The sequence below is a fragment of the Lacticaseibacillus yichunensis genome (genome assembly GCF_003946405.1).
In the GTDB taxonomy this organism is placed as follows: domain Bacteria; phylum Bacillota; class Bacilli; order Lactobacillales; family Lactobacillaceae; genus Lacticaseibacillus; species Lacticaseibacillus yichunensis.
Map to the genome: position 1 here is coordinate 1 of NZ_RHOG01000019.1, position 45,305 is coordinate 45,305.

General features: G+C 56.5%; 43 protein-coding genes and 1 other annotated feature. Of the genes, 20 read left to right on the forward strand and 23 right to left on the reverse strand.

Annotated elements, in window-relative coordinates:
* Positions 1 to 70 precede the first annotated feature (70 nt).
* The 4 genes from EKM95_RS12000 (at position 71) to EKM95_RS06850 (ending at position 2,880) form a co-directional block, all read left to right on the forward strand.
* Positions 71 to 283 (forward strand): DUF3173 family protein, encoded by a 213-nt coding sequence (locus EKM95_RS12000; protein WP_225423217.1) that lies wholly within the window; start codon positions 71 to 73, stop codon positions 281 to 283.
* Positions 280 to 1,413, forward strand: coding sequence for a site-specific integrase (locus EKM95_RS06840; RefSeq protein WP_125697101.1), 1,134 nt, complete (start codon positions 280 to 282; stop codon positions 1,411 to 1,413). Before EKM95_RS12000 ends, EKM95_RS06840 begins: the two co-directional genes overlap by 4 nt.
* A 283-nt stretch (positions 1,414 to 1,696) precedes the next feature.
* Positions 1,697 to 2,023 (forward strand): PadR family transcriptional regulator, encoded by a 327-nt coding sequence (locus tag EKM95_RS06845; RefSeq protein ID WP_125697102.1) that lies wholly within the window; start codon positions 1,697 to 1,699, stop codon positions 2,021 to 2,023.
* Positions 2,024 to 2,025: 2 nt separating this feature from the next.
* Entirely contained in the window at positions 2,026 to 2,880 is an 855-nt protein-coding gene (locus tag EKM95_RS06850) for a permease prefix domain 1-containing protein (protein WP_125697103.1), read from the forward strand.
* 67 nt (positions 2,881 to 2,947) lie between these two features.
* Here EKM95_RS06850 and EKM95_RS06855 read toward each other — a convergent pair whose 3' ends face one another.
* Positions 2,948 to 3,847, reverse strand: coding sequence for an NAD(P)H-dependent flavin oxidoreductase (locus tag EKM95_RS06855; RefSeq protein WP_379897140.1), 900 nt, complete (start codon positions 3,845 to 3,847; stop codon positions 2,948 to 2,950).
* 76 nt (positions 3,848 to 3,923) lie between these two features.
* On the opposite strand from EKM95_RS06855, the gene EKM95_RS06860 reads away from it, so the two are divergent.
* Positions 3,924 to 4,760, forward strand: coding sequence for an aldo/keto reductase (locus EKM95_RS06860; protein ID WP_125697105.1), 837 nt, complete (start codon positions 3,924 to 3,926; stop codon positions 4,758 to 4,760).
* A gap of 84 nt (positions 4,761 to 4,844) precedes the next feature.
* Complete coding sequence (locus EKM95_RS06865) at positions 4,845 to 5,285, forward strand: OsmC family protein (protein ID WP_125697106.1); 441 nt, start codon at positions 4,845 to 4,847, stop codon at positions 5,283 to 5,285.
* Between the two features lie 140 nt (positions 5,286 to 5,425).
* Here the strand turns inward: EKM95_RS06865 and EKM95_RS06870 are convergent, their stop codons facing one another.
* The 3 genes from EKM95_RS06870 to EKM95_RS06880 all read right to left on the reverse strand — a co-directional run bounded on the left by EKM95_RS06870 (position 5,426) and on the right by EKM95_RS06880 (position 10,027).
* Entirely contained in the window at positions 5,426 to 6,139 is a 714-nt protein-coding gene (locus tag EKM95_RS06870) for a matrixin family metalloprotease (protein WP_125697107.1), read from the reverse strand.
* Between the two features lie 569 nt (positions 6,140 to 6,708).
* Positions 6,709 to 9,321, reverse strand: a complete 2,613-nt coding sequence (locus EKM95_RS06875; protein ID WP_125697108.1) for an ABC transporter permease — start codon at positions 9,319 to 9,321, stop codon at positions 6,709 to 6,711.
* Between the two features lie 4 nt (positions 9,322 to 9,325).
* Entirely contained in the window at positions 9,326 to 10,027 is a 702-nt protein-coding gene (locus tag EKM95_RS06880; protein ID WP_125697109.1) for an ABC transporter ATP-binding protein, read from the reverse strand.
* 148 nt (positions 10,028 to 10,175) lie between these two features.
* Between EKM95_RS06880 and EKM95_RS06885 the strand changes: the two genes are divergently transcribed.
* The 5 genes from EKM95_RS06885 (at position 10,176) to EKM95_RS06905 (ending at position 13,844) form a co-directional block, all read left to right on the forward strand.
* The gene (locus EKM95_RS06885) at positions 10,176 to 10,733 is read left to right on the forward strand and encodes a TetR/AcrR family transcriptional regulator (RefSeq protein ID WP_125697110.1); all 558 of its coding nucleotides are present in this window, start codon (positions 10,176 to 10,178) and stop codon (positions 10,731 to 10,733) included.
* Positions 10,734 to 10,794: 61 nt separating this feature from the next.
* Positions 10,795 to 11,340 (forward strand): NADPH-dependent FMN reductase, encoded by a 546-nt coding sequence (locus tag EKM95_RS06890; RefSeq protein ID WP_379897136.1) that lies wholly within the window; start codon positions 10,795 to 10,797, stop codon positions 11,338 to 11,340.
* Between the two features lie 383 nt (positions 11,341 to 11,723).
* Positions 11,724 to 12,053, forward strand: coding sequence for a cupin domain-containing protein (locus tag EKM95_RS06895; RefSeq protein ID WP_125697112.1), 330 nt, complete (start codon positions 11,724 to 11,726; stop codon positions 12,051 to 12,053).
* Positions 12,053 to 12,397: a cupin domain-containing protein gene (locus EKM95_RS06900; protein ID WP_125697113.1), complete on the forward strand. Its 345-nt coding sequence runs from the start codon at positions 12,053 to 12,055 to the stop codon at positions 12,395 to 12,397. Before EKM95_RS06895 ends, EKM95_RS06900 begins: the two co-directional genes overlap by 1 nt.
* 253 nt (positions 12,398 to 12,650) lie before the next feature.
* On the forward strand, positions 12,651 to 13,844 hold the full coding sequence (locus EKM95_RS06905) for a glycoside hydrolase family 28 protein (protein WP_125697114.1): 1,194 nt from the start codon (positions 12,651 to 12,653) through the stop codon (positions 13,842 to 13,844).
* Between the two features lie 277 nt (positions 13,845 to 14,121).
* On the opposite strand, the gene EKM95_RS06910 is transcribed toward EKM95_RS06905, so the two are convergent.
* Entirely contained in the window at positions 14,122 to 14,322 is a 201-nt protein-coding gene (locus EKM95_RS06910) for a cold-shock protein (RefSeq protein ID WP_125697115.1), read from the reverse strand.
* Positions 14,323 to 14,528: 206 nt separating this feature from the next.
* Between EKM95_RS06910 and EKM95_RS06915 the strand changes: the two genes are divergently transcribed.
* Positions 14,529 to 15,020 (forward strand): GNAT family N-acetyltransferase, encoded by a 492-nt coding sequence (locus tag EKM95_RS06915; protein ID WP_125697116.1) that lies wholly within the window; start codon positions 14,529 to 14,531, stop codon positions 15,018 to 15,020.
* 217 nt (positions 15,021 to 15,237) lie between these two features.
* On the opposite strand, the gene EKM95_RS06920 is transcribed toward EKM95_RS06915, so the two are convergent.
* The 8 genes from EKM95_RS06920 to EKM95_RS06955 form a co-directional block, all read right to left on the reverse strand.
* Positions 15,238 to 16,686 carry an APC family permease gene (locus EKM95_RS06920; protein ID WP_125697117.1) on the reverse strand — a complete coding sequence of 483 codons (1,449 nt, stop codon included), beginning with the start codon at positions 16,684 to 16,686 and terminating at the stop codon, positions 15,238 to 15,240.
* Between the two features lie 193 nt (positions 16,687 to 16,879).
* Complete coding sequence (gene sstT, locus EKM95_RS06925) at positions 16,880 to 18,187, reverse strand: serine/threonine transporter SstT (protein WP_125697118.1); 1,308 nt, start codon at positions 18,185 to 18,187, stop codon at positions 16,880 to 16,882.
* 152 nt (positions 18,188 to 18,339) lie between these two features.
* On the reverse strand, positions 18,340 to 18,552 hold the full coding sequence (locus EKM95_RS06930) for a zinc ribbon domain-containing protein (protein ID WP_125697119.1): 213 nt from the start codon (positions 18,550 to 18,552) through the stop codon (positions 18,340 to 18,342).
* Between the two features lie 33 nt (positions 18,553 to 18,585).
* Positions 18,586 to 19,848: a serine/threonine transporter SstT gene (sstT, locus tag EKM95_RS06935; RefSeq protein ID WP_125697120.1), complete on the reverse strand. Its 1,263-nt coding sequence runs from the start codon at positions 19,846 to 19,848 to the stop codon at positions 18,586 to 18,588.
* Positions 19,849 to 19,989: 141 nt separating this feature from the next.
* Positions 19,990 to 20,682 (reverse strand): ribose-5-phosphate isomerase RpiA, encoded by a 693-nt coding sequence (gene rpiA / locus EKM95_RS06940; RefSeq protein ID WP_225423211.1) that lies wholly within the window; start codon positions 20,680 to 20,682, stop codon positions 19,990 to 19,992.
* Between the two features lie 509 nt (positions 20,683 to 21,191).
* A complete protein-coding gene (locus EKM95_RS06945) occupies positions 21,192 to 22,130 on the reverse strand; it encodes an L-lactate dehydrogenase (RefSeq protein ID WP_125697122.1) in 939 nt (312 codons plus the stop codon).
* 126 nt (positions 22,131 to 22,256) lie between these two features.
* On the reverse strand, positions 22,257 to 22,871 hold the full coding sequence (locus EKM95_RS06950) for a YitT family protein (RefSeq protein WP_164510117.1): 615 nt from the start codon (positions 22,869 to 22,871) through the stop codon (positions 22,257 to 22,259).
* Positions 22,872 to 22,881: 10 nt separating this feature from the next.
* Positions 22,882 to 23,715: a metallophosphoesterase family protein gene (locus tag EKM95_RS06955; RefSeq protein ID WP_125697124.1), complete on the reverse strand. Its 834-nt coding sequence runs from the start codon at positions 23,713 to 23,715 to the stop codon at positions 22,882 to 22,884.
* 472 nt (positions 23,716 to 24,187) lie between these two features.
* On the opposite strand from EKM95_RS06955, the gene EKM95_RS06960 reads away from it, so the two are divergent.
* Positions 24,188 to 25,384 carry an MFS transporter gene (locus EKM95_RS06960; protein ID WP_125697125.1) on the forward strand — a complete coding sequence of 399 codons (1,197 nt, stop codon included), beginning with the start codon at positions 24,188 to 24,190 and terminating at the stop codon, positions 25,382 to 25,384.
* A 494-nt stretch (positions 25,385 to 25,878) separates the two neighbouring features.
* On the opposite strand, the gene metF is transcribed toward EKM95_RS06960, so the two are convergent.
* Both metF and metE read right to left on the reverse strand, forming a co-directional pair.
* Positions 25,879 to 26,751 (reverse strand): methylenetetrahydrofolate reductase [NAD(P)H], encoded by an 873-nt coding sequence (gene metF / locus EKM95_RS06965; protein WP_125697126.1) that lies wholly within the window; start codon positions 26,749 to 26,751, stop codon positions 25,879 to 25,881.
* Entirely contained in the window at positions 26,729 to 29,011 is a 2,283-nt protein-coding gene (gene metE, locus EKM95_RS06970; protein ID WP_125697127.1) for a 5-methyltetrahydropteroyltriglutamate--homocysteine S-methyltransferase, read from the reverse strand. Before metE ends, metF begins: the two co-directional genes overlap by 23 nt.
* A 59-nt stretch (positions 29,012 to 29,070) precedes the next feature.
* On the opposite strand from metE, the gene EKM95_RS11645 reads away from it, so the two are divergent.
* The 6 genes from EKM95_RS11645 (at position 29,071) to EKM95_RS06995 (ending at position 35,365) form a co-directional block, all read left to right on the forward strand.
* Positions 29,071 to 29,439 (forward strand): hypothetical protein, encoded by a 369-nt coding sequence (locus tag EKM95_RS11645; RefSeq protein ID WP_164510118.1) that lies wholly within the window; start codon positions 29,071 to 29,073, stop codon positions 29,437 to 29,439.
* A gap of 694 nt (positions 29,440 to 30,133) precedes the next feature.
* Positions 30,134 to 30,366, forward strand: a binding site (T-box leader).
* 60 nt (positions 30,367 to 30,426) lie between these two features.
* Positions 30,427 to 31,140, forward strand: coding sequence for an amino acid ABC transporter permease (locus EKM95_RS06975; protein ID WP_125697128.1), 714 nt, complete (start codon positions 30,427 to 30,429; stop codon positions 31,138 to 31,140).
* Entirely contained in the window at positions 31,140 to 31,880 is a 741-nt protein-coding gene (locus EKM95_RS06980; RefSeq protein ID WP_125697129.1) for an amino acid ABC transporter ATP-binding protein, read from the forward strand. The genes EKM95_RS06975 and EKM95_RS06980 overlap by 1 nt, the downstream gene beginning before the upstream one ends.
* A 13-nt stretch (positions 31,881 to 31,893) precedes the next feature.
* Positions 31,894 to 32,715, forward strand: coding sequence for a transporter substrate-binding domain-containing protein (locus EKM95_RS06985; protein WP_125697130.1), 822 nt, complete (start codon positions 31,894 to 31,896; stop codon positions 32,713 to 32,715).
* 25 nt (positions 32,716 to 32,740) lie between these two features.
* Positions 32,741 to 33,889 (forward strand): trans-sulfuration enzyme family protein, encoded by a 1,149-nt coding sequence (locus EKM95_RS06990; RefSeq protein ID WP_125697131.1) that lies wholly within the window; start codon positions 32,741 to 32,743, stop codon positions 33,887 to 33,889.
* Positions 33,890 to 34,522: 633 nt separating this feature from the next.
* Positions 34,523 to 35,365: an alpha/beta hydrolase gene (locus EKM95_RS06995; RefSeq protein ID WP_125697132.1), complete on the forward strand. Its 843-nt coding sequence runs from the start codon at positions 34,523 to 34,525 to the stop codon at positions 35,363 to 35,365.
* 88 nt (positions 35,366 to 35,453) lie between these two features.
* Here the strand turns inward: EKM95_RS06995 and EKM95_RS07000 are convergent, their stop codons facing one another.
* The 4 genes from EKM95_RS07000 to EKM95_RS07015 all read right to left on the reverse strand — a co-directional run bounded on the left by EKM95_RS07000 (position 35,454) and on the right by EKM95_RS07015 (position 40,873).
* Positions 35,454 to 37,559: a DUF4097 family beta strand repeat-containing protein gene (locus EKM95_RS07000; RefSeq protein WP_125697133.1), complete on the reverse strand. Its 2,106-nt coding sequence runs from the start codon at positions 37,557 to 37,559 to the stop codon at positions 35,454 to 35,456.
* A gap of 3 nt (positions 37,560 to 37,562) precedes the next feature.
* Positions 37,563 to 37,895 carry a PadR family transcriptional regulator gene (locus EKM95_RS07005; RefSeq protein WP_125697134.1) on the reverse strand — a complete coding sequence of 111 codons (333 nt, stop codon included), beginning with the start codon at positions 37,893 to 37,895 and terminating at the stop codon, positions 37,563 to 37,565.
* A gap of 298 nt (positions 37,896 to 38,193) precedes the next feature.
* Positions 38,194 to 39,972 carry an ABC transporter ATP-binding protein gene (locus tag EKM95_RS07010; RefSeq protein WP_125697135.1) on the reverse strand — a complete coding sequence of 593 codons (1,779 nt, stop codon included), beginning with the start codon at positions 39,970 to 39,972 and terminating at the stop codon, positions 38,194 to 38,196.
* 103 nt (positions 39,973 to 40,075) lie between these two features.
* Positions 40,076 to 40,873 carry an SGNH/GDSL hydrolase family protein gene (locus EKM95_RS07015; protein WP_125697136.1) on the reverse strand — a complete coding sequence of 266 codons (798 nt, stop codon included), beginning with the start codon at positions 40,871 to 40,873 and terminating at the stop codon, positions 40,076 to 40,078.
* Between the two features lie 191 nt (positions 40,874 to 41,064).
* Here EKM95_RS07015 and EKM95_RS07020 point away from each other — a divergent pair, with 191 nt between their 5' ends.
* Entirely contained in the window at positions 41,065 to 42,225 is a 1,161-nt protein-coding gene (locus tag EKM95_RS07020; protein ID WP_125697137.1) for an MFS transporter, read from the forward strand.
* A gap of 262 nt (positions 42,226 to 42,487) precedes the next feature.
* Here the strand turns inward: EKM95_RS07020 and EKM95_RS07025 are convergent, their stop codons facing one another.
* The 4 genes from EKM95_RS07025 to EKM95_RS07040 form a co-directional block, all read right to left on the reverse strand.
* On the reverse strand, positions 42,488 to 42,757 hold the full coding sequence (locus EKM95_RS07025) for a type II toxin-antitoxin system YoeB family toxin (protein ID WP_225423213.1): 270 nt from the start codon (positions 42,755 to 42,757) through the stop codon (positions 42,488 to 42,490).
* Entirely contained in the window at positions 42,757 to 43,014 is a 258-nt protein-coding gene (locus EKM95_RS07030; RefSeq protein ID WP_125697140.1) for a type II toxin-antitoxin system Phd/YefM family antitoxin, read from the reverse strand. Before EKM95_RS07030 ends, EKM95_RS07025 begins: the two co-directional genes overlap by 1 nt.
* 117 nt (positions 43,015 to 43,131) lie before the next feature.
* On the reverse strand, positions 43,132 to 44,739 hold the full coding sequence (locus EKM95_RS07035) for a glycoside hydrolase family 31 protein (RefSeq protein ID WP_225423215.1): 1,608 nt from the start codon (positions 44,737 to 44,739) through the stop codon (positions 43,132 to 43,134).
* Positions 44,740 to 44,932: 193 nt separating this feature from the next.
* Positions 44,933 to 45,305, reverse strand: a 373-nt coding sequence (locus tag EKM95_RS07040; RefSeq protein ID WP_318530897.1) for a transposase, incomplete at its 5' end; no start/stop codon positions are given.

The following is a 45,305-nucleotide window of genomic DNA, read 5'->3' on the forward strand; positions in this document are numbered from 1 at the left end:
TGAAACACCAAAGCAGCGCAGTCCCGTGTGAATCATGGGATTGCGCTGCTTTTTTGAAATTCTATGAATAATCCAGGTCAAACTAGGATACAGTCCATCGCAAGCAAGCCGCATCGTTAAGTTAACCAAAGAACAGTTGCTCAAACAAGGCTTTGGATGGTACGGTAAGAAAGGCGTAGACCGTGTTCCAGTGGAAGCAGTAGACGCAGTATTAGGCTTGAAACTAAGCCGACTTGAGGGTGCACCAAGTGGCCTTTCCGCAGTTAAGGAGGAACTATCTTGACTACGAAAGACCATATTACCAAACAAGCGGACGGCACTTTTAGCTTCCGCGTAAGCTTAGGAACTGACAAACGGACTGGCAAGCGAATTCAAAAACGTGCCAGCGGCTTCAAAACGAAAACGGAGGCGAAAAAAGCAAGACTAGCCATGTTGGCGACCGGCGTTACTGATGACCAAGACATTAAGCAGACCCGCTTTGGGCCATTCATGGAAGACGTGTTCAAACCTTGGTACAAAACCCAAGTGAAACCACGGACTTACCGGCAACGCGTAACCATGATGGGCGGCCAGCATCTCAAGATGTTTACCGAGATCGCGATTGACCAAATTCGACCGATCGATATTCAAAGGTGGCAGGTACAGATACTAAAAGTCTGCGAACAATCTTATGCGCGAACCGTCAATATTCTAATTGGCCAAGTGTTAGAGCGTGCCAAAACCTTAGGCATCATCTCCGAAAATGCAGTTCGCATCGTCGGTCTGATTCCTAAGAAGAAAGCGAAAATCAAGTTCTGGACACGCGAAGACTTCCAAAAGGTGATTGCCAAAACTGGCACTGACACCTACGAGAAACACTTTGAACGCACGATGTTGTGGTTTATGTTCATGTCAGGCTTACGAAGCGGTGAAGCGCGGGCATTAAAGTGGACAGACGTTGAGCTCGTTGGCAAGACGGTGAACATCAATAAGACCATGGACTATCACAACCGCAACTGGTTTGAGACACCAGAGCCAAAGACTGCGGCTAGTCGCCGAACCGTTGCGCTTGATGATGCCACAGTTGCGTGTCTAAGCGCGTGGCAGGTCGCACAAGCGGCGATGGTGAAATCTGAGTGGGTGTTCTCGCTTAATGGGATTCCCTGCGCTGACCGACGTTTCTTGGGCATCGTGAGTGCCTATAGCACACTCGCAGAAGTTGAGCGGATTACCGTGCACGGCCTCCGCCACTCGCATGTGTCACTGTTGATCAGTCTCGGTGAGAATCCACTCCAGATTAAAGAACGTCTGGGACATGAGGACATCGAAACGACGCTCGGCACTTACGGTCATCTCTACCCCAACAGTAACTTTGAAGTCGCAAAAAAGCTCAACGGGATCTTCTCTGAGGAGGCGCCCGATGAGCCAAAATAATTTGAAAAGGGTCAAAATTGTGCCGCCGTAAAATCGGTGGTGCTAGAAACGTTGATACCGCGGGGCAAGCACGAGATGTGTCATTGTTCCCGGGAAATACTTCAATCGACGTACTGGCAAAAATGCAACCATTTCGAGAAACGTGAAACTCCAAAACGCAAAGCAAATCGGCCCCTTCACGCTCCCAAGATCGCGCCAAAAAAATCAGTCCAAAGAACTACTTTACCTGATAGAGTAGCCGGGGTATGATAACTGCATCAGGTAAAGTAAAGGAGGCGGCGCCATGCTTTCCAGCGACAGCATTCGCGGGTATAATGATGCGATGATCCTGACCGTTTTGGCGCGCGGCGATTCGTATGGCTATCAGATCGCCAAGCAGATCGCGGCCAACAGTCAAGACGCCTATTCGATGCGCGAGACCACCCTGTATTCTGTCCTGACGCGTCTGGTCAAGGACGGCTTGATCGAAGCTTACCCAGGCGAGATCAGTTACGGCCGCCCGCGCACCTATTACCACATGACCGCCAGCGGCCATCAGTACTTAGCGGACAAAAAGGCTGAGTGGCAGGAGTTAAAGACCGTCGTTGACCGCTTTTTAATGGAGGAGTAGCCATGGATTCACTCAAATCATACTTAGATTATGTTTTCAGCAGCATCCCGCAGTCCGACGCCGCCGCGCGCGCCAAACAGGACCTACTGGACATGATGACCGACCATTATCATGAAGAGCTTGCAAAGGGAAAAAGTGAAACGGACGCGGTTGCGTCGGCCATCGCCTCTCTGGGCAGTGTCGACGAGTTGCGCGCCACGCTCGATACGCTTGGCAACGACCAATCCCAAGCTAGCGCATCGCCGACCAGTGACTTCGACGAAGAAACGGGCGATTTCACCAACACGACGAGCACCGATTCAAAAATCGATTCCGACACCTCCAACGGCGCGTTCAATCCCGAAGACGCCGAGGCTTATTGGGCAAAAAGTGAGCGGTTCGCCCGGATGTTGTCGATCGGCATCGCCTTGACGATCGCTGCCATGGGCCTGGCGATCATGGCTGACTATACCCGCAGCAATTGGTTTTTCAACATGCTCGGCATCGATCCGGATGGTCTGGTGGCGATGGTCCTGCTCGGCGGCTGGGCGGTGGGCGTGGCGCTGATCGTCCGCGCCGGCCTCAACCGCCGCGGTGATAACGAATGGCTATATGAACATTGGCCGATTGCAAACGCCACATTCAAGGCTGCTCTTGCGCGGCGCGACAGTTACCACAACGCCTACACGACCGGTTTGACTGGCGGCATCGTCATGTGCATTTTGTCCATCGCGGCACCGGCCATGGATGGCTCCGACGCCGGAGCCGGTCTGTTCTTCCTGTTCGTTGCGATTGGCGTGTACTTCATCGTCTATGTCGGCTTGGTCAACAGCTCCTTCAAGCGCGTGCTCGAAGCCGCCAAGCGCCCCTATATCTGATACTGATACAAAAAAATGGGTGGCCCGTCATCAATATCGATGCGGACCACCCATTTGTATAAATCGCTTATATCACTTCTGGAAATAATCGGGCGACGATCGCCGCAGCGGATTCCCGCTTGGTGATCAGCCCTGCGACCTGGCCAGCCATCAAGGTGCCATGATCGACATCCCCATTGATTGCGCGGGTCAAGCTGCCGTCCGTCAGCACCTGCAATTCGGCTGGCGTTGCCCCGGCGGCTTCCTTCGCCAGATAAGCCGTCGTCAACGCATTTTTCAAACTTCGAACTGCATCGCCTGTGGTGCGGCCCGTCACGACGGTATCGGTATCTGTTGCCGCAATAACGGCGTCTTTGTAAGCATCGCTGATTGGCGTCTCATCGGCCGCCAAAAATGCGGTGCCGACTTGCACGCCACTTGCGCCCAAGGCAAACGCGGCCCCGACCCCTTCCGCATCCGCGATACCGCCTGCCGCAAAAACAGGCAAGTCCACCGCGGCGGCGACTTGGCGCACCAGACTAAAGGTCGTTTCGGTGCCGATGTGGCCGCCGGATTCCATCCCCTCGGCAACCAGCGCATCGACGCCAAGCGCGGCCATTTTTTTTGCCACCTTGACCGACGGAATCACGGCCACTATCTTGGTGCCGGCCTCATGCAGCGCCTCGGCGAACAGCTTGGGCGTGCCTGCGCTCGTGGTCACAACTGGCACAGGATGGGCGATCAGGTACGGCACCAGCTCCGCGATGTTGCCTTGTTGCAACATCAAGTTCACCGCAAACGGCTGATCCGTGGCCGAGCGCACCTCGGCAATCGCCGCCGCGAGCGTTTCTGGCGTTTGGCCAACGGTGGTCAACACGCCCAATCCGCCTGCGCGGCTGACCGCGGCGACAAGGGCCGGTGTGGATATTTGCGCCAATGCCCCTTGAATCAGGGGCAGGCGGGTGCCAATAATTGATGTCATAAAAATATTTCCTCCGCTCTTTATTCTAGCGGAACATCCATTTCGTGCAAGCGTATTCGCATGAGGAGGCAATGAACATATAATTAAAATGATCACACTGGCCGGCCAGCAAGTTCCGCAACTCGGCCTCGGCACATGGGGCCTCGGCGAAAACACCGCTACCTCGGGCCCCGCCCTCGCCGCGTTGCAGGCAGGCATTTCTGCCGGGGCGACGGTCATCGATACCGCGGAAATGTATGGCGACGGGGCCGCCGAAACGCTGGTGGGGCGGCTTTGGCAAACGGTGCCGCGCGATCGCGTTTTTTTGATCTCGAAATTTTACCCTTGGCACGCGACTCCCACCGCAATGCGATGCGCCCTGCTCAATAGTTTGCGCCGACTGAAAACAGACTATCTGGACCTCTACCTCCTGCATTGGCCAGGCGACAGCCCGCTGGCCGCCACGGTGCAAGGACTCAACGCACTGAAAAAAGAAGGCCTGATCCGAGCATATGGGGTCTCCAATTTTGATGTCGCCGATGTTCAAAAATGGCAGGCCGTACCAGATGCGACCCTGACCGCCAACGAGGTCCTCTACAACGTCGCCGAACGTGGCATCGAGTTTGACCTTCTGCCCCGCCACCGCCAGCACGGCATCACCACCATCGGCTACTCCCCATTCAATTCTGGAAACGGCGACAGCATTCCCATCCCAGACTCCCTCAAAGCCCTCGCCGCGGAAAAGGGCGTCACAGTCCACCAGCTTTTGTTGGCCTGGACGATGCGTGATGATGTCTTGAGCATTCCCAAGGCCAGCACAGTCGCGCATATGACCGCCAATTTGGCCGCGATCGCTCTGACGCTTTCGCCCACCGACCTGGCCCGCATCGACCAGCTTTTTCCCGGGCCGACCCGCAAAATGCCGTTGCACGAGATCTGATTTTTCCACCCGGCCTGGGCCCGAGTGCTTAACCCAGACATTTGGCGAGGCGCGTGATACACTTGCTCTGAAAGGAGTGATCACATGTCAGAAGTCTCTTTGTATCATACGTATGTTCAAAACCATAACGGGCTCACCGGCACCAGCTTCGTTGAAGGCGACGAAGGCCTGGCGCTTGGCGTGTCGAGTTCCCTGATCAAGGCGCCCGGCACCAATCCGGAACAATTCATCGGCTTTGCCCTGGCGACCTGTTTCAACGCCACGATTCGCCTAGTCGAAGCGCGTGAAAAAACGGCCGAGGATTCCGCGCTTCGGGTGCGGGTGGATATCGTCAAGGACGACCCCGGCTACAAATTTTTGGTCACGGCCCTGATTGCGATGACGGAACACGAGCGCCAAGACGCTGAACACATCATCGCCGTTGCGCTGGACGAATGCCCGGTTGCCAAGCTGCTCAAAGACAACGAGAATGTGGTCTTCCGGCTGGTCGATGACCTGAACGCGGAACCCGTGCTCGGCGAATAAGCAACATGACAGCGTACTGATGTTGCACACAATTTAAGTTAAAAAAACCGTGTCACTTCGCCATTTTCAGCTGAAAAATGGGAGGCGACACGGTTTTTTTCTTCTATTAATAGGGCTCCTTGCAAGGCCCACCAGCGTTCCTATTGATACAGCGACTTCAAGGCGGCGAGATCCGCGGCGGACAGTTGCGTCAGGCCCTCATCCGTCGGGTACATCACCGACCGCGCATCCGTGCTGTGATCGAGGCCGAGCGCATGACCGAGCTCGTGAATGGCGACCGACGCGCTGAGCTGGCCGGTGTGGGAGACGTTGAGCTTGGCCATCGCGTGATTGATCATCACCGAGCCGATGCGCGTGATGCGCGGCCCGCCGACCCCGAGCTCGACCGAATTCGCCGCGACCTGCCCTGCCTTTTGATAGGTGGAAAAAGTGATCGCGCTATCCTGCCACTGGCCTTCGCCGGCGATCAATTTCACGATGCCCGTCGCGTTGTAGACCGCCACCGCCTTTTCAAACATGGCCTTGGTCCGCGCATCCACCGAGTCATCAAATTGATAATAGTAGGTCGCCTTCAACTTACCTTGATGCATAATGGAAAAAGTCGGGGTCAGCGCGCTGTCGGCCTGGTCCTGAGCAAAATCGGCGTTACTGTTTTCTGTTTTGGCCGCAGTCGCAGCCGTGCTGGTAGTGTCGGTGATCAGGGCGGGCACGCCCTTCAAGATATCCTGGCTCAGTGCGGCGAGGCGCGAGGCGGCAGCGTCCTGCCAGGTCTGGGGGATCACGATCCAGCCGTTGTACAGGGCGAACGCGCCGCCAAGCAGGATGGTCCAGCCGAGTGCTTTTCTTGCCTTCACCGCGTTCACCTCCTTGTCTTTCTGCGGGTTGTTTTCTGCTATTATGGCAGGCGCTGGCTTGGCTGTCGAGAGGGGTGACGGTTTCTTAACATTCCGGCAAATTCCAAGCTTCTTTCTCGTGTGAAACTCCGGGTGTCCTCCGGCCAGAAATGGCTGGAACGCTCCCAGGCAACTTTGAGCCCGCGAAAGACGCGGTCTCAAAGCTTACCTTCGGTGTTAGCGGCAAGCCGCTAACACCGACGAGGGGGCTGAGCCATTTCTGGCCTCCAGACACCCTCACATCCAGCATTGCTTATTATCTTGACGTCAGAATTGACTCTCTTTTCAGACCAAGTTGCCCATCAATTACCAACTCAGCAAACACAACCCAGTCAGGGGAGCATCCGAGAATCTTCAGTTTTTTGAAGAGGACCGCCCCTTTCAAGTGGCTCCCCTGCTCACCAACTCAACTATAACCTGCGCAGGCCGCCATCCCGCATCGCGTCCGTCCTGCCAGCGCGCCGCGATTTCCCCTCATTTTCCCATAAAAAAATCGGCACCTCTCCACCAGAAAGGCGCCGACTGTTTGATTATTCGTTACCCTTGAGCGCTTCGACCATGTCGATGTGCTTGAGGCGGTTGTGGGTGACCCACATGACGATGAAGGTGAAGACCAGCATCAAGGCGATGGAGGCGATGTAACTGATTGGATGCATGATTGGCGGGAAGATGATCATTGGGGTCGCGGCTTGCCGCAAAATATAGAGTAGCAGGCCCCAGCCGACTGCGATGCCGGCGATGATGCCCATCAGTGTCATCACAATATTTTCACGGACGATGTACATGGTGACTTCGCCGTCGAAGAAGCCGAGCACTTTGATCGTCGACAGTTCGCGCATTCGCTCCGAAACGTTGATGTTGGTCAAATTGTACAAGACAACGAAGGACAACACGCCGGACAAAAGCACGAAGATCGCGACCACTGGATTGAGGGTCGAGGACATGGTGGTGATGGTGTCCTCCGAGTCAGCGGTGAAACTGGTGCCCAGGGTCTCGCCGTGTTCCAGCAGGTTTTTGGCCAAGGTGGTGCGCTGGTCGGCGGTTGGCGAATCGAGTTTGACCATCAGGGTGTTCGCGCTGGCCGTTTTGGCGAAGGCCGTTTGATAGGCGGCCTTGCTCATGTAGGCCATCACGCCGACGTAATTGACGGTGACCGCGGCGACTTTCACGGAAACGGGGTCGCGGCTACCCAGCGTCACACGCACCTTGGCGCCCTTGCCCACGCCCAGGTCATCGGCGATCTTTTGGCTGATCACCAGGCCTGTTTTCGGCAGGGTCAACTCGGTCTTGCCCGATCGCAGCGTGACATACTTGCGGAAAGTCGTCGCGTTTTGCGGGGTGAACAGATTGACATCGTTGACCTGCTGGCCACCTTGCTGGATCTTGATGATGTCGGCGGCCACCGGCGTGTTGCTTTGATACGTGCTCGCATCGGCTAGGACCGCCTTCGCCTTGGTCGCCTCGCCCGCTTTTTTCAAGCGGACCGTGGCGTCATAGTGGAAGACCTCGCCGAATTGCTGGGTGGCGGTGTTCAAGATCGAATCGCGCAGGCCAAATCCGGTCAGCAGCAGTCCCGTCCCGCCCGCAATGCCAATGATCGTCATGATCATGCGGCTCTTGTAGCGAAAAAGATTGCGGTAGCTGACTTTTTGGTTGAAGGACAACCGCCGCCAGAGAGGGGTGATTCGTTCAAGCAAGATCCGCTTGGCAGTTTTCGGCGCCTGGGGCCGCATCAATTCGGCCGGTTTTTCCTGCAGTTCGCGAACGGTCACGAATGCCGCGGCGCCCACGGTTGCCAGCAGGGAAAAGCCCAGGGCCATCAGGAAGTCCACCCAGCTGAACGGAATGCTGGCGATCATTGGGATGTACATGCGATAGAGCCACAAAATAATGCGCGGCAGGCTGAAATTGCCCAGCACCCCACCGATCACCGCACCGATCAGCCCGGCCATCAAGGCATAGACCACATAGTTCCGCGCAATCGCGCCTTTACCGTAGCCCAGCGCCTTGAATGTGCCGATCTGCATCCGCGCCTCTTCCACCATGCGCGTGACCGTGGTGAAGGTGATCAGGGCCGCGATCAGGAAGAAGAAGACGGGAAAAACATTGGCGATCGCCGCGATACGGTCCGAGGAATCCCCGTAATCGGAAAAACCGGGGAAATCGTCGCGCGTCTGCCAGGTGTAGGTCGTCTTGGTTTGGGCGACCAGATTCTTGCGCGCCTGATCCAGTTTCGTCTGACTGGCCGCAAGTTGTTTTTCCTGCGCCGTGATCTCATCGGTGGTGGTGAGCTGGCCGCCACTTTGCACGGCCACCTGAGCTTTGGCGGCGGTGAGCTGCTTGCTTGCCTTGTCGAGGGTGGCTTGCTGCTTGGTCAGCTCGGCCAGCGGCGTTTTTTGCAATTCGGCGATGCGCGCTGGCCGCCGGGTGTTGAACGCTTTTTTCAACGCGGTCACTTTCTTATCGACCGCATCCTTGTAGGCGTCCGAATAAGTATTCTCGTGCTGAAGGCCGGCAAAGCGTACCGTCAACAGCGTTGCCACGTCCAGCGCCATCTGTTTTTCGGGAATGTAGGCGAAAAAGCGGACCGTGCCATCCCCCACATTGGCGGAGCCGCGCGCGGAATTGTCGATGTACGTTGGCAGATCGCCAAACCCGACGATCTTGTAGGTGCGCTGCTTGAGCCCAGCGCTTTTGGCAAAGGTGAACGACTGGCCGAGCTTGTAGTCGTATTCGTCCTTTGCGCGTTGATCGAGCACGATCTCGTCGGCATTTTTCGGCAAGCGACCACTTTCAAGCGTCAACTGATTTTGCGTGAGCCCCTTGCGATAGCCGTACAGAGCGATCGCCATGTCGCTTTTGCCGCCGACCACATACTTGAACCGCATCAGTTCGGCCTTGGCGCCTGCGACCGTTTCGGCGGCGTCCTTGTCTTTGGCGATGAAGCCGGTCGTGCTCATCAGCTGCACATCCGCGAGGTGGCTGGCCTTGACCGTGTGATCGAGCGAGTCGTTCAGACCCGGCCCCGCCGCGCGAATGCCGACGAAGCTGAGGCACCCCAGCAAAATGATCAAGATGAGTGCAATGAAGCGTCCCTTGTTGGCGCCGATCTCGCGCCACATATTTTTTGTCATTGGCCGCATGCGCTCACCACTCGATCTCTTCAACCGGCGTCGGCTGCGGATTGTCCACGACCGAGCGCACCTTGGCGTCGTTGATGCGAATCACCCGATCCGCCATTTTCGCCAGCGCGGCGTTATGCGTGATCACCAGAACGGTCTTATTGTCTTTGCGGCTGGCGTCCTGCAGCAGCTGCAGGACCTGCTTGCCGGTCTCGTAATCCAGCGCCCCGGTCGGCTCGTCGCACAAGAGGAGCTTGGGATTTTTCGCCAAGGCGCGGGCGATGGCCACACGCTGCTGCTCCCCGCCGGATAATTGCGAGGGAAAATTGTTGAGGCGCGCGCCCAGCCCCACCTTCCGCAGGGTCTCCTCGGCGTCTAGGGCGTCCTTCACGATGGAGTTCGCCATTTCGACATTTTCCTTGGTCGTCAGATTCGGAATCAGATTGTAAAACTGAAACACGAAGCCGACATCGTTGCGGCGAAACGCGGTCAGCTGGCGCTCGGAAAAAGTGGCGATGTCGATACCATCAATGATCACCTGGCCGGAGCTGGGGCTGTCCATTCCGCCCAAAATGTTGAGCACGGTGGATTTGCCGGCGCCGCTGGGGCCCAGGATCACCGTCAGCTGCCCCTGCTCGCAATCAAAGGAAATGTCGTTGTTGGCGATGATCTCTGTTTCGCCCATTTGATACCGTTTAAATTCGTTACGGACCTCGATATAAGCCACGCTTTTTGCCTCCATGAACTAGACACACTGTCTAACTGATATAATGATTATGACGCAACTGGCCCTCAGTTCTCAACCAGCAGATCTGGCCAGCATGTTATGAAATAGACAGTTCACCCAATTTTTGTTGGAAAGAAGGAACGACGCCATGGTCGGCACGAAAAATAATCGGCGCACCGCCTACACCAAGGCCAAATTGCAGGAGGCATTACTTTCCCTGCTGGCAGACAAACCGCTCGAGAAGATCACGGTCTCGGCGCTGTGCGCGCAGGCCGATGTCAATCGCGGCACCTTTTACGCGCATTATAGCGACCCCGCCGCGCTGTTCAAGGCGATGGAAACGGAACTGGCCGCCCGCATCGCCCCGATGCTCGGCCCCGCGCAAGGCGACTTGCGCGAATGGCTGCCTCCGATACTCGAACTGCTTCGCCAACAGCGCGCCGCCACGGTCTTGATCATTCGCAACCTCGAGGAAAGTCCGGTGCTCCAGCTGATCCTCGACCCGATTCGCGAGCAGACCATGGCGACCTATCGCGCCCGCTTCAATGAAAGTGATCCGCAGAAGCTGACTTACTACTTCCAATTTTTCCTCAACGGCTCTGTGCGCGTCATCACGTCTTGGCTCAAAAATGGTGCGGTGGAATCCCCGGCCGCCATCGCCGACATTCTCGCCAATATCACCCAACAAGTGCTGGCGCAAGACTGAACGCTCGCATAATTGAGAGCGCTTTCGTTATAATAAACGTAACAAGATAGGAGGAATTCTGATGGCTCATATCGGTATCATTGTCGGCAGTTTGCGCCACGCCAGCTTCACGAAGAAAGTGGCGCAGACCTTTGCTAAGCTCGCCCCGGCGGATCTCGACCCCGTACTCATTCCGATCGGCGACCTGCCGCTGTACAACGAGGACGCGGAAGTGCCAACCCCGCCGGCCAGCTGGACCGCGTTTCGTGAGGCCGTTGCGGAAGTGGACGGCGTCTGGTTTTTCACGCCCGAATACAATCGCGGCCTGCCTGCAGCTCTGAAGAACGCGCTTGATGTCGCGTCTCGGCCGTATGGGAAAAATGTGTGGGCGGGCAAGCCTGCCTTGGTGGTCAGCGTCTCCCCTGGTGCGATCGGCGGTTTTGGGGCAAACATGCAGCTGCGGCAGAGCCTGACCTTCCTCGACATGCCGGTCTTGCAGCAGCCAGAAGCCTACATCGGTGGCATCTCCAAACTGTTGACCGAAGACGGCATTGTCCAGGGCACCCAGGACTATTTTGCCCTGATCATCGAGAAGTATGCGGACTTCTATCGCCAGTTGAAGAAATAAGTCGTCGCAAGAATTCCGGGCGCCTGCCACTGCGAAAATTGGTGGCGGGCGCTTTTTTGCATCTGCCCTCCCGCGAGCCTTCACACCCTTTCATAGTTGGGTTCCGCGGGGCAGGTCTGAGGCATCTAACAGGGCCCGGCACTCGGGGCTAAGTGCAGCCCCAAGCACCAGGCCCTGTTAGCCGCTCAGACCTAAACGCCCCGCTCCACACCCTTTCATAGTTGGGTTCCGGTGCGCAGGGGTGGGACATTTAGCTGACCTAGGCACTCGGTGGCAAGGAGCGCCACCAAGCGCCTAGGCCAAGCTAACTGCCCACCCCTAAACGCGCACCTCCACACCCTTTTTGCCTAAAAAATGGTATGGTTGTCTCAGGAGATGAGCTTATGTCATTACAAACAATTGACCTCACTGCGCTGGCGCTTCATCCGCACCAGATCGGTAGCAAGACGTTCAGCCGCAAGCTGGGGATCACTTTGCCGCTTGCCGAATTCACCATGGCCGCTGGGGAAAGCATCACAGAGGAAACGTCGGCTCTCTCGCGGTTGTTTCTCGTGCTGGACGGCACGCTACTCATCGATGTCGGGCAGGAGACCACCACAGTTGCGGCCGGCCACTTGGCGTCTGTCCCCGCCGACGTGCCGCACCGCCTGCATGCTGAGACAGATTGCCGGTATCTACAACTCGAAAGTCCCGCTCAGAAAGGAAATGCCTAATGCCATTTATTGATAAGATCGACCCCGCCACCACGTTGTCGCTCACCTCACTGATTCCGTTGGATGACGGCCAGGTCAACAGCCGCACCTTGGTTCAACGCGACGACATGAGCATGACCCTTTTTTCCGTCGCCACCGATGAAGAGATCGGCGGGCATACCGCGGAAGGCGATGCGCTTGTCAACATCCTCAGCGGAGAAGCCGAAGTGACCATTCGCAAAAAGGCCCACCGCGTGCCGGCCGGCCAATCGATTCTGATTCCTGCCGGCGCCCGCCATTCGCTGTATGCGCTGGAGGGATTCCAAATGCTGCTGATCGTGGTCAAACCACAAGCAGAAAACTAGTCGCCACACGCAGACCGCCCAGTCGCTTCACACATATGACTGGGCGGTTTGATATGGCGCCGAAACGATTGATATAACAAACTTGGCCTACCGCAACCGACAACTTTTGCGCCGGATGTGCGTGAGGCCCTGTTTGCGTTTTCGCCGCGTGCTACAGTTAGCGTGAACACATCGCGGAAACATTTCGAAAGCTTTCCGGAAAGCTTTTTACAAACATTCTGGAATCATTTTGGAAAACCCACAGGAGGCCATCATGTCCCAACTATTTTCACTCACCGATTTCGGCGCCAAGCCCGACACCGTCGCCATTCAAACCGAGAGCTTCCAGCAAGCCTTGGACGCCGCGCGCGAGGCCGGTGGCGGCGAAGTTCTCGTACCGGCCGGGCATTTTGTCATCGGCAGCATTCGCCTTTACAGCCACACGACGCTGCGCCTCAGCGCTGGCACCCATCTGGAAGCGAGTCCGCGCATCGCAGATTTCACCTCGTTTGGCCAGCGCACCCACCTTGCCTATGCCCAGGAGCCCTTTTACATCAAGGACTGGCACCTGCCCGCCGACTATTTTCATGCGCTGATCTGCGCGTACGACGCCGAGGATATCGCCGTGATTGGTGCGCCCGGTGCCACGATCGACGGCTGCGACCTGCGCGACGATGACGGCGAAGAAGGCTTCCGTGGCCCGATGACGCTGGTGTTTTCCGCGGTGAAAAATCTGACGTTGCGCGGCTACACAGTCGTTCGCAGTGCCAACTGGGCGCATGTCATCGATTCCTGTGAAAACGTCCAGATCACAAACATCGAGGTCCGCGGCGGCCATGACGGCTTCAACCTGCATCACTCGCATCACATCGAGCTGAGCGATTGCACCCTGCGCACCGGCGACGACTGCCTCGCCGGCTACGATGTCCATGATCTGACCGTCACCAACACGTTCATGAATTCGGCCTGCAACAACATGCGCCTCGGCGGGGTCGATCTGAATTTCATCAACGACACTTTCCTCGCCCCGGCTGTCTACCCGCACCGTTCATCCGGCCGCCACGACACGCTCAACGCCTTCATGTATTATTCGCTGGACAAGGACACCGGCGAAGATGGGCAAAATGTGTCCTTCTCGCATTGCACCTTGATGGGGCTCGACCGGCTCATGTATGTCCACTTCGGCCAGCAATGGGCCCTTCAGACGCATTACCCACTGCGCGACATTCGCTTTGAGGACACGACCATCACCGCCATGCACCAGACCGCCATCGCAATGGGCGAAGGCGAACCGCTGACGGTGACCTTCAAAAACGTGACGATCACCGATGCCCCGACCCCGTTTTTGACCACAGACGCCAGTGCAACCGTGATCTTGGAGAACGTCGACTGCGGCAAGGGGGTGACCTTTGCAACAGCGGATGGCCCAAAAACATTTTCCGGAGTCATCGATCACGCGTCCCTATAGCACCCCAAACTGAAGCAATTTCGAAGGCCGGCCACTCACGCAAAATGCGAGTCGCCGGCTTTATTGACGGAAACAGCCTGGGATAAAGATTTGTCCCAATAACAGTTGGGCTCCGGCCCGCATGGGTGGGACATTTAGCTGGCCCTACCGCTCGATGGCCAAGTGCGCCATCAAGCGCCAGGGTCAGGCTAACTGCCCACCCATCCCGCGCACCTCCGCACCCTAAAAAAAGAGCCCCACACATCGAAATGTGCGGGGCCCCACTCACTGTAAAGAATTACAGCTTGTTAACGTTGGCAGCCTGAGGGCCGCGATCGCTTTGCTCTACGTCGAAGGTTACAGCCTGACCTTCGTCAAGCGTCTTGTAACCGTCGCCCTGGATTGCGGAGAAATGTACGAATACATCTTTGCCGTCTTCACCAGTGATGAAGCCATAACCTTTATCAGCGTTGAACCACTTAACAGTACCCTGTTGCATATTGAATGAATCTCCTTCATTGAAAACTAAAGTGACAAATCAACCGGTAATCGCTGAAAGGAAATCCATCATGCTTATACACAACTTGTTTCAGTTCATCAATTACTATGGCTAGTTTAACACAGCCCCGGCGAGAAACCTAATTATTTTGCTTGGCCAAGGCGGTAAAGTGCTACGATAAAAGAAATTTCAAAGGAAGTGCCGCCATGTCCCAAACCTTCACCATTCGGTCCATGCGCCCCGCCGATAACCAGGCGATCAAACAAATTCTTCAGCAATGCCTTCAGGACGCAGGTCTAGCCATCCCCGGCACCGCTTTTTTCGACCCACAGCTCGACACGTTGGCTGAGTATTACCAACGGTCACCTAAAAGCGCTTACTGGGTCGCGGAAAATAACGCCGGTAAAATTGTCGGCGGGTGCGGATATGGCTCCGTTAGTGCGGACCCCTCCGTCGCGGAATTGCAAAAGCTCTACCTCGCGCCGGCCGCGCGTGGACAGGGCCTGGCCAAAGCGTTGCTACATCTGACGGAAGGCGCGGCCAAGGCAGATGGGTACCGCCAACTATATGTGGTGACCGACACCAAATTGCCGGTGGCCAATGTCCTTTATCAGCACCAAGGCTTCACCGCCCTGCCGCATGCGCTGCCCGGCGAACCGCATGACGGCTGCGACACTTGGTACATTAAAGACTTATAGAAGGGTGTGCAGGCCCGCGGGATGGTGGGGCAGCTAATTTGGCTTGAGCGCTTGATAGCGTACTTGGCTATCGAGTGCTCGAGACAATTAGATGACCCCACCATGCGGGCCGGAACCCAACTGAAAAGGGTGTGCAGGCCCGCGGGATGGTTGGGCCCATCTAAAAAAGACGCAACCTCTTCGCAACGGCTGCGTCCTTTTTTGATTCCCGACAGTACTATTTCGAATCGTTCAAACTCGAATGGCGGATCCCATACACAAAGTAAACGGCGAGCCCCACCACGAACCAGATACCAGAATAGAGTTTTGCCTGAACATCCAGCCCCATGAAGACGATCAGCGAGCCAAGAAAGCCCAGCGCCGGCATCACCGGATAAAACGGCATCTTGAACGCGGGGTCGGCGATGTCCTTGCCTTCGCGCGGCCGCAGCCGGTAGATTCCGAGCGAGACGAACATGAAGGCGATCAGCGTCCCGGCCGAGATCAGCTGGGCCAAAAAGGCAAACGGGAAAAACGCCCCGATGAGCACACCGATCACCGTCAAGAAGAGCAGCGCGTGATTGGGTAAGCCACGTTCCCCATGACCCTTTTCGGCGGTGAGTTTGCCCAGCCAGCGCGGCAGCATGCCATCGCGTCCGAAGCTGTAAAGCAGGCGGCTGCCGGCCATCATCATGCCGATCAAGGCGGTGAACATGCCGATGACCGCGATGGATTGAATCACCGTGGCGAAAACAGGCTGGTTGATCTCGCGTAGCGCCCAGCCCACCGGTTCCGCGTTGCCCGCATATTTTTGATACGGGAACATGCCCACCAGCACCAAGGCCACGGCCATGAAAAGAATCACCGCGATGATCAAACTGCCGATGATCCCCCGCGGCATCGTGTGCTCCGGGTCCTTGGCTTCCGCGGAATTGGCGGCGATGGAGTCAAAGCCGATATAAGCCAAAAAGATCATCGAGACCCCAGCATAAACGCCCTGCCAGCCGCCAAACGCGGTGCCATCCGCATTGACGTGATACTGCGGAATGAACGGCACATAATTTTGCCAGTGCACCGCCGTCAAGCCGACTGCGATGAAGGCTAAGATCGCCAGCACCTTGAGCACCACCAGAATATTTTCCACCCGGGCCGCGTCGGACACCCCGCGCGACAAGAGCAAGGCGACCAGGATGATGACCACAACGGCGATCAAGTCGACGAATCCGCCCTTTGTGCCCAGTGGATTGGCGAGGAAAAATGGGACGTTGAGGCCAAACGACCCAAGCAACCCGCGCAAGTTGGCGGATAAGCCCGACGCGACAAAGGCGACGGCGATGAAATACTCCGCCAGCAGTGCCCACCCCGCGATCCAGCCGAAGACCTCACCGAAGACCACGTTGATCCAGGAATAGGCAGAGCCGGCAAACGGCATCGCCGCCGCCATTTCCGCATACGCGAAGGCGACCAGCCCCGCCACGATCGCCGCCAGCAAACAGGACAAGGCGACGGCCGGGCCGGCATGTTGCGCAGCGACAACGCCGGGCAAGGTGAAGATCGTCGTCGAAACGATGGTGCCGACGCCAAGGGCAAGAAAGTCCTTCACCGTCAGCACGCGCGGCAATTTCGCATCCTTATCCTGATACACCGCCGGATCTTCTTTTTTGATCATTCGTTTGAATACGTTCATTCGCCAGCCTCCGCGTCTTTAATGAAGAAAAAATGAGAATCGCTTTAACTAGTTTTCCATGTTCAGAGGCCAATGTCAATGTTCGGGACGAAAAAAGCAGGACTGCTTGAGGCGTGCGGTCCTGCTTTTGCGCCTATTGTGGCAAATCGATGGCAATGCGGTGCCCGCGAATATCGAAGGCCACCTCGTCGTTTTATTCGGCTGGTTTGACGGCCGCGCGTGGCACCGTATCCTTCGCTGGCGCCCCGCCGCGCTCCTTGGCGATCGCCCCGCGCACGGCGGCGGAGATGTCCACTTTTTCCCCGGCTCGGCGCCGGTCGCGGTATTCGGCCGTGGCGGTGAAAAGGAGATCAGAGGCCGAGTTGACGGCGGTCTCGACGGAATCCTGAATCACCCCGATGACAAAGCCAACACCGACCACTTCCATGGCGATGTCATTAGAGATGCCGAAAATACTGGCGGCCATCGGAATGATCAGCAGCGAGCCCCCTGCGATACCAGATGCCCCAGTCGCGGCCAAGGCGGTCAAGAAGCAGAGAATGATCGCCAGCGGAAACGAGACCGGGATATTCAGCGTCGCACAGGCGGCCAGGGTCATCACCGACACCGTGATCGCCGCGCCACCACTATTGGCAGAGCCGCCCAGTGGAATGGAGACCGCATACGATTTCTTATTCAAGCCGAGGTCTTCGCAGGCCTGCAGGTTGATGGGAATGTTGACGGCCGAGCTGCGGGTGAAAAATGCGGGCAAACCCGACACACGCAGCGTCCACAAGGTCAACGGATACGGATTTTGGCGCGTCATCACCCACACCATCAGCGGGTAAAGCACTAGGTAAACGAACGCCATCGTGCCGACCAAAAGCGCCACCAACTGGCCGTACCGCGCGATGCCGGCGAGGCCTTTGGTGCTGACAGTCTTGAAGACAAGCCCCGCGATGCCAAATGGGGCAAATTGAATCACGGTCTGAGCCACATTTGTGATCGCCTCAGAGAGATCTGTGATCACCTGCCGAGTCTGCACAGATGTGAGGCGCAACGCAAAGCCGATCATCAGCGCCCAAAACAAGATCGCGAGGTAATTGCCCGAGGCCACGGCCTGAAACGGATTGGTGACCGCATTGTTGAACAGATCAGTGAGCACCGTGCCCAAGTCTTTCGGCCCACTTGCCGCCGTTTTGGCCACCTTGGTCAGATCCAACCGCACCGGAAAGGCGTAGCTCGCCCCGACCGCCGCAAACGCCGACAGCAACGTGGCGGTCAGGTACAAGACGATCACGGAGCCAAAATGTGTCTCGCTTCCCTTTTGATAATGGGACACCGCCGCCATGATCAAAAAGAAGACCAACACAGGCGCGATGCCCTTGAGCGCGCCGACGAACAGGTCGCCCATCAGCCCGATGCCGGTCAAAGTCGGCACGGTGACCCCCAGCAAGACCCCCACTGCCAAACCGATAATGATGCGCAAGATCAACGATACGGAACGATATTTTTCAAACATCGTCGTGCCTCCTCCGTGTTCAGATTATGAGTCGTATCGTACACGTTTTAAAAACAGTTGTCCAGTATATAAACACATCCGGTCACCTGCCGCGGACAAAAAAAGTCGCGGCACCGCTGGCCACGACTCGCTTTGCGCTGATTCAAAAATTTTCAGCCGTCGATCAGGAAATCAAGAATATTCATTCCGGCGCTGGATTCCTTGCGGTACAACTCGGTGTAGCCGCAATTTGCGCAACTGATCGTGATGAACTTCTTGTTTTGGACGTTGGTCAACTTGGCAAAGGTGCCGCCAGTGGCCTGAAATTGGTCGGAAATGTAGTGATTGCTGCCACACTTCGGACAGACATATTGTTTTTGTTCCATGTGCGTTGCCTTCTTTCCATTTTCCCCATTATATCATTCGAGCTTACGGGCTTGGCGCACCCGCGCGTTCACATCGATCGGCTTACCATCGCGGCGGGCATCCCCGAATTCGGCCGCCGCCGTGAACAACAGGTCCGAAGCGGAGTTCACCGCCGTTTCCACCGAATCCTGAATGACGCCGATGATAAAGCCAATGCCGACGACCTGCATCGCAAAATCATTGTGAATCCCAAACAAACTGGCCGCCATCGGAATCAAGAGCAGCGAGCCCCCTGCAATGCCCGACACCCCTGTCGACGCCAACGCCGACAGGAAGCACAACAGAAACGCGAGCGGCCAGGACACCGGCACGCCCACGGTATGCGCCGCGGCCAGCGTCATGATGGTGATCGTGATCGCCGCCCCGCCACTATTGGCCGAGCCGCCCAGCGGAATCGAGATCGCATAGGAGGACTTGCTGAGGCCGAGATCTTCGCTGGCCTGCAGGTTGATCGGAATGTTGACGGCCCCGCTCCGGGTGAAAAACGCCGGGATACCCGAAGTCTTCAGGGTCCAAAAAATCAACGGGTATGGATTTTGCCGCGTCTCAAGCCACACCATGCCGGCGTATAGCACCAAGTAGACAAAGGCCATGGTGCCGACCAGCAGCAGGACCAATTGGCCATACCTGGCGACCCCATTCAACCCATTTTCGCTGATGCTGCGGAAAAGCAGGCCGACAATGCCAAATGGCGCAAACTCAATGATCAGTTGGGCGACATGCTGTATCGCGTCGGTAATATCGCTGATCGTCTGGCGCGTCGTCTCCGTTGCTAGGCGAAGCGCTGAGCCGATCATCAGCGCCCAAAACAGAATTGCCAGGTAGTTGCCTTCGATCATGGCCCCAAACGGATTGGACACCGCGCCGACCACCAGCTGCTCGAGCACCGTGCCCAGACTTTGCGGCGCCGCACTGGTCCCACTAGCCGCTTTCGTCGCGGCATCCGAGACAATGAGCTTGATCGGGAAAAAGTAACTCGCCGCAACGGCCGCGACGGCTGCGACCAGGGTGGCGATCAGATAGAGTTTGATCACCGTCCCGAAATGATTTTCCGCTCCCGGCTTGTAGCGCGAAATGGCGGTGGTGATCAAAAAGAAGACCAGGATCGGGGCGATGCCTTTCAGGGCGCCGACGAACAGGTCGCCCAAAACGCCGATGAAGGTCCAGCTTGGCAGCGCCACCCCGAGCAGCGCGCCGACCACCAGCCCGATCAAAATTCGGAGAATCAAACTGATACTGCGGTAACGTCGAAACATGTCAGAACCTCCTTGATTACGTTGCGTCCTTTATTCCAGTTTACTTGGTCAACCGGCGTTTTGAAAGCATTTTCACTTCTCGCTTTTGGCCACAAAAAAAGTCTCCCACTCTGCAATAATTGCAGGCGGAAGACTTTGCGGTTACTTGCGGACCCAATGTGCGATGGTGCCATCTTTTTTCGCGATCAGGACTTCATCTGTCATGTTCAAGAACAGCCCGTGTTCGACCACGCCGACCGTACCATCCAGGTAACTGGCCAGCCCCGCCGGAATCGGCAGCGGTGAGACCGTCAGATCCAGGATGTAATTGCCGTAATGGGTCACATAGCGGCTACCATCTTCGTTGAGGCGGAACTGCGGCGCCAGGCCATCACGAGTGAATTTTTTCAGAAGTTGCTCGCATGAGACCGGCAACACCTCGACCGGCAACGGAAACCCGCCGAGTCGGTCCACAACTTTGCTTTCATCGACGATCCAGACGTTATGTTTGGAGTTGATTGCGACGTTCTTTTCAAGCGTCAACGCGCCGCCACCACCCTTGATGCCATCCAGTTGCGGGTCGACCCGGTCGGCGCCATCGATCGTCAGGTCCGCCTGGTCGATCTCGGCGAGCTCGCTGACGTGAAAGCCATTGTCCTCGAGCTGACGCTGGCTGCGGCTGGATGTCGTGACGATCGCCGCCAAGTTCAGCGGGGTCTTCTGGTTCCGCGCGGCCAGCGCATCAATGAAAAAAGCGACCGTCGATCCAGTACCGACGCCAAGAATACTGCCGGGCTGCACCATCTCAGCGGCTTGCGCGGCCGCCTGCTGCTTCAATTCGTCTTGTGTTGTCATCATTGCCTCCTGAGAGATTTCTTCCTTGACTGTACGAAGACAAGAGGTGCGTGTCAAGCAAAAGGATAGGGTGTGGAGGCTCGCGTTTAGGGGTGGGCAGTTAGCTTGGCCTGGGTGCTTGGTGGCGCTTCTTGCCACCGAGTGCCTAGGTCAGCTAAATGTCCCACCCCTGCGAGCCGGAACCCAACTGGATAAGGGTGTGGAGGCTCGCGCTTAGGGGTTGGCAGTTAGCTTGGCCTAGGTGCTTGGTGGCGGTCCTTGCCACCGAGTGCCTAGGTCAGCTAAATGTCCCACCCCTGCGAGCCGGAACCCAACTAGAGGGTGTGGAGGCTCGCGGGATGGTCGAGTAGCTAGCTTGGCTCGGGTGCTTGAGGCGTCCTTAGCCTCGAGTACACGAGACAGCTAGATACCTCGACCATGCGAGCCGGAACCCAACTGAGGGTGTGGAACGCGGCGTTCAAAAAAGGCACCCCGCATACAGCTGCGAGATGCCTTGCTCTTCCAACCAATTATCCCGGGTAAACCGACTGCAGATTTTGCTTCAATATCTCGGCGGAGTCCGTCAATTTTTTTAAATCATCCGGATTGAGGTCCAGCTCGATGATGCGGTCGAGGCCGCGTCCACTCAAGATGACCGGCACGCCAATCGATACATCGTCGAGGCCGTACTCCCCGGTCAAATGAACGGACATTGCAAAGGCCGCGTGGTCATCGTTTAAGATCGCCGCTGTGAGGCGGGTCAAGCTGGCCGCGATGCCGTAGAACGTCGCGCCCTTTTGCTCAATGATCGAATACGCCGCCGTTTTCACCTGCTCACTGATCGCAGCGAGGTCTTGGTCGAGACGATTGGCCGGGACAAAATCGCGAATCGGCTGGCCACCGATCGTTGTGTAATCCCACACCGGAAATTCGGAGTCGCCATGCTCCCCCATGATGTAGCCGTGCACAGCGCGGACATCGACGTTGTAGCGCTGGCCGATCGCCGAACGCAGACGCGCGGAGTCCAGCGCGGTGCCAGAACCCAGCACGCGATTGCGCGGCAAGCCGGACAATTTCAGGACTAATTCGGTCAAAATATCAACTGGATTTGAGGCCACCAAGATAATCCCATCAAACCCAGACGCCATAATGTTTTTTGTAACATCGGTGATGATCGCGGCGTTTTTTTGCAGCAATTGAAGCCGCGTCTCACCGGGTTTTTGCGCCACGCCAGCCGTGATCACAATGATGTCGGCGTAGCGGCAGTCTTCGTAATTCGCCGCATAAATATTTTTCTGCGAGACATACGGCAAGGCATCCATCAGATCTTCGACGTCGCCTTGCACACGCTTGCGATTGACGTCGATAATGCCGAGGCTCTTGCCGACGCCGGTGGTCAAACAGTTGAACGCATAGCTAGACCCGATCGCGCCATCGCCGATCAGGATGATATTCGCTGCTTTACTCATTCTATCGCCCACTTTACTCAGATTGACTACGACTTAATTATACCCGACTTGGCGAAAAAATACCGTGTACAACCGAGTAAACAAAAAGAACTCAGAATAAAAATATTCCGAATTCTTTTGCGGTAGTCACGCTTCAGCTGTGCCGAACCGTTTTTGAAGGAGCGTCAACGTCTCGGTGTAGATCAGGATAAAAATCAGCCCCAGCAAAAACGACTTGAGGCCAAACGAGATCGCGCCGATGCCAAGGACGATCAAGTTGATCAGCCGCAGTCCAAGACCCACGGAGAATTTTGGCTGATGCTTGTTGATGACGAGCGCAAACACATCCAGCCCCGCCGTTGAGGAGTGATGGGCGATGCACAGGTAGTACCCAACGCCCACCCCGAGGCCAGCGATCGGCAGCCCCAGCCAAACCGGCAACGTGTGCGTCGGGGCAAGCGCCTGCGCCAGCGTGAACCAGCCCATGTAGGCGAGGCTCGAGACGATCGAGTTCATGAACGTCCGCACGCCCAAAAAGATCAGTGCCGCCAGCAGACACGCCACCGTGATCGCGTTGGTCCAAAACGTGACCGATAACGGCGTCAACTTGCCCATGATCATCCCCGAAGCGGTGACCCCGCCGGAAATGATATTTAATTTGACCATGATCCACGAATACGCAAATGCGGACACGGCATTGCCGATGATCACCCACACCACATCCATCACGGCTTCATGAACCGTGACCGTTTCCTCTTTCACCCTTTTGTCCTCACAATTCGTAATAATCCTTGACCAGCGCCCGATAATTCCCGGCCGCGTTGACCTGCGCCAGCCGCTCGAGATCATGCGTCACCGTTTTGCCCGTGTGCCGCAGATACGCGTATAGATCCAGATATGGCAGGCCCCGCGTTTTGGCCAAGGCAAGCTCGGCCTCAATGTCGTAGGCGATCTTGCGAAAATCAACATCGACCAGCCCACTCGGTGAGATCGTCAGCATCAAATAATGCGCGCGCTGATCCGCAAACAACTTCGGCCACGGGCTGTACGGCTGCCCCGCCGCCCCGGGATTCAGCACCAGTTGACCCTTCCGCGACGTGCGCATCAGTTGTTGGTGCGTGTGTCCATAGATCGCGATATCCTGGTCGCCGGCAAACATCCTATCAAAATCCGCCTGATGCCCCGCCGGATACAACATTCGCCCTTCTGTGGAAAAGCGTGAATTATGCGTGAGCCCGATCGTCACGCCATTCACCGTTTCCGTCAGCGCATACGGATGATTGCGCATCAATAGCAATTGCGTCGGTGTTAATTTTTGCAAGACATACGCCGATAACGCCGCGATATAAACGCTGCCCGGATTATCAAGATCGATATGCTTATCCGCCATCGCGAAAAGCGCCTGTTCCCAGTTGCCATTCAGCCAGACAGTCGGCGCCACCGTTTCCACCAGCGCGTACAAGTCCCCAGCGCCTGGCCCCGGCAGCAGCAGGTCCCCCAGAAACCAATAATCGGTCGCCTGGTGCGCCATCGCATCCGCCAACACGGCCTTCGTCGCCGTCACGTTCCCATGCGTATCTGAAAATACTGCGATTCGCCGCTCCATCTCGTGCCTCCAAACGTCCAATAGTCTATCACCCACCATGCCAGAAAAGAAGGCCGCATGCAAGCAAGTTGGCGGCATCGGCCGTGTGCCAATTTTTTTGGGTTTCTTGTAACCCCCGGGTGACTCCGGCCAGAAATAGCTGGAACGCTCCCAAGTAACTTTATGCCCGCAAAAATCGCGGTCGTAAAGCTTACTTTCGTTGTAAGCGGCACAGCCGCTAACAACGACGAGGGGGCTGAGCCATTTCTGGCCGCCGCCACCCTAATATCCAGCGTTATAACGAGGCCATTCGTATCCGTTCAGTCGCCACAAAAAGTCCTCATTGGACTGGCGCATTGCCATTTAGGATATGGCGGCTGATAGGGCTTGCCGATGGGAACTGAGTGTCCATCTAATCACCCGTCAATGGATAGAAATGATCTGTATGGACCAGCTCATCGGCCTGTTGTCTCGCAATGATATAATAGACGTTATGCAAAAGAATCAAATGAGCCTACAACTAATTTTCAGTCCATTTATCTCACAACTCGGCAGCGCCATCTATCTACTTGGCCTCAACTGGCTGATCGTGCACGCGACCGGCGACACCAAATTGATCGGCCTCATCACGGGATTAGGCGGCATCTTCTTTGTCGTCGGCGATCTCGTGGCGGCCACCCTGGTCGATCACCATGACCGAAAAATGGTGATGGTGGGCGCCGATGCGCTCTCAGCGGCCGCCTGTTTGATCGGCGCCTGGCTGATCGACCCCGCCCATCCCCAGACGTGGCTGTTGATCATGATCACCGCCGTTTTGGACCTCCTGCTTTCGATCAGCTATCCTGCCGCCAAAGCGATCACGCCAGACATCATCGCGCCGACCGCCCTGCAGCGCTTCAATGCCATCGCCAATTCCGTGTTCAGCCTCGCGAGCATCGTGGCCCCGCTGGTCGGCGGCTTGTTGCTGGCGAATCAGGCATTAGACTTCAAAGGCTTTTTGATTATCAACGCCTTGTCCTTCATCGTCGCGGGATTACTTTCTTGGAGTATCCGCGCCCCACGATTTCAGCCCGCTAACGGAAACAGTAACATGCTTCGCGACACCATCACCGGCTTACGATTTGTGCTGGGCGAGGCCCATTTGCGCCTGATGATGATTGCACTGGGCGCCTTCAATTTCTGTGCAGCCGGATTTCTCCTCACCGCCCCGTTCATCGCAGACACCGTTTTCCAAGGACGCGCCACAGCCTACAGCGAATTCCTGATGATGTCGGCGATTGGCGGCATGATCGGTGGCTCACTCCTCGCCCTCCAGCGCCGCGCCGTCTCGGCCGTTCAAGTCTATGGCGAACAAGTGCTGTACGGCCTGCTGTTGATCATCCTCGGCCTCTGGCTCCAGCGTCCCTTTTGGCTGATCTGCGCCCTGATCAACGGCTTCGTCAACGGCCGCATGTTCGCCAGCCTCGCCACCCTGATGCAGGCCGCCACCCCGCGCGACATGCTCGGCCGCGTGTTCGGCCTGATCTTCCTGGTCTACGACGGCGTCCAGCCCCTCGGCAACTTCTTCTTCGGCGCATTTATCCACAGCTGGGGCGCCCACACCTACCTCGTGCTGGGCGCGCTGCTGGTCATCGGCTTCATCGTCCTCATCACCCTGACCAGGCGCCTACCAGAAGTGGCGGAAAAATAGGAAGGCAAGGCTTCGGCAAAAGATGGCGAAAAGACCAATAATCAGCGGACAAAATCTGAGCGTACAGACAAAAGCTAACTAGAGCAAGAATAATGGCATAGACACAACAAGTGTGACAATCTAGCCGGTCAAATAAATAGTGGAATGAAACGAAATTTTTACCATTTCCACAGGTCCACATTTCGATGTGTTCATTGAATGCTGGATATGAGGGTAGGCTCCGGCCAGAAACGGCTCACTTCGCATGTCTTGGCGTAAGGCATAAATGCCTAACGCCAAGAGCAAGCCCCCTCGTCGGTGTTAGCGGCTTGCCGCTTACACCGAAGGCAAGCTTTGAGACCGCGCACTTTGCGGGCTCAAAGTTGCCTGGGAGCGTTCCAGCCGATTTCTGGCCGGAGCTCACCCGGACGCTCAAACCATCTAAAGAAGTCGAATAAATCAAAAACGCACCCATTCCAATCTGCAGAATGAGGTGCGTTTTGATAGCTATTAGTTTATGCCCGCACCAACGTTTTCGTCGCCTGGACGATGCGGCTTGCGACAGTCGGGTTGTCCATCGTGTAAATGTGGATCCCGTCGACGCCATGCACCAGCAAGTCGACGATCTGGTCGATTGCATACGCGATTCCGGCATCGCGCATCGCAACCGGATTGTCCGCATACCGCGCCATCATGCTGGTGAATTTTTTCGGCAACGTCACCCCGCTCATTGTGGCCATCCGCTCGATCTGATGCTGATTGAGGACGGGCATGATGCCCGCCTCGATTGGCACTGTGATGCCCGCTTCCCGGCACTGCGCGACAAACTCATAGAAACACTCATTGTCGAAAAACAGCTGGGAGATCAGCTGACTGCAGCCGGCATCGACCTTCTGCTTGAGAAAATGGATATCAGTCGCCAGATCAGGCGACTCCGGATGACACTCCGGGTAACACGCGCCGATCACATTGAAATCCCCCACCGCATGAATGTGGCGGACCAAGTCACTGGCATGGGGAAAATCGTCGCTGAGCCGGCCGTTCTTTGGGATGTCTCCGCGCAGTGCCAGAATATTTTCCACCCCAGCCGCCTTGAATTCACCCAGTAGCGTATCCACCGCCTGGGCATCCAGTTGCGCCGCCGGTAAATGCGCAACACTTTCGATTCCGTAACGTTTTTTGATCAACGAAGCCAACTCAAGCGTCCCATTTTGCCGGCGCGAGCCACCAGCGCCAAAGGTCACCGAGACAAAATCGGGGCCAAGCGCACTGATTGCATCCATCGTGCCGGCGATCCGGTCAAAATCCTCATCCGGCGTTTTGCGGCGCGGCGGGAATAATTCAAATGAGATGACCTGATGTTGCTCAAACAGTCGGTTGACTTTCATGGGCGAGTTCCTTCCGTACTTGCTTCGTGGCCGCCACCAGATTCTTCAAGCTGGCCAAGACTTCTGGCTCCTCGCGCGTCTTCAGCCCGCAATCCGGATTGATCCAGACTTGTTCCTTTGGCAGACGCGCCAAGATCTTATGAATGATGGTGACGATCTCGTCTTCAGATGGCACCCGTGGCGAGTGAATATCGTAAACGCCAGGGCCGACTTCCGTTTCAAAATGCGTGTCGTGCAAAATATCCAGTAGCGTCAGATCCGCCCGAGCAGCCTCAAACGAGATCACATCGGCATCCAAGGCATCGATTGCCTCGATGATATCGCCGAATTCCGAGTAGCACATATGGGTGTGGATCTGCGTGGTCGGCTGGACCTTTGAGGAAACTAGCCGGAATGCCGGCACCGCCCAGTCGAGATACTTGCTGAACCAGTCTTTTTTGCGCAGTGGCAGATTTTCGCGCAGCGCGGGCTCGTCGATCTGAATGATCTTGATCCCGTGTTTTTCCAGATCAAGGGTCTCATCGGCCAGCGCCAGCGCGATCTGTTCGGTGGACAGCTTCGGCGACACGTCCTCGCGTGGGAACGACCAGTTGAGAATCGTCACCGGCCCCGTCAGCATCCCCTTCACCGGCTTGTCGGTCAGACTCTGTGCGTACACGGTCTCCGCCACCGTGATCGGATGCGTGCGGGCCACGTCGCCCCAGATGATCGGCGGCTTGACCCCGCGCGTGCCATAGCTTTGGACCCAGCCGTTTGCGGTGAAGCGGAAGCCCTCGAGCTCATCGCCAAAGTATTCGACCATGTCGTTACGCTCGAATTCGCCGTGCACGAGCACATCCAGCCCAAGCTCTTCCTGAATGTCGATCCAGCGCTTGGTCTCCGCGCGGTTGAACGCCGTGTACTCTTCCTCGGAGATCTCGCCTTTGCGGAACTTCGCCCGGTTTTTGCGCACCGCCGGGGTCTGCGGGAACGAGCCGATCGTTGTGGTTGGCAAAACAGGCAAGTGGAACTCTTTTGCCTGGAGGGCCAGCCGCTCTTTGCGTGCCGGTTGCCGCTTGTAGTCTTCTGGCTTGAGTGCCGCGATCTTCGCATTGATCGCCGCATTTTCCTGATAGCGCGGCTTGGAAAACAGCGTTTCGTTGGCTTGCAGCGCAGCGTTATCGCCATTGCGGGCCGCATCCAGATCAGCCAGCTCAGTCAATTTTTCCTCGGCGAACGCGAGGTACTGGAGTTCTTCCGGCGCGATCTGATCCTCGTTGCGCGTGGTGTATGGCACATGCAAGAGCGAGCAAGATGTCGACAGCACCAGCTGCGGCGCCACCTGATCGAGCTGCGCCAGCGTGGCCAGCGCCTGATCGTAATTCGTCCGCCAAATGTTTTTCCCATTCACGATGCCGGCAAACAGCACCTTGTCTTCTGGAAAACCAGCAGAGGTGACCAGATCCAGATTGGCCTTACCTTCGATGAAATCAAGGCCGAGCCCATCAAATGGCAGCGACGCAAGCACGCTCAGCGCATCCGTCACATCGCCAAAATACGTCTGCGCCAAGATCTTCGCGCCGTGCTTGTGCGAAAGCAACGGCTGATACAGGCTCGTGAACAACGCCTTGTCCGCGATCGTCTGATCATAGACAAGCGCCGGTTCATCCAGCTGGATCCACTCCGCGCCAAGCGACGCAAGCTTGGCGATGATCTCGCTGTACGCATCGATCAAGGCCGGCACAAAGTCTTCGGCCTGCTTGCCATCCAAAAAGCGGCTCAACTGAAGCAGCGTGTACGAGCCCACGAGCGCTGGCCGGGCATTGAGGCCCTGTTCCTTCGCATCCTTGAACTGCGCAAACAGCTGCCAGTCGCCGACCTTGATCTGCGTATCCGCATCAAATTCGGGCACCAGATAATGATAATTCGTGTTGAACCACTTCTTCATCGACAGCGCCTTCACATCCCCGGCCGGCCCCTGATAGCCGCGGGCCAGTGCAAAGTATTCCGCAAGCGGCGACAAGCCCAACGCCTGGTAGCGCTTCGGCACGATATTCAGCAAAAACGCAGTGTCCAGCGTGGTGTCGAAGAAGGAAAAATCGCCCGTTGGAATCTGATTCAACCCAGCGGCCTTCAGCGTCGCCCAATTTTTGTCGCGCAGGCCCTTTGCCGTCTTCAACAACTCGTCTTCAGTCAATTGATGCTTGAAAAATTTCTGGGTGGCAAACTTCAACTCGCGGTGCTCGCCGATGCGTGGGTAGCCGATGATCGTTTTTGTCATAATGTGTCTTCTCCTTTGCGCGATAAAAAGAAAAAGCTGTCCTCGCCGCATACAAATGTATGCAGCAAGGACAGCTCAGCTGTGGTACCACCTTGGTTTACAACACGCTTGCACGTGTTGCCTCTACCGGTCCGGCCAATTGGCGAGACCTGCACGCTGTAATGGGCGTCCCCATGACCGGCTTGCCGAAGCTCGCCGATCAAGCGCTGACCAAGACCATCTTCATGCGCACCTTTTTGCTGCCTTGCACCATCTGCAGCTCGCTAAGAAAAAGGCCACGCACTACTCATCTTTTTAATCGCTTTATCATGTTGAGGCCCATCTTACTCACTAACCTGCGGGCTGTCAAGCGTTTGTTTTTTAGTGTAGTGGTCAGTGAAAAGATTCGGGTGTGCTCCAGCACTCTGTTGACTCACCAAGACGCTTAGCAAATCGACAGGTAGTTCTTGAGGGCCTAATAATGATTGGCATTTTCTCCGAAAAGTCAGTAGAACCCTGACGATTTGCTGAGCCTTTTGCGTAACCCCTCACCGAAATAACTTCACGTGTGAAGGTAGCCGCGTCCTCGAAGATGAGGCCCGACGGAAAGAGGCGATGAACCAGGCAGGTTTAGTAGAAGTGATTGCAGTCAGCCGCAGATCGACGCTAGAATTATTCGCAAGCCAAAACACGACGCGGCCATTAGACAATCACAGATTTCAAGGCTTGCATCACGGGCAGTCACGCACAGAAAGACCAGCCATCCGCCGTAGCCTCAATGCTCAATCCTTGTCCTCATTACCAAGCGTATCGGCTTTGTTAGCCGCCTCTTCCCCAAAATTTTTTGTTGCTGGATGTGAGGGTGGTCTGCCGCCAGAAATGGCTCGCTTCGCATGTCTTGGCGTAAGGCATAAATGCCTAACGCCAAGAGCAAGCCCCCTCGTCGGTGTTAGCGGCTGTGCCGCTTACACCGAAAGTGAGCTTTAAGACCGCGGTCTGTGCGGGCTTAAAGTCACTTGGGAGCGTTCCAGCCATTTCCGGCGGCAGCCCACCCGGGCGTTTGACCCGCTCCCAAACTGACAACAAAAAAATTTTGAGGGGCGCTGTTGACAAAGCCGATAAAAGCCGCTACGCTTACATACAATAAGTACGACATGAGGATGAGTAGGTACGGCTAGCGCGTTCAGAGAACTTGCGGTTGGTGGAAGCAAGTGGTTGCGGCGTAGCGAATATGGTTCTCAAGAGTTTTGGCGGTGAGCTTCGGTCAGCTGTCAGCGGGCACTCCCGTTATCGAGTCGGCATATGTTTGTATGCTTAAGGGAGCGCATTTTGCACTCTGAACCAAGGTGGTACCACGAAGCGATTTCGTCCTTGTCCAGTTTTTCGGGCAAGCACGAGATCGTTTTTCTTTGTCTCAATCGTCAGGAGGAAAAAACATGGTCCAACAGATCTTCAACGAATATCTTCCCAATATGATCAAAGCCGGTCTTCAGTACACCATTCCCATTGCGGTCGTGTCCTTTATTCTCGGACTCATCTTGGCCCTGCTGGTCGCGCTGGCCCGCATTTCCCAGCTCGGCGGCGCGTTCAAGATAGTCAAAGGCATCTCGAGTTTTTATGTCTGGCTGTTTCGCAGCACCCCGCTGCTCGTGCAGTTGTTCATTGTGTACTTCGGCCTGCCATATCTGAAAATTGCCGGGATCTTTCCTGACGGCATCAAGCTTGACCCCGTGGTGGCCGGAATCATCACCTTTTCGCTGAACACCGGGGCGTACTGTTCGGAGACCATTCGCGCCGCCATTTTATCCATTCCGACTGGCCAATGGGAAGCCGCCTTTGCGATCGGGATGAAGCGCAGTTTGGTCCTGCGCCGCATTATTTTGCCACAAGCACTCCGAACCGCCGTGCCACCGCTCTCCAATTCCTTCATCGGCCTGGTGAAGGACACGAGCCTGGCCGCGTCGATCACCCTGGTGGAAATGTTCCAAGTCTCCCAGCAATACGCGGGGGAAAATTACCAACCGCTGATGATGTACAGCCTGGTCGCCCTGCTGTACGCCGTGATCTGTACAATCTTGACATGGCTACAGAGTTACCTTGAAAAAGTGACATCCAAGCACATCACAGCCGGTGAAGGAGGTGCAAACTGATGCTCAAGCTCAGTCACGTTAATAAGACATTCGGCGAAACGCCGGTGTTGAAGGATCTGTCCACGGAATTCCCTGAGCAACAGACCACCGTGGTCCTCGGCCCCAGCGGTTCGGGGAAATCCACCATGTTGCGCAGTCTCAATCTGCTGGAACGCCCGGAGTCGGGCATCTACGACTGCGACGACCTGCAGATCGATTTTGCCAAGCCCATTACGAGCAAGACCACGCTTGAAGTGCGCCAGCGCACCGAAATGGTGTTCCAGAGCTTCAACCTGTTTCCCCATTTCTCTGTTCTACAAAATGTGATCGAGGGACCCGTCCATGTGCTGCATCAATCAAAAGATGCGGCCACCAAAGAAGCCTTGACCTTGCTGGATTCTGTTGGCCTGCTCGACAAGGCGGACGCCTATCCGGTCGAGCTTTCCGGCGGCCAGTCCCAGCGCGTGGCGATTGCCCGCAGTTTGGCCATGCATCCGCAATACATTTTGCTCGATGAGCCCACGTCCGCGCTGGACCCCGAGCTCGAGCTTGAGGTGTTGAAGGTGCTGCTGGCGATTCATGATCAGAACCAATCAATGATCATCGTCACGCACAACATGGCCTTTGCCCAGCGCGTCGCCAATAAGATCCTGTTCATCGAAAATGGCGATGCGCTGTATGACGGCCCCACGGATGGCTTTTTCCATTCGACGAACGATCGTATCAAGAGTTTCATCGATTCAATGACTTTCTCAATTTAAGGAGCGTTTCAATATGAAGAAAACAATTATCCGTACCCTCGCCTCTGTTGCCGGCCTCGCTGTCATTGCCCTGGGTCTTGCCGCTTGCGGCAGTACCTCCAGTTCCAGCTCAAAGGGCGACACCGTGGATTCCGAACTGGTCTCCAAAGGCAAGCTGACAGTCGGCCTTGAAGGCACCTACGCCCCTTATTCCTATCGCGCCAATGGCAAACTGACCGGCTTTGAAGTCGATCTGTCCAAGGCTATTGCGAAGAAGTTGGGCCTGACCGCCGATTTCAAGCCGACCAAGTGGGACAGCCTGATTCAGGGCGTTGGCTCCGGCCGGTTTGATATCTCGCTGAACAACATTACCGAGACCCCGGAACGGGCGAAAGCCTATTCGTTCAGTACCCCTTACGTTTACTCGCGCTATATCCTGATCACCAAGAAGGGCAATAAGGATATCACCAAGATTGCCGACATCAAGGGAAAGAAGACCGCCGATGCAACCGGCTCCGATAACGAGGCGCTGGCCAAGAAATTCGGCGCGACCGTTGTGCCGAGTCAGGAATTCACCACGTCCCTGCAGCTCGTGAAGGATGGGCGCGCGGATGCGACGATCAACGCCGTTTCGGCTTGGAGCACCTACGCCAAGACCGAGGACACCTCGGCATGGACCGCAACTGAGATTCCATCCAGCGACGTCCCTGCTGCCAAGATCGCTGCGCTGTTGAACAAGAAGAGCACTGCGCTGACCAAGGCCGTCAACAAGGCGATCAAGGAACTCCGCGAAGATGGCACGCTGACCAAGCTCTCCAAGCAATACTTCAACGCCGACATCACGGAAGACAAGTAACCGTTAATAGAAAGAAGTCTGCTGCATGACAAAATTCAATACGCGCCTCGTTCATGGCACCCCACTCAATGACAACAATACCGGCGCGATCAATCCGCCCGTTTACACGACCTCGACCTTCGAGTTTCCCAATGCGGAAAGCGACGTTCGCTGGGATTACAGCCGCTCTGGTAACCCGACCCGCGAGTTTTTGGAAAAACAGGTCGCCGATCTCGAGGAAGGCGCGGCGGCGTTCGCATTTTCCTCAGGGCTGGCCGCCATCCATGGGACGCTGACGATTTTTGCCCCCGGCGACCACATCATCGTCGGCGACACGGTCTACGGCGGCACCTGGCGCCTGATCAACGGGTATTTTGCCAAGCACGGCCTCAGCTTCACCGCCGTTGACACTCGCGACCTCGCCGCCGTCGAAGCCGCGATTCAGCCCAACACGAAGGCCATCTATTTTGAGACCTTCACCAACCCGTTGCTTCATGTGACGGATGTGCGCAAGATCGCGGCCTTAGCGAAAAAACACGACCTGCTCACGATCGTCGATAACACCTTCCTGACCCCGTATCTCCAGCAGCCACTGACGCTGGGCGCCGACATTGTGCTGCACTCCGCCACCAAATATCTGGGTGGCCATTCGGATCTGGTGGCAGGCATCGTCGTCACCAAGACAGCTGAATTGGGCGCGCAGATCTATTTTGCCCAAAATGGCCTCGGTGGGGTGCTCTCACCGCGTGACGCGGAGCTGGTTCGGCGCGGCATTGAGACCCTGGCCGTCCGGATGGATCGCGAAGACGCCAATGCCCAAGCCATCGCCGAATTTTTCCACGACTCGGAGACGGCGACGGTTGTCCACTATCCTGGCCTGCCGGATGATCCGGATCACGCGGTCGCGGCAAGCGAGACCAATGGCTACGGCGCGGTGCTGTCCGTGGAGCTGGCGCCGAGCATCGATGCCAGCCGCTTCGTCGACGAGCTGAAATTGTTCCGGTTAGCCGTTTCGCTGGGCTCCGTGTCCAGTCTTGCCGAATTGCCGTACACCATGACCCACGCGGAATTGCCAGTGGCGGACCGCTTGGCCGTTGGCATCACCCCACAGCTGGTGCGGCTGGCCGTTGGACTCGAGGACATCGAGGATCTGCTCGGCGACATCAAACAGGCGCTGGCCAAAGCTACAAAATAGGCATAAACAGCTGCATTGCGACCTTTGCTAGGCTTTTCAAGTGAGCGCATTCCATGATATAATGAATAAGTAAAAAGGCCGCCCAAAAGCGACCCCACAGCCTGCGTAACAGTTGGCTTTAGTAGACAAAGATCGTCAGACTTCGGCTAAAAAGTTACTGACGGTCTTTTTTTGTTGTCCTTGCACGCCTTTACGAGCTCGACGATCGCGGCCACTAAGTCAACCAGCAACTTAAGTAGTACGATCACCTCGGCGAACGACACACGGGCACCTCCCTTCTGTTCAGAGTTATGAGAGCCTGCATAGGCACCAACTCCTCGCATCTTGGATTAGCCAACCGTCATCACAATGCTGCGAATCCAGTTTACAGGGTCACGCGAATTTCTGTCTACCACCTCTCAGCCTTGTCACACCGCCTGTTCACCGTGTTTTCACGCACAAGTCATCCGCATCTTCGCGCTTCCCACGCACACGCCACTCGCGATCATCATCGTGAATGGCGTGTTTCCGTCTCAGCTGCTTCCCTCACCACCTGTCGTACCATTTATGCGAACGAACATTTGCGTAAGACGACTATTTTCTTAACGATTTTCCGGTATACTGACGTCAAACAAGGATGAGGAGGCCCGACAAATGAAAAAGCATCTCTGGTTTCTCGTGGTGGGCATCCTCGCTGCGGCCGCCATCGTGATCTTCGCGGCGACACCGCGCCAAACCACCGCCGCCCACGAACAGGCGCCGGTCACGTTGTATCTGCACGGCCACTTCGGCAACGCGCATTCGATGCAGGCGCTGATGACACGCGCAGAACAAGTCGACAATGCCCAGCAAGTCCTCACCGCAACCGTCGATTCGCACGGCCAGGTCACCTTCACCGGGCATTGGCTCGCGCGGGTGCGCCGGCCGCTGGTCAAGGTGGTGTTTCAGGACAACCGCACGCTCAACTACGACCTCATCTCCGACTGGCTCCATAACGTCCTGGTGGGCTTGCGTGCGCGTTATGGGGTGAAAAAATTCAACATCGTCGCCCATTCGCTGGGCAACGCCGCTGTCCTCTATTATGAATTACGCTACGGAAAAGACCACAAGCTTCCCCAACTACAACGGTATGCGGCGATTGCCGGCAATTTTGACGGGATTCCCGGCATGCATATGCAGCCGCGCAACAATCGTATTCAGCGAAGCGGCCAGCCGCGGTTCCTGGCGCCCGATTTTCGCCGCGCGATGCTGGATCGCGACAGCATTCCGGCCGGCCAGATCGATTTTCTCAACGTTTACGGCGACTGGGATGACACCGGCAGTGATGGCCGGATCTTCAACGCCTCATCTCGCGCCCTCGGCTGGCTGGTTGCCGGCCGCGCCCGCAGTTATCGCGAGGCCAAGTTCACCGGCGCACGGGCCCAGCACAGCCAGCTGCGCACCAATCCCAAAGTCGCCCGCACTGTCGATGAATTTTTATGGGCGGCGCGAAAATAGCATACGAAGACGCAAAAAGGACCTGGCAAATTGCCGGGTCCTTTTTGTTGACACTGCTTATTTTCCAGACCAATCTTGTCGTAATCAATCAAGCCTGAATCGACACATCTCCGCTGGCGCTTGTTGCAGTCAACGTGGCCGATCCGCCGATGCCCACGGTGCCGATATGGTGATGCGCCTCCCGGGTCGTGAAGCGCAGCGGCTGGCGCGTCCGTTCGGTCAACTCGCCATCATCCGAGCTCAAATCGAAGGCAAAGGTCGCAGTCGGCCCAAGCTTGGCGCGCACATCCCCGTCTTCCGCAGACAGCGAGGCATCTGCGGCCAGCGCTGGCTGAGTGAACATCACATTCCCGCTTTCCGAAGACAGCGTGACCTCCCCGCTGAGCTGATCGCCGCGCACATCGCCGTCGCTGGCACTGGCCACAATTGTTGGCGCCGCCGCTTGACTCAGAGTCACGTCGCCACTTTCGGCGGACGCAACGACCGTGGTAACAGCCTTCAACAAACTTGCATGCACATTTCCATCGTCGCTACTGAGGGTGAGCGCCCCGGTTTCGCTGGCCAGCTGAAAAACAGCCAGATCCCCGTTTGCACTGGTCAGCATCGCATCGGCCTCAACTTTGACCCGCTCGCTGTGCACATCGCCGTCATCGCTATTCGCCGTCAGTTGGCCAGCCTTGATGCCGATCAGCGTCAGGTCTCCGCTTTCAGTCGTCGCGGTCAGCTCCCCAGCGATCGTGCTTTGCGCCAGCTGAAGGTCGCCATCTTCCGTCGTCAGGGTGACCTCCCCTGATACAGTCAGCCCATCGCCTGAGATGTCGCCATCCTCGGAAGTCGCGGTCAGATCACCCACCTGAAGCTGGTGTAGCCGAATGTCGCCGTCTTCACTACCAATGGTGAGCGGTGCCGCTAAATTGAGCTGGCTGGCGGCCACATCCCCGGATTCCGTGGTGATGGTCAGACTCCCATGATAGCTGGTCGGAATTTTCACCGTGATGTGCGCCCAGAAACCGAAGCGATGGCCGTTGATCGTAACGCGCAGTGACGACACCGGATGATCGCCACCTTCAACGATCACCGTTCCGCCCTCATTGACCAGGTGACCATAATACGTTCGTTTCGCCGTGGAAAATGCTTCCTCGACCACCAACTCATCCGTGTCTCCGGCAACCAGGGTGACGTCATCCACCGGGTAGTTGATGGTGATGTCCGACACCCCTGCCAGCCCCGCCGTCATGGTGTTGTCAACGGCAAGGTCTGCGTCTGCGCTCGCATCTTTATCTTCACCTGTCTGGGCAGCGGCTGCCGCCTTGGCCTGCTTGGCATAGTGGCGGCTGGCCTCAGCCAGTGCCCGTGCCTGCGCCGCCTGTTCCCTGCCGGCATCGCGCGCTGCTTGCGCCTGATCATAGGCTTCCTGCTGGATGTCTTGAGCCGCCTCACGCGCCGCTTTTTTTAGCTCGCCTTTGCTTTGCCCCAATGCCCGCCGAATCTGGTCTTGGGCCTGCGCCATCGCGGCCTGGGCCTGACGCCGCGCCGCCCGGGCAATTGCGGCAAACGAATTCTGGTCGTCTGCATCCTGGGCTTGCTCATCCTTCGCCGCATCGCCCGCGCCTGCTTTCGTGCTGCCCTGATCAGCGTCTGTATCGCGGCCGTCTTGATCTGTACCCTCGTCCGCCTCATCTCCAAAGTCCGCGAACCGGGCGTCGATCGCCGCATCGATCTTATCATCGAGGTCTTGGTCGTCGTCGACCCCAAATGCGCCGTTGACCTGCGCCTCGACCATCGCGTTGATGTCCGCGATCTGCTTATCGATCGCTGCATCGAGCTGATCGTCAAAATCGGGCGCTGGCTTGGGCGCATCAGGCACGTCGACATCCGGTCCCTCCGCGGTCACCTCCAGCTCAGCCGCACTGGCATCATCCGAAGTGGCCGTCGTCTCTTCCGCATCAGCCGCCCCACGACCAGAATCCGCTTCAGCCGCCGTTTCCTGCAGAAGGTCGCTGATGTCGCCGAATTCCTGCCAGGCCTGCATCGCGGCATCGCGCGGGGCAATACCGTGCTCCCGTTTTTCCTGAGCAGCCGCGGCCAGGTCATCGCGAATCTCATCGCGCAGATCGACCATCGCCTGACTCGCCGGATATTTTGCAAATGCCGCATCTAGCTGCTCATCAATTGCTGCATACATCTCATTCATTTTTTACAGCCTCCCGTTGATCAACGTGTCGATCGTCTTGGCCGCCAGTTGCCAATTGGCCCGCTCGTCCGTCAGCTCGATCTTGCCCGTTTTTGTGATCTGATAATATTTGCGCCGGCCGCCTTGGCTTTCATCGCCCCAGTGACTGGCGATCAGCCCGGCTTTTTCCAATCGTTTGAAAACAGTGTACAGGGTCGCTTCATTGATCTCATAGGCCCCACCACTGAGCGCAGCGATGTCTTTGGTCACCTGGTAGCCGTAACTTTCGCCTTGCGCCAGCACGTTCAAAACGATCGCACTGAGATACCCGCGCACCATATCTTTGGATACTTCCACGTTGCTCCCTCCTTTTGATGAGGCAACTATAGCATAATTACTTTGTTGAGAATAGTACTTCCTAAAGAAATCTAATCTGTCCATCAAATTCAGGCGTCTACCCGGCCATCCCGCGAGCCTACGCACCTTGTCATAATCGGGTTTCGGCTCGCATGGCGGGTACCTCTAGTCGACCTGGGTACTCGTGGGCAAGGAGCGCCCCCAAGCACCCAGGCCGAACTAGCTGCCCCGTCATCCCGCGAGCCTACGCACCTTGAATCAAAAAAGGCGCGCCATCGCTGACACGCCGCCGTTTCATCTATTCAAATTGCGCGTTGTAAAGCCGTGCGTAGACGCCATTTTGCGCCATCAGGCCATCGTGGGTGCCGATCTCCTGGACCTGGCCGTCCTCCAGCACCACGATCTGATCGGCGTTATGGACCGTCGACAAACGGTGTGCGATCACCAGCGAGGTCCGCGCGACCAGCAGATTGTCGAGGGCATGCTGAATCGCTTTTTCCGATTCATTGTCCAGCGCCGCGGTGGCTTCATCCAAAATGATCACTGGCGCATCCTTCAATAGCGCCCGGGCAATGGCCAGCCGTTGTTTTTGCCCGCCGGATAGTTTGACCCCGCGCTCACCAACCGGCGTGGCCAGCCCCTGCGGCAGTGTCTGGATGAACCCATCCAGATCCGCCAGTCGCACCACATTTTCAACTTCGGCCGTGGTTGCCCCGGGCCGCCCATACAAGATATTATCCGCGATCGTCCCGTCGATCACGTAGACATCCTGCGACACCACCGCGATGTGCTGGCGCAGGCTTGCCAGCGTCACGTCTCGAATCTCCTGGCCGTCGAGCAAAATATGGCCGCTATCGATGTCATACAGGCGCGTCAACAGTTTCGTGATTGTCGTTTTTCCCGAACCCGAATGGCCAACCAGCGCGGTGGTCTGGCCGACCGGAATATCGAAGCTGACCTGATCGAGCGTCGGATGCGACTTGTCGCGGGCGCGGTCATACGTGAAGGTCACGTCTTGCAGGTGAATGCCGTCATGCAGATCCGCGAGCGGCTGGGCGGCTGGCGCGTCGATCACCTTGGGCGTTGCCACCATGATCGACTTGATGCGGCCATAGGAAACAAGGGCCTGTTGCAGCTGATTGAGCATCCGCGTCAGCGATTGAATCGGGGCCTGTACCATCCCGACATAGGTCAGATACGCCACCAGCGCGCCAATCGTCAGGTCCCCGCGCATGATGAAAAACGCCCCCAGCGACAGTACGATCGCCGTGCCCAGCGCGTTGACCCCGTCGATCAGCGGGGAAAATAGCGCCTGATTGCGCCCTGCGTCGATCATGTCGGCCTTATTTTCCTGGGCGATGGCGTCGAAGCGATCCGCCTCAAGTTGCTCGCTTGTGTAGGACTTGATCAGGTCGATCTGCGTGAGCGTCTGTTGCATCTGGTTGGACATCCGCGCCTGTTGCGCCCGGGCGCGCCGAAACGCGTTGCGGATCCGCACTCGGAAAACGCGGTACACGAGAAATTCCAGCGGGAAGGTCAAAAAGACGGCCAGCGCCATTTGCCAGTTGATCCAAAAAATCATCGCAAGCACGCCGACAAACGTGAATAAATTGCCGATCATGCTGAGCATGTTGCTGGAAATCAACCCCTGCAAATTGGAGATATCCGACGTCAGCCGCGTCATCAGATCGCCGGTGCGACTTTCCTCAAAAAACGCGGTGTCCTGCCCCAGAATGTACTGGAACAAGTCGTTGCGCAGATCCGTGATCGCATTTTGGCTCATCACCGTCATGTAATACATGGAAAAATAATTTAGCAGGCCCAGCGCCAGCGCCGTCAATAAAAGCAGGCCGATCACCGCCGCCAGATGCGCGAGATTTTTCTCCGGAATCACCTTATCAATAATATTCTGCTCGATCTGCGGCATCACGAACTGCAGCGCCGTGATCAGCGTCAGGGCAAGCACGTTGACGATCAGCAGCCACTTGTTGTTCAGGACCTTGCTGAAAACAAAACTGAACATCTCAGGCAAACTGGTGGGTTGCTCACTGGTGTCCGCTGAAGCGGATTCTTTCATTGACCACTGCCCCTTTTCTCTGACTGCATGACTTTCTGGGCGAAACGTTGACTGCAAGGCCTTGGCCGCAAGTTGACCGTAACCTATTTCTCACCGCAAAAACTTACTTCAACACCTTCGCCATGACCGTTTTGACAATCAAGGTGTAGTACCACACCTGGCCATTGACCTCAGGATGCACCCCGTCCGCCGTCAGCCAGTCCTTGTGTGGTGCGACCAACTTTGCCCAGTCGATCACCGTGAAGTTGTCATACGTGCTGGCGGCTTTTTCGATCTCCTGATTATTGGCCGTCATCCAGCTCGTTTCAGGCGCATAATTCGTCACCCAAAAGACTTGGCGGCTGGTGCCCACGACGTCCATCACCGCTTTGATCGCATCGGCATCCACCGGGCCATTGGTGCCCAGGCCAACCACGACGACATCCGCGAGCCGCCCTGCCACCTGCAATTTCTGCAGTAAGGCCGGCCCTTCGCTGACCTGGCGTGAGACCGAGGCGTCGAGCTGAATCTGCGGGAACAGTTCCTTCAACCCGTAATCGGACCCCAGCATCACAGAGTCCCCGACCGCCGAGATCTGCAAAGTCTTTGCGCCTTGGATCATCTCATAGGTCAAGCCGTAATTCTTGTATTCCTTATAAAGCGGGTCCGCTGCCATTTCTGAAGCAAGTTTGGCCTTGCTTGATGACGCCGCGATGGAACTGGCCTTTTTGGACTCGGCAATGGAACTGGCCTTCGCCCGACTCGCCGCCTGGGACGACGCACGGGACAGCGACGTCTCGCGGGCTTTGACAGCCTGTTGTTGATGCACGAAAAATGCGGTGCCGACGCCCGCAATGATCAGGATGGCCGCGATGATCACCCAGATCATCCGGTGGTTTTGGTGATGTTGTTGCGCTCTCATAAGACTCCTCCTCAAACAGCACTGAGGCCTGCAGCCAAGCCGGTCAGCCGTTGCCCACCGCGTCGCTGCATTTCCAGCCTCGCCAGTTTACCCATCTGCGTCTCAATATCTTTTTATTATATGCCTGCAAGCGTTGACATCACAGCCCTTTCCGCTACACTAAAGCCATTGACTTTCAGGAGGGTCCCGAAATGTTTTCTGCGCTGCTTGCCATTATTTATCTCGCCTTTATCAGCCTGGGTCTGCCGGATTCTTTGATCGGCGCCGGCTGGCCGGTCATGCACACCGCGCTTCATGTCCCGGTGGCCTACGCCGGCATCGTCACGATGATCATCTCGGCCGACACGATCATTTCCAGCCTCCTGTCCGACCGCCTGACGCGTCGGTTCGGCGCCGGTAAAGTCACCGCCGTATCCGTGCTGACCACCGCGCTGGCACTGTTAGGCTTTTCCGTTGCCACCCAATTTTGGCAGCTCTGCCTCTTGGCCATTCCATATGGGTTAGGCGCGGGCGCGGTGGATGCGGCACTGAACAATTTTGTCGCCCTGCATTACCCGAGTCGCACCATGAACTGGCTGCATGCCTGTTGGGGCATCGGCGCCGCCATCAGCCCCTATGTGATGGGCTTTGCCCTGACGCATTCACTCGGGTGGCACAGCGGCTACCGCATCATCGGCGTGATTCAAGTCGCCCTGACGATACTGCTTTTCGCGACACTGCCGTTGTGGCGGCAAAAAGAACAGGCGGCCCGCGCCCATGCCAGTGACAGCCAGCCCCTTACCTGGCGCGAATTATTCGGCCTGCGCGGGGTCAAAGAGGTGCTGCTCGCCTTTTTTGCCTATTGCGCCACGGAACAGACCGCCGCGTTGTGGGCCGCGAGCTACTTGGTGAAAGTCCGCGACGTCTCGCCGGCCGCTGCCGCGCGCTTTGCCGCCCTTTACTACATCGGCATCACGGTAGGGCGTCTATTATCCGGCCTGATCGCCGATCGTCTGGGCGATCAAAACATGTTGCGCCTGGGCACCGGCATCATGTTGGCAGGCATCGTCTTGATTCTCCTGCCGGTGTCTTCCGCCTTGCCTGCCCTGGCCGGCCTCGTGATCTGCGGGCTGGGTAGCGGGCCGATCTACCCGACCATCATTCACGAGACCCCAATGAATTTCGGAGCCGCGCACAGCCAGGCCGTCATCGGCATCGAAATGGCCTTTGCGTACATCGGCACGACCTTCATGCCGCCGCTGTTCGGCTTTGCGGCTGGCGCGATCGGACTGGCCAGCTATCCCGTCTTCCTGCTAGTCTTCGGTTTGCTGGTCCTGGTGCCAACTGAACGGTTGAATCGGCTGACGTTGTAAGATACAAAGAGACAATAGCACACGATTTTTCAAGTCTGAATCCCAAACCGCCGAGGTGCCAGCCACACCAAAAAGTAGCGTACAGTCATAACAATTTTGGTCTGGCAGGCAATTCTATTAACCCCAGAAATAGCCAAAAGGTCGGTGCATTTACCAGTGCACCGACCTTTTTTGCGTTCCGACGAGTTTCTTGATAGTTCTGACACGAGACATGTTGATCTTCGTATACTCGCGGATAGGCTAATCAACTCGTCTATGCTTTTCATAATGTGACCAAGCCGCCCACACCTTGACGACATGAAGTTTTTTTATCAACCGTATAAACAACCCTATGCTGCGCATTGATTCGCATCGAGTAGATTTGTTTAGCATGAGGCGTAAGAAGCTCGCGCTGGTGATCAGAACTAAAAGGATTCTCTTTCAAGGTATTAATCACCTCTAAATACCTCTCAAACAAGCCTGCCCGCTTCAAAAGGTCTTCTTCTTTACGTTTGACATCGCGGTAAGGAACTACCTTCCAGGCCTCTTTCATTAATAAGCATCCGAGTCTGTAAAATCATCCGGCTTCTCTTTGGCCATACGCTCAAGGACCATGTCTAGAGTCCCAGTTTTCTCAAGAAAGTCCAGTTCTTCTAGTTGCTCATATCGCTCTTTACTGATCATGATGACACCTTTATTTGGACCACTAGGTTGCTTAAGGGTGATCTCATAGCTCTTGTTCTCTTCGGATACCTGACTTAATATCTCAAAGAGATTCTTTCTAAGATTTGTCGGCGTATAGGTTTCCATCATCGTGTCCCCCTTTATTCGATACGCCCATTATACTGTTCTCAATTGCGTACGTCAACGCGTACAGTTCCTTCTTAGCACTACCGTTATGTATTTCATGATTCGCTGCTAGCATCTCTATTCCCGATACGCCCGCGCTTCTGGCACATAGTAGAACACATGATCCTGCCCCGCAGTCTCCACGGTGATCTTCCGATACGGGTGCGGGTAACCCTGGCGCGTCAACTCGACGCTGGCCTGGTCGCCATCAAAACGGACCTCATACAGATTGTAAGCCCCGTTTTGATACGCGAGATCTTCCCCGTCATCCTGATAATGCGTGTACACGCCGGCCTTGCCGTAGCAGCGGAACGTCAGCGTCGTTTCCGTCGCCACATCCACTGATTGGGTCAGCGGCCGCCATGGCAACAGGCTCCCCGCCTTAACGAACAGCGGCAAGTGATCCAGTGGGGCGTCCACCACGATGCTTTGCCCGCCGGCGACTGTCTTGCCGGTCCAAAAATCGATCCAGTCCCCAGTCGGCAGATACACCAGGCGCTGGGTCGCGCCCTGCTCGACGACTGGCGCCACCAGCAGCGACTCGCCCACCAGGTACTCATCATTCAGCGTCTGGACTCGCGCATCATCTTGGTAATGCAGTACCAGCGGCCGCATGATCGGCAGGCTCGGTTGTAGCGCAAACAAGTCGTACAACAGATCCAGCAGATGGTAGCGCAATTCCACGAATTTTCGGTAGATGCTCAGCGTTGGCTCGCCGAACGCCCAGGGTTCCTGCAGCCGCGAGCGTGCCGTGCTGTGATTTCGCAGCAATGGGGAAAATAGGGCCGCCTCCAGCCACCGCGTCATGAGCTCCGCCGTTGTGTCACTGGTGAACCCACCAATGTCAGTTCCGGCAAATGGGATGCCGGACAGGCCCAGGCTGCACAGTTGCGGCAAGGCCAGTCGCAAATGCGCCCAGGTCGAGCGATTATCGCCGGTCCAAACGGTCGTGTAGCGCTGTGCCCCGGCATAAACGGCGCGACTGATCACGAATGGCCGCTTCCCGGTCAATTTTTTCAGGCCGTCGTAGGTCGCATGCGCCATATTTTGGCCAAAGACGTTGTGCATCGCCAGCGCCGTGGATGGTTGGCCATTATCGGAAAAGACCGTGTCATCCGGAATCGGCCCGTCAAAGCCGGCCGGTTCGTTCATATCGTTCCACACCCCGGCCACACCGAGGTCAGTCAAAAACTGCTGATTCTGCCCCCACCACGTGCGCACAGCCGGATTTCCAAAATCGGGGTACACCGCCTTGCCCGGCCACACCGTGTTCACATAGGGCGTGCCATCGGGGTTGGTCGCAAACGCGTGCTTGGCCAGCCCGTCTTCATAGATCGCATACTGCTTGTCGACCTTGACCCCAGGATCGATGATCGTGACCACCTTGATGCCCTGTTGCTTGAGGTCGGCGATCATCCCCTTCATCTGGGGAAAACGCTCGGGATCGGCCGTGAACACCCGGAAGCCATCCATGTAGTCGATATCCAAATGAATCGCGTCACACGGAATGTTCAGCGCGCGCATTTTCGCCGCCAAGTCCCGCACCACCTTTTCACTGGCGTAACTGAAGCGGGACTGCTGGTAGCCCAGCGTCCACTTCTGCGGCAGCGGGGTGGTGCCCGTGAGCGTCGTGTAGGCCTCGGCCACATCCGTCATCGTCGGGCCAGCAAAAAGATAATAGTTCAACTTGCCGCCAGCCGCATCGATGTACCTGGATTATTCACCTCGGTATTTGGGACATGAAATCGCATCTGGCCGGTCTGAAAGCAACGTTTGGAGCGTTGCGAATACTGACTGAGCGGAGAAGTTGGTGATCGATGCACCACGAACAGACCGACCCAGTTTTCGGCTCGACGCACGACCTATTCAGTTATTCAGTTCAGGTCGCCAACTGATGGACTTCGTCCATGAGCCGACTAAACCAGTTCTTGTAAACATAGTTAGAAGCAAGATGAATCACCACACGACGGGCGTGCCAAGTAATCCTACCGGCGATGTGAAAGAGACTGAACCGTAGCGAGGAGATGGTTGAACGACGGTCTTCCGAGACAAAGAGCTGTTTAAAGAGCTGAACCAGGTTATAGGCAATACCGGTGATCAAGGCTCGTGCAGTGTTCCGTGCAAAAGTTGAGCTGTCTGTTTTGTCAAAGCCAAACCCGCATTTCAGCTCCTTAATTTGGTTCTCAGCATTGCCCCGCTGTCTATAGGTCTTGAACAAAGTCTCTGGAGCCTCGGAGGCCAGGCTGGTCACT

What these genes read in the sequence shown, in the direction of transcription:
- EKM95_RS06845 (WP_125697102.1), top strand. Translation starts at nt 1,697, where the DNA reads ATGCTTTCCAGCGACAGCATTCGCGGGTATAATGATGCGATGATCCTG.
- EKM95_RS06850 (WP_125697103.1), top strand. Translation starts at nt 2,026, where the DNA reads ATGGATTCACTCAAATCATACTTAGATTATGTTTTCAGCAGCATCCCG.
- EKM95_RS06865 (WP_125697106.1), top strand. Translation starts at nt 4,845, where the DNA reads ATGTCAGAAGTCTCTTTGTATCATACGTATGTTCAAAACCATAACGGG.
- EKM95_RS06875 (WP_125697108.1), bottom strand. Translation starts at nt 9,321, where the DNA reads ATGCGGCCAATGACAAAAAATATGTGGCGCGAGATCGGCGCCAACAAG.
- EKM95_RS06885 (WP_125697110.1), top strand. Translation starts at nt 10,176, where the DNA reads ATGGTCGGCACGAAAAATAATCGGCGCACCGCCTACACCAAGGCCAAA.
- EKM95_RS06890 (WP_379897136.1), top strand. Translation starts at nt 10,795, where the DNA reads ATGGCTCATATCGGTATCATTGTCGGCAGTTTGCGCCACGCCAGCTTC.
- EKM95_RS06895 (WP_125697112.1), top strand. Translation starts at nt 11,724, where the DNA reads ATGTCATTACAAACAATTGACCTCACTGCGCTGGCGCTTCATCCGCAC.
- EKM95_RS06900 (WP_125697113.1), top strand. Translation starts at nt 12,053, where the DNA reads ATGCCATTTATTGATAAGATCGACCCCGCCACCACGTTGTCGCTCACC.
- EKM95_RS06905 (WP_125697114.1), top strand. Translation starts at nt 12,651, where the DNA reads ATGTCCCAACTATTTTCACTCACCGATTTCGGCGCCAAGCCCGACACC.
- EKM95_RS06910 (WP_125697115.1), bottom strand. Translation starts at nt 14,322, where the DNA reads ATGCAACAGGGTACTGTTAAGTGGTTCAACGCTGATAAAGGTTATGGC.
- EKM95_RS06915 (WP_125697116.1), top strand. Translation starts at nt 14,529, where the DNA reads ATGTCCCAAACCTTCACCATTCGGTCCATGCGCCCCGCCGATAACCAG.
- EKM95_RS06920 (WP_125697117.1), bottom strand. Translation starts at nt 16,686, where the DNA reads ATGAACGTATTCAAACGAATGATCAAAAAAGAAGATCCGGCGGTGTAT.
- sstT (WP_125697118.1), bottom strand. Translation starts at nt 18,187, where the DNA reads ATGTTTGAAAAATATCGTTCCGTATCGTTGATCTTGCGCATCATTATC.
- EKM95_RS06930 (WP_125697119.1), bottom strand. Translation starts at nt 18,552, where the DNA reads ATGGAACAAAAACAATATGTCTGTCCGAAGTGTGGCAGCAATCACTAC.
- sstT (WP_125697120.1), bottom strand. Translation starts at nt 19,848, where the DNA reads ATGTTTCGACGTTACCGCAGTATCAGTTTGATTCTCCGAATTTTGATC.
- rpiA (WP_225423211.1), bottom strand. Translation starts at nt 20,682, where the DNA reads ATGACAACACAAGACGAATTGAAGCAGCAGGCGGCCGCGCAAGCCGCT.
- EKM95_RS06945 (WP_125697122.1), bottom strand. Translation starts at nt 22,130, where the DNA reads ATGAGTAAAGCAGCGAATATCATCCTGATCGGCGATGGCGCGATCGGG.
- EKM95_RS06955 (WP_125697124.1), bottom strand. Translation starts at nt 23,715, where the DNA reads ATGGAGCGGCGAATCGCAGTATTTTCAGATACGCATGGGAACGTGACG.
- EKM95_RS06960 (WP_125697125.1), top strand. Translation starts at nt 24,188, where the DNA reads ATGCAAAAGAATCAAATGAGCCTACAACTAATTTTCAGTCCATTTATC.
- metF (WP_125697126.1), bottom strand. Translation starts at nt 26,751, where the DNA reads ATGAAAGTCAACCGACTGTTTGAGCAACATCAGGTCATCTCATTTGAA.
- metE (WP_125697127.1), bottom strand. Translation starts at nt 29,011, where the DNA reads ATGACAAAAACGATCATCGGCTACCCACGCATCGGCGAGCACCGCGAG.
- EKM95_RS11645 (WP_164510118.1), top strand. Translation starts at nt 29,071, where the DNA reads ATGCAGCAAGGACAGCTCAGCTGTGGTACCACCTTGGTTTACAACACG.
- EKM95_RS06975 (WP_125697128.1), top strand. Translation starts at nt 30,427, where the DNA reads ATGGTCCAACAGATCTTCAACGAATATCTTCCCAATATGATCAAAGCC.
- EKM95_RS06980 (WP_125697129.1), top strand. Translation starts at nt 31,140, where the DNA reads ATGCTCAAGCTCAGTCACGTTAATAAGACATTCGGCGAAACGCCGGTG.
- EKM95_RS06985 (WP_125697130.1), top strand. Translation starts at nt 31,894, where the DNA reads ATGAAGAAAACAATTATCCGTACCCTCGCCTCTGTTGCCGGCCTCGCT.
- EKM95_RS06990 (WP_125697131.1), top strand. Translation starts at nt 32,741, where the DNA reads ATGACAAAATTCAATACGCGCCTCGTTCATGGCACCCCACTCAATGAC.
- EKM95_RS06995 (WP_125697132.1), top strand. Translation starts at nt 34,523, where the DNA reads ATGAAAAAGCATCTCTGGTTTCTCGTGGTGGGCATCCTCGCTGCGGCC.
- EKM95_RS07000 (WP_125697133.1), bottom strand. Translation starts at nt 37,559, where the DNA reads ATGAATGAGATGTATGCAGCAATTGATGAGCAGCTAGATGCGGCATTT.
- EKM95_RS07010 (WP_125697135.1), bottom strand. Translation starts at nt 39,972, where the DNA reads ATGAAAGAATCCGCTTCAGCGGACACCAGTGAGCAACCCACCAGTTTG.
- EKM95_RS07015 (WP_125697136.1), bottom strand. Translation starts at nt 40,873, where the DNA reads ATGAGAGCGCAACAACATCACCAAAACCACCGGATGATCTGGGTGATC.
- EKM95_RS07020 (WP_125697137.1), top strand. Translation starts at nt 41,065, where the DNA reads ATGTTTTCTGCGCTGCTTGCCATTATTTATCTCGCCTTTATCAGCCTG.
- EKM95_RS07025 (WP_225423213.1), bottom strand. Translation starts at nt 42,757, where the DNA reads ATGAAAGAGGCCTGGAAGGTAGTTCCTTACCGCGATGTCAAACGTAAA.
- EKM95_RS07030 (WP_125697140.1), bottom strand. Translation starts at nt 43,014, where the DNA reads ATGGAAACCTATACGCCGACAAATCTTAGAAAGAATCTCTTTGAGATA.